Below are 57,671 nucleotides of genomic sequence, written 5' to 3'. Positions count from 1 at the left end.
TTCACCTTCTCTTATCAATTCGGAAAGTTCTTTGGATATCGGAACTGTGCAGGGCCGCCCGTTTTTGGTTGTGATGTAGGACACTCGAGGGGTGTAGATGTGGTCGCGTATAAGCCTCGCCGCTTCATTCCATCTGGCCCCGATAGCAAGTCAAAGTTTAACTGCTTTCAGGCTGTTACCGTTAAGAGCTGCAAGAATGCAACGGATCGCGTCTTTTGTGAGAAAGCCTAATTCCATTTGCGGTTGTACCATTTTGGTTAAACGCTTGGAAACCGTTATGAAGTGATTACTTTACCTCTGATAAATTGTTGCTTTTTTTATAGGATATGGGACAAAATGTGCCGACATACTTTTTATAGAAAGAGGCAGCTATGACTAATAAAAATATTGATGATAACGAAATCGAAGAATGGTTTGATGAAGAAGGAGATGAAACTGAAAAAAACCCTCCATCTCCCGTAATGAATATTGAGGAGAAATTCTCTATTTCCCAATTGAAAGTTATACGAACATCAATGGATTTTACCCTTCATCATTTAAAACAATCTTTGGAGGAAGGAGATTACATAAATGCCTCACCTAAATATCAGCGTAGGCATCGCTGGGATATAAAGAAAAGGTCTCAGTTGATTGAGTCATTTTTGATGAATATTCCAGTGCCTCCTATATTTTTATATGAAAATGATTATAATCAATATGAAATAATGGATGGTAGGCAACGTATAGATACTCTTAGAAGTTTTATGAATAATGAGTTTTCATTGAGAGGATTGGAGTTTTGGAATGAATTAGATGGAAACAGATATAAAGATCTGCCATTGCTTATTCAAAGAGGGCTTGCTAGAAGAACAATAAACGCAGTTGTACTGTTAGCTGAAACAAACGCTTATTCAGATGATGAAGTTGATATTCGGAAAATACTTTTTAAACGCCTTAATACTGGTGGTGTACAACTTAACCCTCAAGAACTTAGGAATGCACTTTATCCGGGGCGGTTTAACGAACTAGTATCTAAATTATCGCGGAATAAAATTTTTACTGATGCATGGGGCATACCAGAGAAAACTAAAAATGAAGATTTAGAGCCTTCCCCTGACCTCCTAAAAAATACACTTTTTAGAAGCATGGCAGATTGTGAGCTTATTTTAAGGTTTTTTGCAATAAGAAGGCTTATAACAGAAGGTACCTTAGGATCAATAAGAAAGGTTTTGGATAAAACAGCAAAAGCATACCAATCAGCCGATGAAAATCAGATCAAAATCTATGAGAATCACTTTTTAGAAAGTATAAATGGTTTGCATAATATTTTTGGGGGCGATTTATTTATAATACCCTCGACAGGTAAGTTAAGTCGGCCTTTATATGATGCGCTAATGGTAGCATATAGCTTGGTTGACTCAAATCAATTAGTGCCACCCCAAAAAATAAGAGATAACCTTAATGGCATAAAACCTAATACTGATGAATATAACATATTAATCGGTAAAGGTAATACTACAGACTCTATAAAAGAACGTGTTGAGTTAGCTAAAAATATTTTAACTTGCTAGAGGGGGATGGAATGTATACGACTTTAACAGATTTTCATTCTGACCTTGAGAAAGTATCACGTTTACTTAAGCTAACTGCGCAAATTAAAGAGTTTTCTGGACTGCAGCGTCTAATTAACAACCCTTCTCATACTGATGAAGGAAGACAGGAAGTTCGAACTACAGAAGTCGAGATTAATGTTGAAGGTTCAATTTCTCCATCAACTGAAACTAATGTCATTAAGTCGGGTGAAGGTACGGGTGATTCCATTATCGAAGAGGGTTTTAGTGATGCCGAAGTAATTGACAATCTTCCAAGCCCTACTTTAGATGAATTGGTTGTCGAACTTCATACAACATCTAGAAGCAATCATGCTAATTTAGTGATCTTGAATGGAACATTACTGTTATTTATTACAGGTCGTTTTGAATCTTTTGTCAGGGAAACTTTTGAAGAATACTGTAAAACTTTAACCGAAAGAGTCGAAAAATATTCTCAACTTCCAAAGGAAATGAAAGAGGGGTTGTTAAAATATACATCTGAAGTTATTTCAAACCCAAGAAGGTATGGTCATGCCGAAAATGGTGTCAAGTCTTTTGTTAAAATAATGAATAATAATTTGCATGATGAAACTCCCGTGGAAATAAATTATAAGTGTCTATCAATCACTTCTGAAAATATGAGGCCGGATGTATTAGCAGATCTTTTTAAACGGGCTGGAGTTAAAAATCTTTGGGAAAAATTAGCCCAGCAATCTAAATTTCAATTATTTTGGTCATCAAATGATGTCGCTTCAGTTCGTAGGCAGTCCGAGGCATACTTAAACTCATTAATGGAAACAAGAAATTCTATCGCTCATCCTTCAACATCGATCACATGGCCTGATTCGGATGCCATTGAAAAAGCGTTACAATTTTTTATGACATTCGGCACTGTCCTTATTGATGTACTTCCAGTATATGAATTAGATGTTGGTGGCGAATCGTCTAGTTAAGGGCGTCGGGCGGTATGTTGCTTTCTGCTGCGTCTTGTAACCTTAAAGACAACCTAAAAGATAAAAGAGATAAACAGTTGCATGCCTTTGAATGTTTCTGCACAGTTTTTTTGATGGTACTTTTGCCAGCCAAGCCCTGACGCGGCGCTGCCTGTCATACTCTGCAAAGTTGCACAAAAACGCGGGTGTTTTGTGTACGGGGGAGGTGGGTGAATCATCGCGCTAAGGGGGTAAAGAGGTACAGCTCTCTCTTGATGCGGTTGCATTGTGGTCGATTGAGAGGGGTTTTTACTACCCCACTATCGTGCGGTTGCAAAAAATCGTACCAGTGTTGAGTTAAATATCGCCGTGCGCCGCAGTTATCATGAGCATCAAATATGTTATGCGAATACTGTTTCACGTCTAGGATAGAGATTGACGGAGCATTAAATCAGACACAGCCAGCCATTGGGGCGCTGGTACCACAAGACGTTTTCTCGCGAAGTGATTTCGGTGAAGATCAATTGAATTTGATTCTACAACCGCAGGTAAAGGAGCCCCAGATAATCGGGGCTTTTTATCAAAATGTAGTCATTACGAGGTCATTAAAAACAAAATAATCTTATTATTTAATTGATTATATATGAGGCACTTGGTGCGCTGCGCCCCGTTTCGCCCCCATCCATTCACGCTTCGCCTCCGCTGCTGCAAGAGTAACCACACTGAGATCCAGCTCACATTTGCGCGAATAAACTGGTTAGTTGACTAATCGTGCGCACGTATTTACAAAAATTGAACTTTTCTCAGCACTATTCTCTGCGGGTCATTCCCCGTAACTCACATAAGAATAAGCATGATGAAAAATAAACAAGCAGAGCAGCGTTTTCCGCTGCGCCGTGTGGCAACCGGCACCCTGATCCTGGCGATGTTAACCGGTCATGCGATGGCCGCTGACGCGCTGAGCGCCGATTCAGAGTGGATGTTTGGTGACTGGGGTGGTTACCGAACGCAGTTGCAGAACGACGGCATTAAATTTGACGTAAATTACACCATGGAAAGCGCGGCCAACTTAGGCGGCGGGGCCGATACCAACACCACCATGCGTTACAGCGATCAGTGGAGCTTCGGCACCAATTTCGATCTGGAAAAACTGCTGGACTGGCAGGATGCGGAATTCCAGATGACTATCACCAACCGTGACGGACAAAACCTGTCCGAACAGGTGGCGGACAAGCGCACCGGCATGCTCTCTTCAGTGCAGGAAGTGTATGGTCGTGGCCAGACCTGGCGTCTGACCCAGTTCTGGTTGCGCAAAGGGCTGTTTAACGATGTGGTCGACCTGAAAGCTGGCCGGGTGACGGTTGGTGAGGACTTTGATAACTTCGACGGCAACCTGTTCCAGAACCTGGCGCTGGGCAGCGGTCAGGCGGGTAACTGGCGTGGTGACCGCTGGTTTAACTGGCCGGTATCCCAGTGGGGCGGCCGGATCAAACTGAATATCACCCCGGAAGTTTTCTTCCAGGTGGGATTCTATAACCAGAACCGGGCTAACTACGATCGCGGCGACGGCTTCCGTCTGGATACCAGCAATTCTGAAGGCAATCTGGTGCCGGTCGAACTAGGCTGGAAACCGACGCTGGGCGCGCAAAAGCTGCCGGGTAACTACCGCATCGGCTATTACTACTCTTCAGCCAATGGCGATGTCTATGGCAGCTGGCGCAACGGCGCGTATCAGGATCAGGATCACGCCTATGGCGGCTACCTGCTGTTGCAGCAACAGCTGACGGCACAGGATGGCGATGTGAATCGCGGTCTGGGCGTGCGGGTTCAGGCGGTGATGAACGATCACAAAACCTCAAAAACCGACAACTATCAGTCGATCGCCTTTACCTGGAAAGGGCCGTTTGATGCGCGTCCAGATGATGAAATTGGCGTAGGCGCGGCGCGTATTCATGTCAATAGCGACTACACCCGCTCGCTGCGTCAGCAGAATCAGGCCAACGGCGAGAGCAGTTTTGACAGCCCGACCTATCTGCCGATTCAGGACGGCTCGGAGTATAACTACGAGGTCTATTACAACGCCAAAGTGACCAACTGGATGTCGCTGCGCCCGAATCTGCAGTATGTGGTGGCACCTGGCGCGGTCAGCGAAGTGAAAGATGCGTTTATCGGCGGCATCAGCGCCAATATCGCGTTCTGATCCGCAGTCAAAACAGTAACGGCGCCGTTGGGCGCCGTTTTTTTGCTGCGCGATCACGCTTAGCGGAACATCACTTCTGCCCAGCGGGCTAAGCCTGCGGTCACCGAGGCGAAATCATCGCCGCCGGCAATCGGCGTGTCAGGCAGCGCCTGTTGCAATGCCGCACGCAGCAGCGGCGAGCGGGCACTGCCGCCGGTCAGGTAGACCACGTCAGGTTTGATCTGGCTGGTGGCCAGCGCCAGCTGGACCTGCTCAAGGATTTTCTCCAGCGGCTGATTGATCGCCTCCTGCAGCAGGTTGACGCTGAGATCGGCCTGCAGCGATCCGGCAATAAAGTCGAGCGACGCCGCATGTTCCGCGCGATCTGACAGCGCGATTTTGCTCTCTTCGGCAGCCCGCACCAGACGATAACCCAGCTTCTGCTGCCACACTTTCAGCAGGCGCGCGACCACCTCACTCTGTTCCGCGTCACGGACTAAATCGCGCAGTAACTTACCGCAGGCGGCGCTGTAAAATTCGCTTTGTGCCGGAACATCGTTGATCGCAACCGCATTCCACCACGGCAGGGCGGGCAGGGCGATGCCTTTCTGGGTATTACCGCCGAGACCGAGCAGCGGCATCAGCGTTTTGAACGCCAGCATAATGTCGAGATCGTTACCGCCGACGCGGCAGCCACTGTGGCCCAGCAGGCTTTCGCGGCGATCGGCTTTGTCGCGCCACGTCGGTCCCATCAGTAACATCGAACAGTCGGTGGTCCCGCCGCCGATATCAACCACCAGCACCCGGCTCTCCTGTTGGAGGGTGGCTTCAAAATCCAGACCGGCCGCTACCGGCTCAAACTGAAACTCCACGTCGCGGAAGCCGGCCCGCTGCGCGGCACGCAGTAAAATACCCTGTGCCTGCTGGTTGGCCTCTTCACTGCCTAAGCCCTGGAAGTTAATCGGACGACCAATCACCGCCTGATCGATCGGTTGATCAAGCTGGCTTTCGCCCTGCTGACGAATGTGCAGCATCATGGCGCAGACCAGGTCTTCAAACAGGGCGATCTGCTGCGGTTTCAGGCCGCTGGCACCGAGAAAGGATTTGGGGGATTTTACGAACCAGACATCTTCCGGATCGACCATGTACTGTTGCAGCGCGGTCAGACCAAACTGCACGCTGTTGGGCTGTACGTCGATATCTTCTTCGCGGTTAAAACGCAGGGCGCGCTGCAGCAGAGCGGTGGTTTCACTGTCGGGCGTCGCCACCTGATGATGACGATAGAGCCATTCACTGACCGACTCACGGGTAGGCGCACAGATCATCGACGGCAGCAGGCGCTGGCCGTTTTCCAGCGTTAACAGACGTGGAGCGCCGTTTTCACTGACGGCTATGGAACAGTTAGCCGTGCCGTAATCGAATCCTATGAACATTTTTGCCCCCATGCCGGAAAAAAGGGGGCGACTTTAGCGCAGCTTTAGCAGGGTAGCAAGCGCTCAACGGTGGATTTAACGGATGGCAAAAAAGCGCGCCTCGGCCAGTACGCTCAGCGGCTGACGTTCGGCGACCGCGCTGCCCCAGACGCCATCCACATCCAGGCTGGCGAGGGTAGTCAGCACCGCCGGAACCGAAACCGGACCGGCCAGCAGGGCAATGTTGCGCTGCGACGCCTGGCCCTGGATGATAGTCAGCAACATCTCATCCATCAGGTTGTTATGCACATTGGAGACCAGTTCAGGTGCCAGCACCAGACAGTCGACCCACTCATCGCTGAGCTGATTGAAGGCGTCGAGGTTACGGCCAAAGTGCTGCAGCACGATGCGGCAGCCACTCTGACGCAGCTGCAGCAGTGCGCTGTGCAGCCGATCGCCCTGAGTTAACACGCTGGCAGCCGGGAAGGCGAAGCCACAGCGGCTGTCACTCAGGCCGGCCGCCACAAAACGGCGACACAGTTGCTGGACAAAATCGGCATCGAGCAACGCCTGGGCGCTAAGCGGCAGAACCACCGCAATGCCTTTTTCATTCAGCCCCTGCACATCGTGCTGGAAGAAGGCCTCAAGGATTTTATTATCCAGCTGACGCCGCAGTCCTTCATCCGGCAGATTATTACGCAGCAGCGTTTCATCAATCAGCAGGCCATCCGGGGTTAACAGCTGCACTTCCAGCAGCCAGAGAAAGGCTGACTGTGGCGTATTCGGCGGGGCGACAGCCCAGGCCGGCAGCTCTATCTGCAGCGAATCGATCATCGCGGCGTCGAGGCCCTGATGATTGCCCGCCAGCGGCAACCGGTGCTGCTCATAAACCACATAGCGGCCACGTCCGCTGCGTTTGGCGTTATAACAGGCAATATCGGCCTGAGACAGCACATCGCTGCTCTGGCAGTTGTCCGGCGAAATCTGGGTGACGCCGACGCTGGCCCCGACCTGATAGAGGCGGCCCAGCCACTGGAAGCGGTAATCATTGACCGTGGTGACAATGCGCTGAATCACTTCGCACGCCTGCTCAACCTGGCAGTCGGGCATCAGCAACGCAAACTCATCGCCGCCCAGCCGTGCCAGGAAATCACTGCTGCGCAGATGATGCAGCATCAGGTCTGACAGTTCCCGCAGCAGCGCATCGCCCGCCGCATGACCGGCGCTATCGTTGACCGCTTTAAATTTATCGAGATCGATAAACACCAGCACGTGGTGATGCTGATGTTCTGCTGCATCATACAGCAGCCGTTTTAGCTGATGATCGAAGCTGGCGCGGTTCGGCAGGCGGGTCAGGGTATCGTGTAGCGCGCTGTAGCTCAGGCGCTTCATCAGTTGGCGCGATTCGCTGACATCCTGAATGACCATGACCGCACCCTGCTCCAGTCCGGCCTCAGAGCGCAGCGGGGTAATGCTGTAATGGATGTCGATATGCCCGTCATCCGGGGTATGCAGCACCAGATCCTGATCCAGATCCGGGGTGATTTTCTCACGCGGTAGCTGACACAGCAGCAGAATGTCTATCTCTGGTCCGTTGCGGCCCTGCGTGATGTGCAGCAGCTCGCTGAGGGGTTTGCCAGCCGCCTGCTGCTGCGACCAGCCACTCATCTTTTCGGCCACCGGATTCATAAAGGCGACGCGCATCGCTTCATCGGTGCTGATCACCGCCTCACCGATTGAGTCGAGGGTGATTGCCATCCGCTCTTTCTCCTGGAACAGCGCCTCGTTCAGGTTGCGTAATGGCGTGATGTCCTGGCAAATCCCCAGCATCCGCTCAATCCGTCCCTCTTTACTCAGGATGCGGTTGGCCTGAGTACGCACCCAGCGCTGGCCGTCGTCGTTAACAATCCGGTATTCCATATGGAAGGCGCTGCGCAGTTCAATCGCCTGCTGCACCGTCAGCGCCGCATGTTCCCGATCGCCAGCATGCAGCAGGTGGATCCACAAATCGTAGCTGGGTGACTCGTGCGGTGCCAGGCCAAACAGCGCATACATCCGCTTGTCCCAGAGCATTTCGCCGGTCAGCAGGTTCCATTCCCATACGCCAATGCCGCCCGCCTCATTGGCCAGCGTGATGCGCTCCATCAGCCGGCGGTTGACCTGCTCGCTCTGTTTCAGCTCGGAGATATCGACGATCTGGGCAATCAGGTAGAGCGGCAGATGGGCGGGATCGCGCACCAGCGACACCGTCAGCCGGGTCCAGACAATCTCGCCATCTTTGCGGAAATAACGTTTTTCCAGCGTGTAGGTGTAGATCTCACCGCTGAGCAGCTTACTGAGCTGCTGCAAATCGTTGCTGAGGTCGTCAGGATGGGTAATCTGCTGAAAGGTCAGCCGCCGCAGTTCCTCTTCCGGATAGCCCAGCGTCTGGCAGAGCGAATGGTTCACCTGCAGCCAGCCGCCCTGAGGGGAGACCAGCGCCATGCCAATCGCCGAATATTCCATCGCGTGACGAAAGCGGGTTTCGCTCTCGCTGATGTGATTCTTCTCACGGCGAAACGCATCCATCACCAGCGACATGATGTGGCTGGGGATCAGCACCAGCAGGAACGGCAGCCAGCTGGAGACCGGTCCCAGCGCACTGTTATTGTTCACCACGCTGACCAGGCCCAAGGCCAGCAGCATCGACATAAAGCTGGCGTTCAGGAAAAACAGCACAAACGCCTGCAGCTTGGGCAGGCGGACGGCGCACCAGAAAAGAATCACCACAATAAAGGTGAACGGCCACGGCAGATAGCGCAGGGCCAGATAGCTGGCCACCAGCGTCACCGCCAGCGTCAGGAAGAATTCAGTCAGACGCAGTTCGCGCAGCTGGGTACGGCGCACCGGCCACGGCAGCAACAGCAGCATCGGACCCAGCACCAGCATGCCGATAATCTCGGAGATCACCCAAGTATAAAAGAAGGGAAACGAGGCGTGACCACTGACCTGCAGCACCCACAGCGCCATCAGCCCGCCGATCACCGGCGTAACGATCCCCACTGACAGCACCAGTCGCGCCCAGTCATGCAGTGAACTGAGTGGCGCACGGCGATCGAGTAACGCCCGCAGCAGTATTCCGCCCAGACCCGCCTGCAGCAGGTTCAGCAGGGCAAATTTGATGTTGGAGAGAGCCGGACCGATGATGATTGCATTGGCGCAGGCGGTGCCGAGCACGCAGGCCGCCAGGTAGAGCGGGAGCTGGCGTGACGGGCAGCGGAAAACCACCACCGTCATGGCGGCAGTCGGAAACCATAGGGGCGAAATTTTACCGCTGACCACGATCAGTTCAAGGCAGAACAGCGTCAGGACAAACATCGAGCAGCCGAGTAAAAGCGCAGAGATCCAGCGCTTGTTCGGTCGATTGTGCAGGTAGGGGATCTCTATGGTCATGCAGACGTCCGGCAGGGTGCAGGGGTTCCGCAACGGCGAAATATGCACCAGTCATTCTCTTTCAGCATGCTAGCACATTCAGTCAAGAAAAAAGGGGGGAAATCAAAGTTGCCCGTTATTCGGCGAATTGACGGGCAGAGAAAGTTAGCCTTTGATTACTGGCGGAAAAGGTCAGCGCGGGTGTAAGGCTTTTCCAGGCCGGCCAGGCTGGCGGAAAAACGTTCGAGGAACTGCTGGGTGGTGGCTACCCGGCCATGACTTAACAGGACAAATGGCACTAACAGCGCGGCGCCAACCTGCGGCCAGCTGAACCCTTTGAGGGCGGTACGACGCTGCGAAATCAGGAAGACGGTGCTCAGGGTGAAGCCGAGCAGCAGGCCGGTCGCCACTTCGCTTTTGGAATGGGCGTGGATCACCAGGCGCGAGAAGCCCACCATCAGCGGGATCATATAGCCGACGGCAATGGCAGCGCCGCGCCACAGGGCGGACCAGCGGCCCGAAATCAGCCACAGCATCACCGGCCACAGGGTGGCGGACATCGCGCTATGGCCGCTGAAGCCGGTAAAATTAAAGCGTGCGCTGCCAATACCAAAGCCGAGGAACAAAATTTTTGACAGGCTGACCAGCAGTCCGGCGAGGCCAAAGGCGACCACCCAATAGAGCACCGTCCGGTGGTTATCACTCTTCCACGGCAAAATCAGCGCAATAAGCACCGCTGTCGGAATCAACAGCATGCTGTCGCCAAAATAGGTCAAAGTCTTCCAGAGCATACAACTCCTGATGGGATCGATCGTACCCGGCAGACACGCGTTGAGCGCGCCGCACAGGCGGTTTTATTTATATTACAGTGTGTGCTTAGTTTATCGGTGAAATGAGTGACGTCCAAAGGAGAAAGTCTGAAAAGTCACCCGCGCCATTTCTCTGGCATCAAAACGCCGAAATCCCTATACTTAGCGCGAACACACCCTCTCCATTTCGGCCCGTCATCTGGACGCGTAATGCGTGACCAGTGGCAGGCTCCAGTTATCAGGTCTTAAAAAAGTATGACTGACAAGTCTCATCAGTGCGTGATTGTAGGCATTGCCGGCGCTTCCGCATCCGGTAAAAGTTTAATTGCCAGCACGCTCTATCGTGAAATCCGTGATCAGGTAGGTGACGAGCATATCGGGGTTATCCCGGAAGATGCTTATTACAAAGATCAAAGTCACCTCACCATGGAAGAGAGGGTTAAAACCAATTATGACCATCCAAGCGCGATGGATCATGATTTGCTGTTACAGCATTTGCAGGCGGTTAAAGCCGGCCAGGATATTGAGTTACCGGTCTACAGTTACGTTGAACATACCCGCACCGCAGAAACCCTGCACCTGAAGCCGAAAAAGGTGATTATCCTTGAAGGCATTCTGCTGTTAACCGATGCGCGTCTGCGTCAGGAACTGAATTTCTCGATTTTCGTTGATACCCCGCTCGACATCTGCCTGATGCGCCGCATGAAGCGTGACGTGAATGAGCGTGGCCGTTCGATGGATTCGGTGATGAGCCAGTACCAGAAAACCGTGCGTCCGATGTTCCTGCAGTTCATCGAGCCATCAAAACAGTACGCCGATATCATTGTGCCGCGCGGCGGGAAAAACCGCATTGCTATTGATATTCTTAAAGCCAAAATCAATCAGTTTTTTGAATAATTCACGTCTGTCTGGATGTGATGCGCACAGGCGGCACGCAGTATGGCGCCTGTTCGCTACACTTACGTCATGGAGTTAGCGCAATGAGATTATGCGACCGCGATATTGAAGCCTGGCTGGATAATGGCAAGCTGGCCATTGAGCCACGCCCGCCCGTCGAGCGGATTAATGGTGCCACGGTCGATGTGCGGCTGGGCAATCAGTTCCGTACGTTCAGCGGCCACACTGCGGCTTATATCGATCTCAGTGGTCCGAAACATGAAGTGAGCGCGGCGCTGGACCGGGTCATGAGCGATGAAATCGTGCTGCCGGACGGCGAAGCCTTTTTCCTGCATCCCGGTGAACTGGCGCTGGCGGTCACGCTGGAGTCGGTCACGCTGCCGGACGATCTGGTTGGCTGGCTGGATGGACGCTCTTCGCTGGCGCGACTCGGTCTGATGGTGCATGTCACCGCGCACCGTATCGATCCCGGCTGGCAGGGGCGCATCGTGCTGGAGTTCTATAACTCAGGTAAACTGCCGCTGGCGCTGCGTCCTGGCATGTTAATCGGTGCGCTGAGCTTCGAACCGCTTTCCGGGCCGGCGGCGCGTCCCTATAACCGACGTGAAGATGCAAAATACCGTGGTCAGCAGGGCGCTGACGCGAGCCGTATCGACAAAGACTGATTTACTGAGGATGTAATGAAGAGAGTGATAACCACGCTGGCCATCCTGTTAGTGGTGGTCGTAGCGGGAATGACCGCACTGGTGCTGCTGGTAAATCCCAACGACTTTCGTGCCTACATGGTGCAACAGGTTGAACAACGCAGTGGTTATCAGCTTCAGGTCAGCGGCGATCTGCGCTGGCACGTCTGGCCGCAGCTCAGCATTCTGGCCGGCCGCATGAGCCTGACCGCGCCCGGTGCCAGCCAGCCGCTGGTGACGGCGGACAATATGCGACTGGATGTCGATCTCTGGCCACTGCTGTCACATCAGCTGAGCGTGACCCAGGTGATGCTGAAAAATGCGGTGGTGCGGGTTACGCCCGACAGCGCCGCGCAACCGGCGAAAAACGCCCCGCAGGGACCGCGTAACGCCGAGCCTTCTGCGCCGTCCACCGGCTGGTCTTTTGATATCGCCCAGCTGCGGGTAGCCGACAGTTTGCTGATCTGGCAACAGCCGGGCGGCGACGAATATAACTTCCGCGATTTCAATCTCAATCTGGAACAGGATGCGCGTAAGCAAGCCACGCTGTCCCTGAGTTCCAGCCTGACGCGCAATCAGCGCAACGCCACCGTTAACCTGAAAGGCCAGCTGGATGCGGCGCAGTATCCGCACCGCCTCAGCGGTCAGATAGAGCAGCTCGATTACACCCTCTCCGGTGCGGATATGCCGGCGCAGGGGATCAAAGGCACGCTGAGTGTCCAGGCTGACTGGAACGCCGATAACCAGCAGTTCGCATTGCGCAATCTGCAGCTAACCGCCAACGACAGCACCCTGACCGGTCAGGCCGATGGTCGCCTGGCAATGCCGCAGCGGCTGGCGCTCGACCTCAAAGCCAGTAACCTGAATCTGGACAATTTACTGACCGATACGTCGGTGGCTGACGCGCCGGGCGCACAGCGGGCGACGGTAGCCCGTTCGCCGGTGATTGCGCAGCCGCGCGAGACAAGTAACGCAGATTCACCCCTTAACAGCCTTGACCTGGCGCTCAAAGTGCAGGCCGATAAGGCGCTGTGGCGCGGATTACCACTGACCGGGCTGGCCATTGATGCCACCAATCAACGCGGCCTGATGACGCTTAACACCCTGAAAGGCAGTCTGGGGCAGGGGAGTTTCTCGATTCCGGGCAGCATTGATATCCGTCAGCCAGTGACCCACATCAGCCTGCAGCCCGCGCTGAGTCAGATTGACATTCAGCCGCTGCTTAAAGCCTTTGAACTGCCGGAAAGCCTGCAGGGAACGGTGAGCCTGAACGGCAACCTGGCGGGTGACACGCTGAGCGTGGCCGAGGCGAAGCGCAGCTGGCAGGGCAGGGCGGCGATCAGCGCCAGCCATCTCAAACTGGCACAGCTCAATCTGCAGCAGATGGTGCGCCGCGCGGTGGCGCGGGCCAGTAATCGCGTCAGCAGCGACGACCAGCCGGATCAGGGCATCGATCAGATCAGCGGCCAGCTGGCGCTGAACCGCGGCGAACTCAGCTTCAGCCAGCTGAGCGGCAACGGTCAGCATCTGGCGCTGCAGGGAGAGGGCAAAGTGAACATGGTGCAGCAGCAGCTCGACGTGACGCTGGGGCTGAAGATCAGCGGCTGGAAAGGCGATGAAGAGCTGGTGGCCGCGCTCGCCGATCAACCAATCCCGCTGCGGATGTACGGCAGCTGGAACGATCTGCAATATTCATTGCCGGTGGATGAGGTATTGCGCGACCGGCTGCAGAACGAGGCGAAGTCGCGGTTAGACAAATGGATCGAGCGTCAGCCGGAAAGCGACAATAAACAGAATATGCAGAAGCTGCTGCGCCCGTAACCGGCGCAGCGCCTCAGACCTGATAGTCCATCGCCGGCTGTTGCAGAATTTCGACTTTCTGCACCCGGTGATTTTCTACCTGCAGCGTCCGCAACAGATAGTCACCCAGCTGCACCTCTTCCCCTTCCTGCGGAATATGTTGCAGCCGGTCCATCAGTAAGCCAGCCAGCGTATGGTAATCCCGCTGTGCTTCCAGCGGTAATTTCACATACAGCGCCAGGTCATCCAGCGGCATATGGCCGTTGACGATCCAGTGGTTTTCGCCCTGAACCTGAATATCGTAGCGCGCGTCGGTTTCGCCCGCCTCATTCGGCAGATTACCGGCAATGGTCTCCATCACGTCGCTCAGGGTGACCACCCCCTCAACCGATCCAAACTCATCCACCACAAAGGCAAAATGGGTATGCGCCTGGCGAAACTGCTCCAGCGCCTGAAGCAGCGTCAGGCGTTCAGGAAACACCAGCGGCTGGCGAATCAGCGCCCGCAAATCGAGGGAGTTGTTATGCAGCGACTGATGCAGCAGATCGATAACGTGAACCACGCCGAGCGGTTCGCTGGAGTGGTCGGTAACCAGAATCCGGGTATGCTGATTACGGTCAAGGCGCGCCATGATCTCAGCCGGATCGTCGCTCAGGTCGATATGCTCAACGTCGTGGCGCGAAGTCATAATGCTGTTAACGTGGCGCTGTCCCAGTCCCAGCACCCGGGCAATCATCACCCGTTCCTGGCGGTTGAACAGCATCGTGGCGTCACTGTCGGCAATCAGTGAGGAGGTTTTGACATCCAGCTCGGCCGGTTCCGCCTCGCCGCGCAGCAGTCGCAGTACCGCTTCGGCAGTGCGCTGACGTAACGGCCGGCCAGCCGAGAGCACCCGACGACGGTTAAACTGCGCCAGTTGATTCAGCGCCTCAATCAGCACCGAGAAGCCGATGGCGGCATAGAGGTAGCCTTTCGGAATCGCAAAGCCAAAGCCTTCCGCCACCAGGCTGAAGCCGATCATCAGTAAAAAGCTTAAGCAGAGGATGACAATGGTCGGGTGACTGTTGACAAAGCGGGTCAGGGGTTTGCTGGCCAGCAGCATCAGCAGGATGGCGATGGTCACCGCAATCATCATCACCGGTAAATCATTCACCATTCCGACTGCCGTAATCACCGCATCGAGCGAGAAAATGGCGTCCAGAACCACGATTTGCGCTATCACTGGCCAGAATTTAGCGCCGCCTTTTTGTTGACCGGCGTCATCATCATGGCCTTCTAGGCGCGAATTTAACTCCGTTGTGGCTTTAAACAGCAGGAAAATCCCGCCTGACAGCAGTAACAGATCGCGCGCGCTAAACGCGTGACCGGCCAGCGTCACCCACGGTTGGGTCAGCGTAACCAGCCAGGAGAGCGAGGCCAGTAGCAGTAAACGGCAGACCAGCGCCAGCAGCAGGCCAATCACCCTGGCACGGTCGCGCAACGTCGCAGGCAGCTTCTCAACCAGAATGGCGATGAACACCAGGTTATCGATGCCCAAAACCAGTTCAAGAACGATTAGCGTGACTAATCCTGCCCACAGCGACGGATCTGCAATAACCTCCAGCATGCGTTATTCACCTGAATGTCTTTAATTGAATTTTGTCTGATGATAGTGGAGTGTGACGCCCGGTACAAATGCCGGAACCGGCGGTGAGCAACCGCTGGCAGCAATTTAGCCGCAATAATTTTGTCTCTGCGTTGAAGATGATCTGATTAAATCCACACTGAGTTAGCAGCACAGATGACGGGTAATATTTTCAAATGCAGGGATATCCCGCTGTATTGCTTATGCGATTTATCCTAATGGCGACATGGCATTAATCTGAATTATGAAGAAAGGATTGCACTGCTGCTGTGGCGTCAATACTAATGGCTGGTAGTCTTTTTCCTAAAATAGTCCAGGGATGGCGGGGCCTACTTGTAAACAAGCCAGTAATAACTAGTATAGCAACGAGTTTGCAAAAGTCTGCGCCCATGTCGTAATTCGCGTGACCCATCGACGTCAAATGTTGTGAATTGTGATCTCGTCCGATAACTGATGCATTAAGCGTCAATACGACGCCCCGTGCAGAGCAATATGAATGATGACAGCGGTATTGGCAGCGACAGCCAAGGGCGGTAGCGTGCCTGAATCGCGTTTATCGTTTATTAAATGAGCGCCGTTAAGGTCGATTAAAGTCAGAGTAATCTGTTGGAATTAATCACAATAATGCTGGTTTTATGGTTAAGATCGTTGGCGTAAAGGCCGCAGGAGCTCCCCTCAGAAACGGCTCAGCCCTGAGAATTTATACCGCTCAATAAATATACAGGTGAGAGACGTGGCGGGTTTAAGGAAATAAAATAAAGAGTTAAATATGCGCGATACAGAATTTACGTTTAAAAGTCTTATCACCAAATTAATGCTGGCTTGCTCAGACTTAATTTGTTTCAACGCAGCGTTCTTTGTGGCGATGATGCTAATTAATATGCAGTCTGATTCGCCACTGGCAGATATTTCTGAAAAAGAAATGAATTTAAAAATTGCCACCCACATCTGCCTGTCAGTAATTTGTATTGGCTGGTTCTGGGTAAGGCTGCGCCACTATACATACCGCAAACCTTTCTGGTTCGAATTAAAAGAAATTTTTCGTACCATTCTTATATTCTCGGTTATTGATCTGTCGATTACCGCATTGTCGCAGTGGCAGATGTCGCGTTTTGTCTGGTTACTGACCTGGGTACTGGCGCTTATTTTCATCCCGACCTGCCGCGCGCTTTCTAAGCGGGTGCTTAACCATTACGGGATGTGGAAAAAGCAAACCATTATTATCGGCAGCAGCAAAAATGCCCACGAAGCCTGGCAGGCTCTGCAGAGCGAAGAGGTGATGGGTTTTGACGTTATCGCCTTCTACGACGTGGATGGCACCTGTCCGCAGAGCATTCTCGACGGCGTACCGGTGTTGCGTGATGAGCAGGAGCTGTGGAGCCTGACCAACAGCGAAACCCAGTTTATCGTGGCGGTAGAGTTCGAGCAGAGCCAGTACCGTGATAAATGGCTGAAATCGCTGGCGATGCACAATTGTCGTTCGGTATCGGTCATCCCGACATTACGCGGCGTGCCGTTGTATGGCACCGATATGGCGTATATCTTCAGCCACGAAGTGATGATTTTACGCGTACAGAACAATCTGGCGAAACGCACCTCGCGTTTCCTGAAGCGCGCCTTTGATATCGTCGGTGCCCTGTCGATTATTCTGATGCTGATGCCGGCGCTGCTGGTGCTGGGTTTCCTGGTCGGCCGTGACGGTGGACCACCGATTTATGGACACGAGCGTGTTGGCATGAATGGCCGTAAATTCAAATGCCTGAAGTTCCGCTCGATGGTGATTAATTCTAAAGAAGTGCTGGAAGAAGTGCTGCGTACCGACCCGGTGGCGCGCGCGGAGTGGGACAAAGATTTCAAACTGAAAAATGATCCGCGCATCACCAAAGTGGGCCATTTTATCCGTAAAACCAGCCTTGATGAGTTGCCGCAGCTGTGGAACGTGGTGCGCGGCGACATGAGCCTGGTCGGTCCCCGTCCGGTTATTGAAGATGAACTCTGTCGTTATGCCGGTGATGTTGATTATTACCTGATGGCAAAGCCAGGCATGACGGGATTGTGGCAGGTCAGCGGTCGTAATGATGTTGACTACGAAACCCGCGTCTATTTCGACTCGTGGTACGTGAAAAACTGGTCACTGTGGAATGACATCGCCATTCTGTTTAAAACAGTCGGTGTGGTGTTGAAGCGAGACGGTGCGTATTGATTGTGAGGCGATAAGAGCGCGTTAACCGCGCGCTCTCGTGGTTCGGTGCCGTTGTCAGGCGTGTCGTTGTTAGCGGCCATCGTCAGGGAGAAAGTAGATTGTCATTACCGTTGCGTAATCCTCTGCTACTGTTATTCCGCCCTGATGGATGGTTACTACTTATAACAATTGGAGCAAAGGATAATGAACGACAGGTTCAGTGCTTAATTAAGTTAGTTTTACTTTTTGTTGGACGCTTACACAGCGGCGTATTCGCCTCTATCAATCAATAACTGATAGCGAAGATCTAAATGATTACAATCAAAATGAAATTGATACCCTTGCTGGTATCTGCCACTTTTCTTAGCGGGTGTACGATCGAACCAGGTCAGCGCCTTTCCACATCGGGAAAAGATGTCATCGAGCAGCAGGACAGCAACTTTGACATCGATAAGTACGTCAACGTCTTTCCGTTAACCCCAACGCTGGTAGAGAAAATGCGTCCTAAGCCTCTGGTGGCTCAGGCGAACCCTTCTCTGCAGAACGAAATTCAGAACTATGAATACCGTATCGGCATCGGCGACGTGCTGACCGTGACCGTCTGGGATCACCCTGAGTTAACCACGCCGGCCGGTCAGTACCGTAGCGCCAGCGACACCGGTAACTGGGTACATTCCGATGGTACGATTTTCTACCCATACATTGGTAAAGTCCGCGTAGCTGGCCGTACCGTAGGTGAAGTGCGTAACGAAATCGCCCGTCGCCTGGCGCAGTACATCGAAAGCCCGCAGGTGGATGTCAGCATCGCCTCGTTCAAATCGCAGAAGACCTACGTGACCGGTTCGGTGACCACTTCAGGTCAGCAGCCGATTACCAACGTACCGTTGACGATTCTGGATGCCATCAACGCCGCAGGCGGTCTGGCAGCGGATGCAGACTGGCGCAACGTGGTGCTGACGCACAACGGTCGCGAACAGCGCGTCTCACTGCAGGCTCTGATGCAGAACGGCGATCTGAGCCAGAACCATCTGCTCTATCCAGGCGATATCCTTTACGTTCCGCGTAATGACGATCTGAAAGTGTTTGTGATGGGCGAAGTGAAGCAGCAGGCGACCCTGAAAATGGATCGCAGCGGCATGACGCTGGCTGAAGCGCTGGGCAATGCGGCCGGGATGGATCAAACCACCTCTGACGCCACCGGCGTGTTCGTTATCCGTCCACTGCGCGGCACCGATCGCAACAAGATTGCCAACATCTATCAGTTGAATACCAAAGATGCGGCATCAATGGTCATGGGTACTGAATTCCAACTGGAACCGTACGACATCGTCTATGTCACCTCCACGCCGCTTACGCGCTGGAACCGTGTGATCTCGCAATTACTGCCAACCATTGCGGGTATCAACGATGTGAGCGAGAGCGCACTGCGTATCCGCAACTGGTCAAACTAAGGTTTCACCATGATTACGTCCGTGTTAGTCGTTTGCGTCGGCAACATCTGCCGCTCTCCAACCGGAGAGCGCTTGTTTAAACGCGCGCTTCCCAATATCCGGGTCAGTTCTGCCGGTCTGGGTGCCCTGGTAGGGCGTCCGGCCGATCAGACCGCCAGCGACGTAGCGGCCGCACATGGCCTGTCGCTGGAAGGACATCAGGCACAACAGCTGACGGCAGAAATGTGCCGCAACGTTGACCTGATTCTGGTGATGGAGAAGCGTCAGATTGAACAGGTGAACCGCATTGACCCGGCCGCGCGTGGCAAAACCATGCTGCTTGGGCACTGGCTCAATCAGAAAGAAATTGCGGATCCGTACAGAAAAAGCCGTGAGGCCTTTGAAGAGGTTTACGGGTTACTGGAAAACGCTACCCAGAAATGGGTCAACGTATTAAGCCGATAGTTGGGATTATCCATGAATATAAAAAACAAGGTTAGAACCGCGCCGGGAGAGGATTCGAATGGATGGGATCTGGCGCATCTTGTGGGACAGCTTATTGATCATCGCTGGATCATTGTTGCCGTTACCGCTTTCTTTATGCTGGCGGGCACGCTCTACACACTGTTTGCGACACCGATTTATAGCGCCGATGCCTTAGTCCAGGTTGAGCAGAAGAATGCCAGCACCGTTCTGAACGAACTGGACAGCATTCTGCCACCGACACCTGCTTCAGATACTGAAATCGAGATTCTTGAATCGCGCATGGTGATCGGCAAAACCGTTGACGATCTGGGTCTGGATACCGTGGTTGAGCAGAACTACTTCCCGGTAATCGGTAAAGGTCTGTCACGCCTGATGGGCAACAAGCCGTCAAACATCGCGATTTCGCGGCTGGAAATCCCACGCACTATCGACAAGCGTAACGTTGAACTGGAAGTAACCGGTCCGGACAGCTACACCGTGTCGAAAGATGGCGATGAGCTGTTCAAAGGTAAAGTGGGTCAGCTGGAGTCGCACGGCGACATCACCATGCTGGTGAGCGAGATTCACGCCGATGAAGGCACCAGCTTCACCGTGACCAAGCTGAACAACCTGCAGGCGATCCGTTCGGTCCTGTCTAACCTGACCGTTGCTGACAAAGGTAAAGACACTGGCGTGCTGGGCCTGGAATATCTGGGTGAAGATCCAGAGCAGATCAGCAAAGTGCTGAACCAGATCGTCAACAACTATCTGTTGCAGAACGTTGAGCGCAAGTCTGAGCAGGCGGAGAAGAGCCTGGAGTTCTTACGCACCCAGTTGCCGCAGGTTCGCGCCAAACTGGATGAAGCGGAAGACAAGCTGAACACCTTCCGTCGTCAGAACGAATCGGTTGACCTGTCACTGGAAGCGAAATCAGCACTCGACTCTTCGGTCAGCGTGCAGAGCCAGCTGAACGAACTGACGTTCCGTGAAGCCGAAGTGTCTCAGCTGTTTACCAAAGATCACCCGACTTACCGCGCGCTGCTGGAAAAACGCAAAACGCTGGAAGGTGAGCAGGCACAGCTGAACAAGAAAATCTCTGGTATGCCACAGACTCAGCAGGAAATCCTGCGTCTGACCCGTGACGTGCAGTCCGGTCAGGAGATCTACATGCAGCTGCTGAACCGTCAGCAAGAGCTGGGCATTAGCAAAGCCAGCACCGTAGGTGATGTTCGCATCATCGATGGCGCCGAAACCGCTAACTCGCCGGTAGCACCGAAGAAACTGCTGATTATCGCCGCCAGCCTGCTGTTAGGTCTGTTCGTGTCGGTCGGCCTGGTACTGCTGAAAGCGCTGCTGCATCACGGCATTGAAAACCCGGATCAGCTGGAAGAGCTGGGCATGAATGTCTACGCCAGCGTTCCTCTGTCAGAGTGGCAGCGTAAGAAGGACACCGAAGCCCTGGCGCGTCGCGGTAACAAGGTGAAAACCGATCCGCACGAAACGCTGCTGGCGCTGGGTAACCCGACTGACCTCTCCATCGAAGCGATTCGTAGCCTGCGTACCAGCCTGCACTTCGCGATGATGGAAGCCAAAAACAACATCCTGATGATCACCGGTGCCAGCCCGGGTATTGGTAAAACCTTTATCTGTGCCAACCTGGCGACTCTGGTGTCGAAAGCGGGTCAGCGCGTGCTGTTTATCGATGGCGACATGCGTCGTGGTTATACCCACGAACTGCTGGGCGCGGAAAACAAATCGGGTCTCTCCAACGTGCTGTCCGGTAAAACTGAGTTCAGCCCGGCGCTGATTCAGCAGGGCGTTTACGGTTTCGACTTCCTGCCTCGTGGCCAGGTTCCGCCGAACCCGTCTGAACTGCTGATGCATCGTCGTATGGGTGAGCTGCTGGATTGGGCGAGCAAGAACTACGACCTGGTGTTAATCGATACGCCACCGATTCTGGCGGTTACCGATGCGTCAATTATCGGTAAGCTGGCCGGCACCTCGCTGATGGTGGCGCGTTTCGAAACCAACACCACCAAAGAAGTGGATGTCAGCTTCAAACGCTTTGCCCAGAACGGTATTGAGATTAAAGGTGTGATCCTCAACGCCGTGGTGCGTAAAGCAGCTAATGCGTATGGCTATGGTTATGACTATTACGATTACGAATACGGTAAACCAACCAAAAGCTAATCACTGAGTTGCAGGGGCGGTCTGACCGCCCCTTTTTATCGCACCTTTGAATGACGACACGCATCAATTTACACAGGTGATTCTGTATATAACCAACAAAAGCGATGAAGGTATAAATCGCATGGCGAGCGTCACTCAACAGAATTCATCACCAGCATGGCATCAGCCTGTCGCACGCCCTGAAGGGCCGGCGCGCCGGGCACGCTGAGACGTCAGCCGGGAAGGCAATCAGCGTCGCCGACTGTTGGCATGAGAACTTGTGGAATTAAGGAATCACACCATGGCTCCATATTGGTATGTATCAGGGTTTTTACTGGTGATTTCGCTGGTTGAACTCCTGCTGAAAAAAGACGAACGAACCAACCATCTTCTGACGTATCTGCTCTGCATCGCGACCGTAACGCTGATTGTGTTCGGCGGCATACGCGGTCTCGGCACCGGGATGGATGACTACCAATACCGCAACTTCTTTGAAGATTTTATCCGGCGTATTCAGGTTAACGGCTTCTTCAATACCGTGGCGTTCTTCCGCTACGAGCCGCTGATTTTTGCTATCGCCACCCTGACCAGCCTGATTTCCCATAACGCCAGCACCTTCCTGTTCGTTTTTTCGATCCTGGCGGTGGGCACCAACGCGATCTTCTTTAAAAAGATGTCGCCGTATCCGGTGATGGCGCTGGCGCTCTACTCGGCGCATATCTTCATTAACAAAGATATGAACCAGATTCGCTTTGGTCTCAGCTCGGCCCTGTTCCTTGGGGTGATCTGGGCGCTCTACCTGAAGCGCTACTGGCTGGCGACCGGCTTCTTTGTGCTGTCATTCCTTAGTCACAACACCGCCGTGATGGTGGTGACGCTGATCCCGTTCCTGTTCATGCGTGAACGCCGCTGGTGGCCGATTGTGATTATCGTGCTGAGTATTCCGGCCTCTAAAGTCGGGGGGATGGGCTTCGTCTCGATCATCGCCGGTCACCTCGGGGCACTCGGGGAGAGGGCAGCCAACTACAACAACGACAACTCGTCCGCGGCCACCACCGGTAGCGTTTTCTCGGTCTCCAACCTGAAAAACGTCGCGCTGGTGTTCATCTTTGTTTATTTCATGCTGAGCAACCAGCTCAAGCGCGATAACTACGATGCCTGGCGGATGAACTACCTGTTGATCATCACCTTTGCCATCGGCGGCGGCATCAGGATCTTCTTCTACAACTACTCCTCCGGCGCGCGTCTGTCGAACTACCTGCTGCAGGTGGAGCCGATCATTCTGACGCTGTTGATCTACCAGTCGAAACGGGTCTGGAAGCCGGCGATGTTTGCCATGTTTGTCTTCTTCCAGATGTACTACCTCTACTACAACACCATCTCCCTGAAACAGGCTGTGGTGGGGTACGAGGTGGCACGTGAATTTAAACTGGTTCACTGATGAAACGGGGGCTGACGATGAAACGCTGTCTGCCGCTGTTGCTGATCGCTTCGCCGCTGCTGGTACAGGCGGCGAGCGCGCCGGCCACGATTGTTATCGCGGCCTATGGCGATTCCACCACCGCCGGTGTGACCTCGTCAGGCGGCCGCAATATCATCAGCAAAGAGAACGAAATCAGCTACCTGCAGCAGATGTTGCAGCAGAAATATGGTCCGGCGGTGCGCATCGAGAATCACGGCTCGCCCGGTGCCCAGCTCACTGAGCTGATCAGGTCGCCGGTCAGCTGGGAGCAGCGCATGGCGCAGTCCGATGCGCGTATCATCCTGATCAATTACGCCATTAACGATGCGCGCATCTACTCGGCGAAAAACCGGCCGGCCGGGGCAGAAAGTCCTGAGGATTTTAATCGTACCCTGACCAGCCTGATTAAAACCGCCCGAGCGCATCACAAGCAGGTGGTGCTGCAACAGCCGAATCCGCTGTGTGGACGGGCCGAGCGCTGGAACGTCTGGCCTTACGTCTGGCAGCTGAACCAGGTGGCGCAGCAGCAGCAGGTGCCGATTGTTCGTCAGTATCAGCTGATTAAGCAGCAGGATGACTGGCGCAGCGAAATGTCTGCCGACTGTATTCACCCGACCAAAACACTTTATAAAAAGAAAGCTGAACAAACTTTTGAGCTGCTAAGCCAGCAATTTGACAGCGTGTTTAAAACCACCAGCTAACTTAATGATTTTATGGACTTCAGGAGCAGGGCGGAATGTACGTACTGATGATGGTGCTTTCACTGGGACTGGCGCTGCTGGTATTGCGCGCATTCTCTTTCCATCGTGGCATTTACAACGAAAGCGGGATTAAAAGCATCTCCGGATTGCGTGCGCTGCTGGCCAGCATCGTGGCTTTTTCGCACTTCGCGCATTATGTCTACGCACGCGATCATGACTGGATATTTGATAAAGACTATTTTTCCCTGATTTCGCAGGGCAACTTTTTTGTCAACAGCGGCAAGTTTGGCGTGGCGCTGTTTTTTATGATCTCCGCCTTTTTGTTTTACCGCTGGCTGGATAACGACGGTCTGACGCCCGGCGAGCTGACCCACAAACTGATGAAATCGCGCCTGCGCCGCATCGTGCCGATGTTCTGGTTTTCGGGACTGGTAGTGATGACGATTGGCTGGTTACAGGGCGACCTGGTGCCGGACCTGACGTCGCTGAAGCAGGCGATGCTGTGGCTGCTGTTTGTCGGCAATTACCACATCGGGTCGTTTATGACCGCCAATGTTAACTCTGGCGTCGAATGGACGCTGCGGCTGGAATGGCTGCTCTATCTGTCGATTCCGCTGAATTACCTGCTTAATCGCGTGACCGGCGGCCGCTACAAAACGCTGCTGATCCTCGGGTCGATTGGGGTGATCTTTGTGATTGCGGTGGCGCTGCGGCTGTGGGGCACCGCCTATACCGATCCCCGTCCGGTGCTCGGGTTCGCGATGGGCTATCTGGCCTGGCAGTACCGCGACCGCTGGGTAGCGGGCCGCAACTCAGCTCGGGCTGCGGGACTGGCGATTGTGCTCGCCGTGGTGGCGCTGTTCTTTACCAGCAGCGAGTTCTTCTACCTGATCTTTCTCTGCTGCCTGGCGCTGGTGTTTTTCATCGTCAGCAGCGGCAATGCGCTTTTTGGCCTGCTGGAAAATAAGACCCTGATGTCGGTTGGCGAAGTGAGTTATAGCCTCTATCTGATGCACGGCGTGGTGCTCTATTTTATCAAGCAGCTGCCGCTGCCTTCGCTGCAGCACGATTTTGTTCTTTATACCGCGCTTTCCACGCTGTTTTTTGTGGTGTCGTTTTACGTGGCGAAGCTGACTTATCTGTATGTGGAAAAACCGTTCATCGGCAGCAGCAATAAGAAAAAAGTGGCGATCGAAACCTCGCCGACAAATTAGGACATCACCGGTTACCCTGCTACGTCCAAACGTTATATCTTTGAAATTGGAACTGTTTTTAATGAGGTGCTGGCAATGAAGGACATTCGCTTCTCCATCGTAATTCCTGCTTATAATGCGTCAGAATCGATTGTGACGACGCTGGATTGCGTTAAAGCGCAGACGTATCGCAATTTTGAAGTGATCATCGTTGATGATAAGTCCGCCGATGCGGCCGCTCTGGCTGAAGTGGTGCGCAGCGAGCGCTATCAGGACCTGAACATTAACCTGGTGCTCTCCGAGGTTAAACTCAACGGCGCAGGCGCGCGCAACAAAGGTATTGAGCTGGCAACCGGCGATTACGTCAGTTTCCTCGACGCCGATGATGAGTGGCACGCCGATAAGCTGCGTCAGGTGAGCGAAAAAATTGCTCAGCTGGAGGCCCAGGGCAAGCAGAACGTGGTGATTTTCAGCCAGGTGAACATCTATCAGGATGGCGCTTTTCTGAAAGTGATGCCGATGCAGCCACCGGGTAAAAATGAAACCGTGGCAGAGTACCTGTTCGGTTGCTACGGCTTTATCCAGACCAGTACCATCGTGCTGAAGCGCGAAGATGCGGCAAAAATTCAGTTCGATACCCGCTATATCCGCCATCAGGATTACGACTTCTGCATTCGTGCCGATCGCATGGGCTATGAGTTCGTGATGATCGCTGCGCCGCTGGCCAACTACCATCTGGTGACGAAGTTCGGCTCGAAACACAAAGGCGAGTCGGTGAATTACTCGATGTTCTGGCTCGACGCAATGAAACCGCACCTGACCCCGCGTGACATCCATACCTACAAAGCCTTTAAGCTGCCGCTGCGCTACAAGATGGACGGCAAGGGATTGATGGCGAGCCTGACCTTTGCCCGCTACTTCTTCCTCACCAACCAGGACAATCGCGCTTACTTTATGAACCGGGTCAAAGACAAGGTCCGGGCGCGTTTTGGCGGTGAAAAAGCGCTCTCCTGATGCGCAGCCAGCTTCTCTTTGCTCCTGATGCCAGGAGCAGCTCTCTCTCTATTTTGCTTATTATTCTGGGTTAAAGATGAATAATCACGTTGGAACCGTCGGCATTGTCATGCCTATGTATAACGCACGTCAGACGGTATTACGCGCCGTGCAATCGGTTATCAATCAAAGTTATGCCGACTGGCACCTTTACCTGATCAACGATAAGTCGACCGACGATTCACTCGCCTGGGTGCGGGAACAGTGTCAGGACCCGCGCATTACCATTCTGGACAACGCCGTCAACATGGGCGCCGCCGAAACCCGTAACGTCGGGCTGCGGGCCGCCAGCGAAGAGATCATCGCGTTTCTCGACAGTGACGACGAATGGCACGCTGACAAGCTGGCGCAGCAGGTGGCGGCAATCGCCGCGGGTGACAACTTTGTCATCACCGAATATCACTACAAAACCCGCAACGCTGAGCACGATATTACCTACAGCAAGCCCTATCTGCAGCAGGAGAACTTCGTTAAGAAGCAGTATCGCGTCTGCTTCTCGTCGGTCTGTTTCCGTCGTCCGCCAGAGGGCATCTTCTTCCAGCGTAAGGGTCACGAAGACTTCCTTTTCCTGTATGAACTGTTCACCCGCTATCAGCAGGCACGCGTGATTCAGACCATTCTGGTCAATTATTACGAATTAGGTGATTCCCTTTCCCGCAATAAGAACAAAGCGGCGAAATGGCACCTCGAATTATTAAGAATTATCTATAAAAACAATCCTTTAAAAATCTATTACTATTACGGCTGGTATATGGTGAATGGCGTGCTGTTTACCCTGAAGCATCGTTAAGCCAATCGGCAGGATTGTCTTTATTATTTGAGGTGGATAGCGTTTCATGAAAAAAATCGTCCTGGTGATCAAAGATGCCTACTCGTATGCGGGCACCGAGAACATCTGTAACTTCATGTCAGAATGTCTTGGCGAAACGCACGACGTCACCATTTACTCGCTGGAAGGCAGCGGAAAAACCTTCTATCCGTTTGAGCACGTCAAACAGATCGTCAGCTTTGAAGGGCAGAGCAACCCGATTAAGAGCGCGGTGGCCCGCATTCATGAAGAGGGTTTCGACACCGTTTTCCTGATCAGCATGGGTCGCCTCAGCGTGATGTTCGCCTTCTGGAACCTGCTGGCGATGAAGAAAAAGCGTGGCAAAGCCTACGCCTGCGAACATATCGCCATTAACTCCTTCAGCAAACCGATCAAGTTCCTCAAGTTTCTGCTGCTGCGCTACTACGACCGCGTGATTGTTCTGACCGATAAAGATCATCAGGTGTTCAACCGCTGGCGCATTCCCAGCAAGCAAATCCCGAATCCGGTGGTCTACAAAGGTTATCAACGCCAGACGCGTCATCGTCAGGCGCTGGCCGTGGGACGTCTGGATAACCAGAAGGGCTTCGATTTGCTGCTGGATATCTGGCGCGACTTTTCCCGTTCCCATCCTGACTGGACGCTGGTGATTGCTGGTGACGGCGAACTGCGTCAGCAGTTGCACGATCAGGCTGCGGTGCTGGGCATTACCGACAGCGTGAACTTTGTCGGCAAGGTCAGCAACATTAACGATTACTACCGCGACAGCGACATGGCGCTGATGACCTCACGCTATGAAGGCCTGCCGCTGGTGCTGCTGGAAGCCAAATCCTGGTCTTTGCCGGTGGTGGCGTATGACTGCCCGACCGGACCGCAGGAGATCATCAATCACGGTGAAGATGGCTTCCTGGTGCCGATGAATGACAAAAGCACCTTTCTGGCGCGGATGGAACAACTCGCCAGCGATGACGCCCTGTTCTATGCCATGAGCGAAAAAACAAAACAGACCGCGCTGAAATTCGACGGTAATCAAATCAAGCAAAGCTGGCTGGCGTTGGTGTAATTCGGTGCTGGAAAAGCACCCTTGCGACGTGCCTCAGGGACACCGCCATGGCCGATTATCCGGCCTTATTGACTACGGGAATTGATGCATGAAAAGAAGAGAAGTTTTACAGACCGCCGCCTCCGCTCTGGTGGGGGCTCTCTCCGTGAGCACCTTTTCCAGCTACGCTGCTAAAAGTAACGGTATCGCCCTGAAGCCGGTCGATGCCACCGATGTACCGAAAGGTGATGTGCCGATCCTGACGCCGGAAAACGTTTACGCCATGCCGCCGCAGTTCTGGCAGGGCTTTGAAGGCAAACTGTGGATCGGTAAAGCTGGCACCGACGCCAGCAAACCGGGCAACCAGATCCCGGTCTACCTGCGCGATGCCAGCGGCAACGTGTCGCAGATCGCCCAGCCGGTGGCGCTGAATAAAGGCAATTTTTCGCAGTTTATTAAAGACAATGCGGCACTGATCGCCGATCCGTCGCACTCGATGGCGGTTGAAGACAATAACGGCCAGATGCTGTTTAACATCACCGACGTCAGCCGTCCTGGCGCGGCTGATTTCAGCCAGCGTCTGGCGCAACCGGCCGGTTACCAGCTGATTGGTGAAATCCCGTCAGTGGAAGAGTTACGTAAAACCCGTCCGCTGTTCGAAGGGGCCAAAGTGAAGCTGAAAAGCTGGCACGACGGCTTCGAAGTCGGCGGCGGCGAGTTTGTCGGCAGCTTCCAGCCAGCGCAGGATGATGGCGGCGTTAACTTTGCCGGCCAGGGTTTCCACTGGCGTCGGGTGGTTGAGGATTTCAACCGCTTAACCCTGTTTGATTTCGGTGCGATCGCCGACGGCAAAACCGACACCGCGCCGGCGATCATGGCGATGTTTACCTGGTCGCAGCAGGCTAACCAGCAAATCTGCGTCCAGTTCCCGGCCGGGACCTTTTTTGTCTCAGTCTGCGACTTTGGCGATAAATATCTCAACTTCTTCCGCGTGTCAGGCGCGATGGTCAACTTCGGCTATTTCCCGGCCACTACCGTGGTCTCTGACGGTAAGTCAGAGTTCATCTTCTCGATGAATGCGCGCCGGGTTGAGCTTTCCAACCTGATTTTCAACGGTAACAGTGACAAGAACCCGAACAAACAGGGCTTCTTCCACAATACCTGTCCTGGCGGTCAGTACTTCCGTGGCGCCTGCCTGCGTTTCAATTTTGTCGGCGGCACCGCCATCAGCCTGCAGGACACGCTGGATTGTAAAATCGACCAGTGGTACGCCTCGCGCTGCAGCGGCGACGTGATCAAATCCGGCTGGTCAGGGCAGAAGCAGGGCAAGTGGGACCACAGTACCGCGATTGAGTTATCTAACTTCAATGCCCAGCACTGCCGTGGCGGTAAAGTACTGAACCTGCCGCGCTGCGGTCAGTCGATTATTCACAACGGCTGGATTGAGCACTGCGACAACCCGGGCGACATCTCGAACGGTCAGTGGATCGTCGATGCGCTGAGCCTTGAGGATTGTAAGAATCCGCTGATCGCACACAACACCCGACTCAATATGCGTCAGACCAGCCTGCAGTCAGGCAGCTGGATTGACAACTCCAGCCAGGGCGATCGTCTGCTCAGCATCTGGGAGATGGGCTCAACCCGCGTTGAGTCGTACGGCGTCGCGCTGGATGGCAGCCTGAAGTACAACTACATCACCTCGCGCTGGCGGTTAGAGAACAACACCAATCAGGAAACCTGGTTCGATCTCGGCAGCCTCTACTCACCGACGGTGGGTGATTCGTGGGAGATTGAAATTTTTGGTCAGGCGCAGTTCAGCAACGGCAGTGGCGATCAGCCGCTGATGAACCTGATCAGCGACAAAACCACCGGTGGCCGCGCGGTGATCCACGTTCAGCGCAAGAAAGGGCGCTCGGAAGCGAGCTGGTCTGCCGAAGGCAGTTCGCCGGTGGTCGACGTGCGCTATGTGGCTGAGCATGACACCGACGTACGGATCTTTATCAAACTGGCGGGCTGGACCCCGGCGGCCGCGGTGCTGGTGAAAACCACCGGTAAAGACCGTTTTGTCACCGGACGCTGCGCGCGGGTGAATGCCCGGATGCAGCCAGGTAATCCGCCAGCCGGCGATGCCACCAAACGGGCACCGCAGCGTTTCAGCCTGCACAACGGCAAAGCCGGCGTCGGTGCCAACGAGCAGGGCGACCTGCTGATGGCGTCGCGGCCGCTGTCGGCCGATCAGGTTGATACCAGCAAGCCGGAAGGTTTTGTCTCGGTGGTGATCAACGGTAAACAGGTTGCGCTGCCTTACTTCGCCATCAAGTCGTAACAGATTCAGTTATCACCGATGCATGACGGCCGCCATAAAGGAAGCGGCCGGTCTTAACAGGAGCAGGACCCTTTGGGTGCGTTATCCCGTATTGCAGTTATTTAAACAGAGTTCATTTTGCCCGTTGCGGATCTGGGCGGCTTGCAGAATTAAAAAAATTCATTCGGAGTTGTTATGAAAATTTTATTGGTGGGTAACCATACGTGTGGGAATCGTGGGGATGGCGCGATTCTTCGTGGACTGATTGATTCAATGAAGTCTGCTCGCAGTGATTTAGACATTGATGTGATTAGCCGTTATCCAACCAGCTCCGGTTATTTGCTCCAGCAGGATATTCAGCAGGATTCGCTGTTTCTGCACAATAGCAAGTCAGCCAAAGGTTTGGTCGGTTCGTTTAAGCGTAAAGTGGCGAACCGTTTGATGCCCGACATTATGATGGCGCATCTGGGCAAGGGCGGCCTGTACAAGTCGTTCGCCGTGCCGCCACATCTGAAAGCGTTTACCGAAAGCCTGGCGAAGTATGATGCGATTATTCAGGTTGGCGGGTCGTTCTTCGTCGATTTGTACGGTGTGACCCAGTTTGATCACGCGCTGTGTGCGCTGATGGCGAAAAAACCGATTTACCTGATTGGTCACTCCGTCGGCCCGTTCCAGAACCCACGCGTTAATGCGCTGGCCAACTTCGTGTTCGATCGCGTCGACAGCCTGGTGCTGCGTGAGTCAGTCAGCCTTGATCTGATGAAGCGCGATGGCGTCACCAGCTCTAAAGTGGCCGCCGGGGTGGATACCGCCTTCCTGGTACGGGCGCGTGAAGTGGAAAACCCAAGCCATAACCTGCTGCACTGGCAGGGCATTATCAGCGGTCGCAAAACCATCGCCATCACCGTGCGTGAACTGGCACCGTTTGATAAACGTCTGGGCGTCACCCAGAAAGAGTACGAAGCCGCCTTTGGCCGGGTGATCAATGCGATGATCGCCGACGGCTATCAGGTGGTCGCCTTCTCGACCTGTACCGGCATCGACAGCTACGCTAAGGATGACCGTATGGTGGCGCTGACGCTGCGTGACCATGTGGCACAACCTGAGCATTATCATGTCATCATGGACGAGTTTAACGATCTGGAGCTGGGCATCCTGCTGAGTCATTGTCATCTGACCATCGGTACCCGCCTGCACTCCGCGATTATTTCCATGAACTTTGGCACCCCGGCCGTGGCGATTAACTACGAGCACAAGTCGATGGGTGTGATGAACCAGTTAGGTCTGCCGCAGATGGCAACCGATGTGAAAAGCCTGATGGATGGCTCGCTGATCGACAAGGTCCAGACGGTCCTTGCCGATTACGACAACATCAAGCAAAAGGTCGACACGGCCGTTGCGAATGAAAGGGAAATTGGCAACCGGATCACTGCAGAGATTCTCAAAGTATTAGGGTAATGTGATGAAACTGACTTTTTTCACCATGCGTTTCCCGGTTGCCTCTGAGACATTCGTACTAAATCAGGTGACCCATTTTATTGATGCTGGTTACGAGGTGGAGATTATTTCGGTGTTTCCCGGTGATTTAGTCAACCGGCATGCCGCCTTTGATGAGTATGGCCTGGCGGCAAAGACGCACTATCTGCTGCCGGAAGAGAAGGTCTCGATTGTCGATAAGCTGAACCAGCGTCTGCGGCTGGTGCTGCCGAAGGTCACTAAGCCGTCGCTGCTTCGTTCGCTTAACGTGCGCCGCTATGGCGCACAGTCAAGCAAGCTGCTGCTGCCGTCGATCGTCGCCAACGCTACCCAGACCTTTACCGCGGACGTGTTCCTGGTGCACTTCGGCTATGCCGGCGCGCTGGCGAACAAGCTGCGTGAGCTGGGTGTGCTGAAGGGCAAGCAGGCGACCGTGTTTCATGGGGCGGACATTTCCCGTCGTCACATCCTGGAAGAGCACAAGCTCGATTACGTTAATCTGTTCCGCCAGAGTGAGCTGATGTTACCGATCAGCCATTTGTGGCAGAACAAACTGATCGAGATGGGCTGTCCGCCGGAAAAAATTCACGTTACGCGCATGGGGATTGAGCCGGAGAAGTTTAACTTCCAGCCGCGCCAGGCGTTTCACTCACCGCTGCGTATCGTCTCGGTGGCTCGTCTGACCGAGAAGAAAGGGCTGGATGTGGCGGTGAAAGCCAGTGCGATCCTGAAACAGCGGGGCGGTCAGTTCCAGTACACCATTATTGGTAACGGCGATCAGGATGAGATGATGCGTGATTTCATCGCCCGCGAGGGGATGGAAGACTGCGTCAGCATGCCGGGCTTCAAGCCGCAGGACGAAATCCGCCGCGCCTTAAGTGAAGCGGATATCTTCCTGCTGCCGTCCAAAACTGCGGCCGATGGCGATATGGAAGGCATCCCGGTGGCGCTGATGGAAGCGATGGCGGTTGGTCTGCCGGTGGTCTCGACTTTCCACAGCGGTATCCCGGAGCTGATTGAGAACAACGTTTCCGGCTGGCTGGTGGAAGAAGACGATCCTGAGGCGCTGGCCGAAACGCTGCTGAAGCTGTCGCAGGGTGAAGTTGACGTCGCCCCGGTGGTCGCGGCGGCGCGCCATAAAGTTGAAACTGAATTCAATCAGCATATCGCCTACGGCGAACTGGCACAGATTCTGGAGCGACTGGCGTGAGTGGATTTAAGTCACAGGCGATCTGGCTGTTCGGCAGCACCTGCTTTTCTGCGGTGCTGCAGGTGGCGCAGCTCAGTTTTCTCGCCCGCAAACTGGAAACCCACGAGCTGGGGCTGTTAGCGATTATCAACGCCATTCTGGCGGTGGCTGGCGTGTTGCAGGATATGGGGATGAGCAGCTATCTGGTGCATCGCCAGAACATCACCCGCCGCGAGCAGAGCACCATCTACTGGGTCAACGTCTCGCTGAGTTTGTGTACCGGTCTGATCATGCTGCTGATCGCCTTCCCGGTCGCCTGGTTCTATCATCTGCCTGAACTGGTCGGACTGATTATGCTGACCAGCCTCAACTTCCTGGTGCTGGGACATCTGTCGCAGTATCAGGCGCACTACATCAAAACCAAGCGGATGGTCTCGCTGGCGAAGATTGAGATGGGCACCAAGCTGTTTGCCTTTCTCTGCGTGGTGGCGATGCTGGAGTTCACCTCACTGACGGTGGCCGCGGCAATTCTGGGTCTGTTTATCAACGCCTTTACCCGCATCCTGTGCATGATTGCGCTGGGTGAGAAGTCCTGGCGTCCGACCTGGGAGTTCGATAAAGCGACCTTCTTTGGTGCCATTCGTTACGGCAGCTACCAGCTGGGCTCGCAGACCATTAATCAGCTGCGTACCCAGGCCGATGCGTTAGTGGTCGGTAAGGTAATGGGCGCTGAAATGCTGGGGGTCTACTCGCTGGCAAAAGAGCTGGTGCTGCAACCGCTGAAGCTGGTCACGCCGGTGATTAACCGCCTGGCGCTGCCGCGTTTCGCCGAGAAACAGCACGATGCCGAACAGCTGAAGAAACTGTTCCTCAAAGGCACGCTGGGGATCATGCTGTTCAGCAGCGCGATGTACCTGGTGATTGGCATCTTCTCACCGGTGATTGTCCGGGTGCTGTATGGACCGGCGCATGAGCAGGTCTATCACCTGATTCCGCTGATGCTGCTGTTTGGCATGCTGCGGCCGATGGGTGGCCTGACCGGGGCGATTTCGCAGGCTAACGGGCGCACCAATGTCGAGTTCTACTGGAACATCGTGGCAAGCCTGGTGGTACTGGCGGTGCTGGCGACCACCTTTATCTGGCCGAACGTGCTCTACGTGGCGCTGACGCTCTCCATCTCGCAGATTCTGATCTCGGCGCTGGCGCATCCGTTCTTTATCAAGCCGGTGATTGGCATTCGGTTTATGCCGTATGCCCGCCAGTGGGTCGCAGTTTCAGCGGTGTTTGTCGGCGTAATGATGCTGGTCAATCACTTCAATCTGTTCGTGATGCCTGAGTGGTTTGAAGGCTGGCTGTAAGCCAGCAGCAGTGACAGTAACGGGCGACCTCAGGGTCGCCCGTTTTCATTTATCGCTGGTCTCAGCCGGTTGCGCAACGACAGCCGAAACAGCCGACGCCGATCACGTTTACTGGTTGTCTTTATTCAGTTTCTGCTGTCGCTGGCAATGGGCAAAATGCCGAATTTCCATGGTGTGACAGAGAGTTAGTGTCCGATTTTCAGATAAAGATTATACTTGCTGTTCTGGCCGATCCTGCATAATCGACCCACATCTTCATTTTATTAAACGGAATAAATATGACCAAGCTTAAAGCAGTAATCCCGGTTGCGGGTCTCGGTATGCATATGCTCCCTGCGACTAAAGCCATTCCGAAAGAGATGCTGCCTGTCGTCGACAAACCGATGATTCAGTACATCATTGACGAGTGTGTGGCTGCAGGCATTAAAGAGATCGTGCTGGTCACCCATGCCTCTAAAAATGCGGTGGAAAACCACTTCGACACCACCTACGAGCTGGAAGCGCTGCTTGAAGCGCGCGTGAAGCGCCAGCTGCTGAGCGAAGTGCAGTCTATCTGCCCGCCAGGCGTGACCATCATGAACGTGCGTCAGGCACAGCCGCTGGGCCTTGGCCACTCTATTCTGTGTGCCCGCCCGATGATTGGCGACAATCCATTTGTGGTAGTGCTGCCAGACGTGCTGCTGGATGATTCCACCGCTGACCACATGCGTTATAACCTTGCGGCGATGGTGGCCCGTTTTGAAGAGACCGGCCACAGCCAGGTGCTGGCGCAGCACATGCCAACCTCCGATCTCTCTGAGTACTCGGTGATCACCACTGAAGAGCCGATTGATCACCCAGGCGACATCAGCAGCATCACTAATTTTGTTGAGAAGCCAGAGCATCCTGCTGAGCTGAACTCTGACCTGGCCGCCGTGGGCCGCTATGTGCTTTCTGCTGATATCTGGGCAGAACTGGAGCGCACTGAGCCAGGCGCGTGGGGCCGTATCCAGCTGACCGATGCGATCGCCAGCCTGAGCAAGCATAAAACGGTAGATGTCTCGCTGCTGACCGGCCACAGCTTCGACTGCGGTCGTAAACTGGGTTACATGCAGGCGTTTGTCTCTTACGGACTGCGCAGCAACGCTCAGGGCCGTGATTTCCGCGAAGCGATTCAGAAGATTCTCGCCAAACAACACTAACAGATTCGCCGCGCACCCCGCGGCAGAGAGAAAGGAGTTCACATGGCTATTTTAGTAACGGGTGGAGCGGGTTACATCGGCTCCCACACGGTGCTGGCGCTGTTGCAGCGCGGTGATGACGTTGTGGTACTGGATAACCTGTGCAATGCCTCGCGGGAAGCCATTAACCGCGTCGAGAAGCTGGCGGGTAAGAAAGCGACCTTTGTTGAAGGTGATATCCGCGATCGCGCCTGTCTGCGTGACCTGTTCGCCTCAAACAGCATTTCTGCTGTGATCCACTTTGCTGCACTGAAAGCGGTGGGTGAATCAACCCGCATGCCGCTCGAGTATTACGAGAACAACGTTGCGGGTACCGTGGTGCTGCTGGAGGAGATGCGCGAAGCGGGCGTCTGGAACTTTATCTTCAGCTCTTCCGCGACCGTATACGGTGCAGATGCGCCGGTACCGTACGTTGAGACCACGCCGATTGGCGGCACCACCAGTCCTTATGGCACCTCCAAGCTGATGATCGAGCTGGTGATGCGTGACTTCGCCAAAGCCGAACCGAAGTTCAAGGCGATCGCCTTACGTTACTTCAACCCGGTCGGCGCGCATGAGTCGGGTGAAATCGGTGAAGATCCTGCCGGTATCCCGAACAACCTGCTGCCGTACATTGCTCAGGTCGCGATTGGACGTCTGGAGAAGCTGGGTGTGTTTGGCGGTGATTACGATACGCCAGATGGTACCTGCCTGCGTGACTACATCCACGTGGTCGACCTGGCGGAAGGGCACCTGAAAGCGCTGGACCATCTGAGCAAGGTTGAAGGTTATACCGCTTTCAACCTCGGCGGCGGTAAAGGCTTCTCGGTGCTGGAGATGATCAAAGCGTTTGAGAAGGCGTCAGGCAAAGCGATTCCTTTCGAGATCAAACCGCGTCGCGATGGCGACCTGCCGGCCTTCTGGGCCGACGCCTCGCTGGCCAACCGTGAACTCGACTGGCGCGTGACGCGCGGCATCGACGAGATGATGCGTGATACCTGGAACTGGCAGAGCAAGAACCCGAATGGGTTTAAGTAAACTGCGATGAAATGCAAAAAACCCGGCTCCGGCCGGGTTTTTTTATGTCTGCGTTTAGCAGAATTGCATATATAGGCTAAACATTAGCCCGTTACCGATTCATTACTGGCTACCAGTAGGTTTAATACGGATTTATCCTGGCGTGTCATCTGCTCAATTGAAACACTATAGAGCGCTGGACGACGGCCTGAAGAGACGCAAGGCACGGTTAGCACGGTGCTAAGATGTCGTTTTACTAAAGATTAGCTTAGCCGGAATGCATCTGGATCAATGTTTAGTCGAACTTAAGTTTTGCCTGGCACAATGAAAGAATAGGCATATTATTTTTGCCGCACAAATTGTACTATTTGCGGTGGTCTCAGAACCCGTATGCGATTGAATAAAATATCATCAGCGCATCGACAAGCTAACCTGTGATGGCAAGAATCCCATCACACAGCATATTGGTTGCTGCAAGCCAAGGGCGGTAGCGTGGCTGATTATTCATAATGAATAAAAATTGACCCGCTTTATATGCAATAGCATGCTTAAATTTGTTAGAGGATGTGGAATGTTACTTCCCGTAATCATGGCCGGAGGAACCGGCAGCCGCTTATGGCCCCTTTCCCGCGAACTTTATCCTAAACAGTTCATCTGTCTGCACGGCGAGCATTCTATGCTGCAGGAGACAGTTAACCGTCTGACGGGCGTTGAAGCTCGCGCACCGATGGTGATCTGCAACGAAGAGCACCGTTTTCTGGTCGCCGAGCAGTTGCGACAAATTAACAAGCTATCCCATAACATTATTCTTGAGCCGGTCGGGCGTAACACCGCGCCAGCCATTGCGCTAGCCGCACTCAATGCAGTAGAGCAGGGCGATGATCCGGTGTTGTTGGTACTGGCTGCCGATCACGTCATTGAAGATCGAGCTGCATTCCATCAGGCTATTAAGGTAGCGACCGCGCACGCCAAACAGGGCAAGCTGGTCACCTTCGGTATTGTGCCGACCGGTCCGGAAACCGGATATGGCTACATCCAGCGGGGTGAAGCATTGCCAGGCGCTGAGAACGGCCCTTATCAGGTCCAGCGCTTTGTTGAAAAACCGAACCAGAGCACCGCTGAAGAGTACCTCGAATCCGGTCAGTACTACTGGAACAGCGGCATGTTTATGTTCCGCGCAAAACGTTACCTGCAGGAACTGGAAAAATTCCGCCCGGATATCCTCGAAGCCTGCCGCCGTGCAATGGCTAACGTAAAGGAAGGCAATGACTTTATCAGTATTGATAAAGACGATTTCATCGCCTGTCCGGACGAATCGGTTGATTATGCGGTAATGGAACAAACCGATGCTGCTGTGGTGGTTCCACTTGCAGCGGGATGGAGTGACGTCGGTTCCTGGTCGGCGCTGTGGGAAGTGAATGATAAAGATTCTTACGGCAATTCGCTTAAAGGCGATACCTTCCTGCACAACACCAAAAACTGCTACATCAACAGTGAAGACCAGCTGGTTGCGGCAATCGGGGTAGAAAACCTGGTGATTGTTAACACCAAGGATGCAGTACTGGTTGCACGTAAAGATCAGGTTCAGGATGTGAAACGTGTTGTCGAATTCCTGAAGGTCGAATGCCGCAGCGAATACCGTCGCCACCGTGAAACCTACTGGCCATGGGGACGTTGTGATCTGGTGGTGAACACCGGTCGATTTAATGTCAACCGCATCACGGTAAAACCAGGTGAAGCCTTTGAGTTGCAGATGCACTATCACCGCACTGAGCACTGGGTCATCCTGTCAGGTACTGCGAAGGTGACTATTCAGGATAAAACCCTGCTGCTAACCGAGAACCAGTCAACCTTTATCCCTATTGGTCATCCGCATACCTTAGAAAACCCAGGCAAAATTCCATTAGAGCTGTTGGAGATCCAGTCGGGTTCTTATCTTGGCGATGACGACCTCATTTTGATTAAACAACAGTTTGCAAGTTAGTAAGGACAGACAAGATCATGGCAGCACTGACCTGTTTTAAAGCTTATGACATTCGTGGTGAGTTGGGCACTGAACTCAATGAAGACATCGCTTACCGCATTGGCCGGGCCTATGGTGAATTTATCCGACCAAAGACCATAGTGGTCGGCGGTGATGTTCGTCAGACCAGCGAATCACTCAAGCTGGCGCTGGCAAATGGACTCAGGGATGCGGGTACCGATGTGCTGGATATCGGTATGAGCGGAACGGAAGAGATCTACTTCGCGACTTTTCATTTAGGGATTGATGGCGGTATTGAAGTCACCGCCAGCCACAACCCAATGAACTATAACGGCATGAAGTTAGTGCGGGAAGGTGCGCGTCCAATCAGCGGAGATACCGGACTACGTGATGTCCAGCGACTGGCTGAAGCCAACGACTTTGCTTCGGTTGACGAGAGCAAACGCGGTAGCTACAAGCAGATTTCAGTCCTGAATGCCTATGTCGATCATCTGATGGGCTATATCGACCTGAACAACTTCACTAAACCAATGAAGCTGGTGATTAACTCTGGTAATGGTGCTGCTGGCCACGTAATAGATGAGATTGAAAAACGCTTCCAGCAGGCGAATGCGCCGGTGAGCATTATTAAGGTGCATCATCAGGCCGACGCAACTTTCCCGAACGGTATTCCTAATCCACTGCTGCCAGAGTGCCGTAAAGATACCTCTGATGCAGTACGTGAGCATCAGGCCGATATGGGGATTGCTTTCGACGGAGACTTTGACCGTTGCTTCCTGTTTGATGAGAATGCAGACTTTATCGAAGGCTATTACATCGTTGGCCTGTTAGCCGAAGCGTTTCTTAAGAAAGAGCCTGGCGCAAAAATTATCCATGATCCACGTCTGACCTGGAACACTATTGATGTGGTTACCAAAGCGGGTGGCATTCCGGTGATGTCCAAAACCGGCCACGCTTTTATCAAAGAGCGCATGCGTGAAGAAGATGCGGTCTATGGCGGCGAGATGAGTGCGCACCACTATTTCCGAGACTTTGCCTATTGTGATAGCGGCATGATCCCATGGTTGTTAGTAGCGGAATTAATCCAGACAGAAGGAAAAAGCTTACAACTGCTGATTGAAAAACGTATGTCTTTATATCCAGCATCCGGAGAAATAAATAGAAAGATTAAGAATGCTGCATTTATAATTGACGCAATTGAAAAAAAATATACAGAGAAGGCATTGTGCACAGATAAAACAGATGGCCTAAGCATGGAATTTGAAAGCTGGCGTTTCAATATCAGAACTTCTAATACAGAGCCATTAATAAGATTAAACGTCGAAAGCTCTGAAAAAATAGAGCTTATGACCGATAAGACCAACGAGGTTTTAGCCTTTCTTGATAATGCTGGATGTGCCTAATATGTTAAAAGCTATCTATCATTACCGCGGTTTTATTATTAGCAGTATTAAGCGGGACTTTCAGTCTCGTTATCAAACAAGCATGCTAGGTGCCTTATGGCTAGTGCTTCAACCCTTGGCTATGATTTTAGTTTACACATTGGTTTTTTCTCAGGTCATGAAAGCAAGGATGCCAGATAATACTGGCTCCTTTGCTTATAGTATTTATCTTTGCTCCGGAGTATTAACCTGGGGACTGTTTACTGAGATTCTTGACAAAAGTCAGGGTGTTTTTATTAATAATGCAAACCTGATAAAGAAAATCAGTTTCCCTAAAATATGTTTGCCGATAATTGTTATCGCTTCGGCAGTACTAAATTTTTTGATAATCTTCTCGCTATTTATAATATTCTTGATTTTTACTGGGAATTTTCCCGGATGGCTAATATTTTCCATGATTCCGGTTGTTTTAATTCAGATCGCATTTGCTGCCGGGCTTGGAATGATTTTTGGCGTGATGAATGTTTTTTTTCGTGATGTGGGGCAATTTGTTGGCGTATTGTTACAATTCTGGTTTTGGTTTACACCTATTGTTTATGTCCTAAATTCTCTACCTCAATGGGCACACAAAATTCTTATGTACAATCCATTAGCCAGGATTATGCAGGCTTATCAGGGTATTTTTGCTTACCATAAAATACCGGATTGGATTTCATTAATTCCTGTATTCGGTCTGGCAATAGTTTTTTGTCTTTACGGTTTTATTTTGTTCAGAAGGCATGCGGCTGAAATGGTGGATGAACTCTGATGACTCATATATATGTAACTGGTGTAAGTAAAGCATACAAAATTTATCAGAAGAAAACAGATAGATTAATTGAATGGCTCGTGCCGATGATTAAAAGAAGGCATAAACAAAAATGGATTTTGAAAAACATTAATTTCAAAATTAATGAAGGAGAGGCAGTAGGCATTATCGGAGTGAATGGTGCCGGGAAAAGTACTTTACTAAAATTGATTACCGGGACTGCCAGAGCGACTACAGGAACGATAGATATTTCAGGCCGTGTTGCTGCTATGCTTGAGTTGGGGATGGGATTCCACAGCGATTTTACTGGTCGCCAGAATGTGTATATGTCAGGACAGCTGCTAGGTTATACAATTGAGCAGCTCAATGCGTTGATGCCAGAAATTGAATCATTTGCCGAAATAGGCGATTACATTGACCAGCCGGTACGTGTTTATTCAAGTGGAATGCAGGTTCGCCTGGCTTTCAGCGTTGCTACCGCTATCAGACCAGATATATTAATTATTGATGAGGCTCTTTCAGTAGGAGACGCCTATTTTCAACATAAAAGCTTCGAGCGTATACGTGAGTTTAGACGTAAGGGTACAACGCTACTGTTAGTTTCACATGACAAGCAGGCTATTCAGAGTATATGCGACCGGGCAATCCTTCTAAGCAAAGGTGAGGTAGCAATGGAAGGAGAACCTGAATCCGTAATGGACTACTATAATGCTTTACTTGCAGATAAAGAAAAAAAATCTATAAAAGTAAGTAATGCTGATGGAAAAAAAGCTACTCTTTCAGGAACAGGAGAAGCTCGTATAAGTCGTCTTGGCATATTTAATGCTGAGTCAGAGTCGATAGAAAATGTTCAGGTAGGACAGCTTATCACTTTAAAGGTTGCAATTGAGATTGAACAACCGATTGAAGAATTAGTTGTGGGGTATGCTATTAAAGATCGCTTAGGACAACCCGTTTTTGGTACCAATACACATCATTTGAAAAGAGTATTAAATAACCTTCCGGCGGGTAAGATATTAGAATATAACTTTGAATTTCCAGCAAATTTGGGGGTGGGCTCGTATTCAATCGCGGTGGCATTACATTCCTCGGATACGCATGTGGCGAGAAATTATGAATGGCGTGATTTGGCGCTGGTATTTACTGTAATAAATCCCAGCAAGCAACCATTTATAGGTGTATCCTGGATGCCACCTACACTGGAGATTAAAGAGTGAGTAATAATTTTTACCGTGAATTTGAAGATAAGCACCGTGGAAAAACTGAAGATATACGTCAAAGATTAACTGTATATTTGCCATTAATAAGGGCTTTAGATTTATTTTACCCTGAATCTTTCGTTATTGATGTAGGTTGTGGTCGAGGAGAATGGCTAAAACTATTGCGCGATAATGATATTCAGGCTATTGGTGTTGATCTGAATGACGGGATGCTTGCTGAAGCGCGTAAAGATGGGTTAACCGTTGAACTCGAAGATTGTATTGAATTCCTTAAAAAGCAGGCAGATGATAGTTTAACTGCTGTAACTGGTTTTCATATTGTTGAACACCTACCTTTTGACCTGGTTCATACATTAGTAATAGAAGCACATCGCGCATTGAAGCCTGGCGGGTTATTAATACTAGAAACACCCAACCCGGAAAACATCAGTGTTGGTAGTTGTTCATTCTATATGGACCCTACACATCAAAACCCGCTCCCACCAGATTTGCTCAAATTTTTACCGGATTATTATGGTTTCCACAGGACCCGAGTTGTCAGGCTTCAAGAGAGTCCAAATGTAAAAGATGAGGCGGGGAAAATCACTTTAACAGATGTTTTGAAAGGTGTAAGCCCAGACTATAGCATAGTGGCACAAAAAAAAGGACCGCAGGATTTATTTTCAGTTTTTAATGAATTCTATGTAAAAAAAATAGGTGTTACATTAGACGAGTTAGCTGATAGATATGATTACGCATTAGTTGAAAAAATTGAAAATATTGAGCATTTGAATGCTGAAAATTTCGAGTCTTTACAGGATCAGTTGAATTCTTTATTAAAGATTTACGAAAAAATCGAGGGTATAAATAATGATTTGATTAGACATAATCAAAACCTCGAAGACCGTTTATCGCTAGTATACAAAAGTAATTCATGGCGGTTAACCTCTCCCTTGCGTCGTAGTACCGACCTGATAAAAAGGGCCAATTTGACGCGAAAGAAGGGGGTGAAATATTTAATCAAAGCATTGTTGCGAAAATTATTTAATCGCTTATTAGTGCTTTCCGGCAAATATCCTAATGCAAAAGGTACTGCCCTGAATGTAATGCGTAAAGTAGGGGTATATGATTTGGTACGTAAGCTTTATTCGAAAAGTATGTTTTTGTCAGATGGGAATTTACCTGAACACTTCTTTTCAAAGCCTATAACGCATTATAACAATATGTCTAATCGCGCGAAGAAAATATTTGAAGATCTCCATGATGCAGAAGTTGAAAGTGATAAAGGGATTAAATGATGAGAATTATTATTGATCTGCAGGGTGCGCAAACTGAAAGTAAATACCGTGGTATTGGGCGTTACTCTTTATCCATAACTAAGGCTATTCTGCGCAATAATAAAACACATGAGTTTTTTGTGTTACTGAACGCAAATTTTATTGATACAATTCCTGAAATCAAAGAGGCATTGTTAGGGCTTATTCCTGAAGAAAAAATTATAGTTTGTAAGCTTCCTGCGCCTTTAAAAGCTTGCGATGGAGGGAATGAATGGCGTAGGGCCGCTGCAAGCCTTATTCGTGAAGAGATGATTCGTTCCTTTTCTGCAGATATCGTTTTTATCACAAGCCTTTTTGAAGGGCATATTGATGATGCAATAATTACTATAAAATCGCTGAGGAGCAAAACTAAAGTTTTTGTCCTTCATCATGATTTGATTCCACTTGTAAATGAAAAGACATATTTACAAGATCAAAGGTTTCGTTCTTATTATTTAAATAAAATCGATAACCTTAAAAAAGCAGATGTTATTCTTACCAACTCAGATTATACTGCTAAAGAAGCTAAAATACATCTTGCTGATACTCAGGCTCATATTGCATCAATATCATCAGCAACAGAAGAAGAATGGCATGATAAAAATATAAAAGATATCGATTTCAATTATATAAAGAATAAATTTTCCATTACCAAAGATATTATTCTTTATGCGCCAGGAGGTTTTGATAAGCGTAAGAATTTTGAAAGGTTAATACTTGCTTTCTCTCAGATTAATAGCGATTTACGATATAACAAACAGCTTGTCATTGTAAGCAAGTTGAATGATGGAGATCGCATCTATCTAACCAACATAATTAAAAATGCAGGCCTTACTAAGAAAGATGTTATATTGACAGGTTACGTTAGTGATGACGAACTAATACTTTTTTATCGTCATTGTTTCTTATTCGTTTTTGCCTCTGAACATGAAGGTTTTGGCCTGCCTATTTTAGAGGCTATGAAATGTGGGGCTGCAACTATAGGCTCAAATGTAACTAGTATTCCTGAAGTTATAGGGCTGGAAAAAGCGCTATTTGATCCATTTTCGGTAGAGGCAATAAAAAATAAAATTATTGAAGTCATTGTCGATGAAGAGTTCCGGGAAAAATTAAAATCACATGCTATAAGTCAGTCGGCTAAATTCTCATGGGACCTCACAGCTCAAAAAGCTCTTAACGAATTTTCACGTTCTATAGAGAGTTTAAGTTTAGATGAAACACATGATGATGAGGATGAGCCGTTAACTATAATTGAAAAATTAAAAAAAATAGATACCAAAGTCAGACCATCTCAGCAAGATCTTATGAAAGTTGCTGAAGCATTAGATAGGAACATGAAGTTAGCCGAAATTATGCAGGCTTTAGAAAAGCGGCTTGAATGGCGTATAGATGGTCCTTTTGATTCTTCTTATAGTCTTGCCTTAGTTAATAGGCAATTTGCCCGGGCATTAAATGATGAAGATACCGATGTATTGTTACATTCCACAGAAGGTCCTGGAGATTATGAGCCTGATGCTACTTTTATGCATAAAAGTAGCAACGCTGATTTATTAACTTGGAATAGAAAAGCACAGCAATCACTAACAAAAAAATCCTCAATTCAGTCCAGGAATATTTATCCACCACGTGTTACTGGGTTGAATGCAAATGTTAAACTCCTTCATTGCTATGCTTGGGAAGAAACAGGTTATCCACTTGAATGGATTCAAAGCTTTAATAATGAACTCGATGCTGTTTTATGCACGTCACATCACGTAAAAAAAATACTGCTTGATAATGGATTGCGTCTACCTGCGTTCGTAACGGGTAATGGATGTGATCATTGGGAGAGTATTAATTCAATTCATTATGATCTTGGGAAGGTAAATTCTTTCCGTTTCTTACATGTTTCATCCTGCTTTCCGCGCAAAGGTGCAGATGCGATGCTGCAAGCATACGGAAAAGCATTCAAGCATAGCGATGATGTTACCTTAATAATTAAAACTTTCCATAACCCACATAATACCATTAAGCAAAAACTAGATGCTTTGAAAAAAGATAATGCGAATTTCCCGCACGTAATAATAATTGAAGAAGATCTTGATGAGTCGCTTTTAAAAAGTATTTATGAACAATGTGACGTGCTGGTCGCCCCCAGTTGTGCTGAAGGATTTGGATTACCCATTGCTGAAGCGATGCTGAGTGGCTTGCCTGCAATAGTCACTAACTGGAGTGGTCAGAAAGATTTCTGCGATGCAACAAATAGTTGGTTAGTAGATTATACTTACGCGCACGCTAAAACACATTTTTCTCTTTATTCTTCTGCATGGGTTGATGTGAGTATTGATGACCTGGCTCTGAAAATGAAGTGTGCTTTTGACACTCCGCTTGAAGACCGCCGTCAAATGGCCGAAAAAGGACGTAGCCGTATTCTTTCTAATTTTAGCTGGTCTTCTGTAGCAAAACGTTCTATTGCTTCGCTTAAAGCACTACAGGCTAACTTCTGGGAATGCAATCAGCAAGCAAAAATTGGTTGGATTACTACATGGAATACAAAATGCGGGATTGCTACCTATTCTCAGCATTTGGTTAATAACATGCCTGGTCAGTATTCCATGATCTTTTCACCAAACGGACAGGAAACTATTGATAAACAAAATGATAAAAGTATTCGGACATGGCGTATAGGGAAAGAAGAAAATAACTTAAACGTTATTGTTAAGCATATTGAGCAAGCACAGTTAAATACTGTAATTATTCAGTTTAATTATGGGTTCTTTAATCATTCAGAACTATCAGCTTTCATTCTGGAATTAAAAGAAAAAAATGTAATTGTTATAATGACGTTGCATTCTACTGTTGATCCTGATAAGAGCCCTGTAGAAAATTTCAAGCTTTTACATATATTGGATGCTTTAAGAGTTTGTGACAGGTTACTGGTTCATTCGTTCGCCGATTTGAACCGGTTGAAAGAATTAGGCCTGGAAGATAACGTTACCCTTTTCCCACATGGAGTTCTTAGTAATGACACAGCTCAGACTAAGTCTCATGTGACAGAGGGAATACCTTTGATCGCAAGCTATGGATTCTGCTTGCCCCATAAAGGATTGATGGAAATCGTGCAAGCGATTAAAATCTTGCGTGACAATAATACTCCGGTGAAAATTAGACTGGTTAATGCTGAGTTTCCTGTAGCTGAATCTCATGACCTGGTTAATGCTTTGAAAGAGTTCGTTATTGAACAAAGGCTTTCAGATTTAGTTGAATTCCATAATGATTTTCTGGCTGATGAGCATAGTCTAAGATTGCTTTCTGACGCTGATTTGCTGTTATTTGCCTATCAAAATACAGGTGAGTCTGCCAGCGGTGCAGTAAGGTACGGCATGGCTACTGCAAAACCAGTAATAGTTACACCGATACCAATTTTTGATGATTTAGGGGATGCTGTTTTTAAATTTGAAGGGTTTACCGCTGATATTATTGCAAAAAATATCATGGAAACGCTTAAAGACATCGCGAGTAATAGTGAAAATTCACTAAAAGTTAAAGCTGCAGCTGACGCGTGGCGCGCACAGCATGACTACCAGTCAATTGGCCTCAGGCTTGATAATCTCTGTTCAGGATTGGTAAGAAATCTGACTATCAAAGATGAGTGCCAATAAAATGACCAATTATAGGGACTTGAGGAAATTATGAAGGTAATTCTTTCTGTTGAGCCAATAAAATATCCGCTAACAGGCATAGGTCGATATACATATGAGTTAGCTAAGGGCATAGAACGGCTTAATTGTATCGAAAATTTTCGCTTTTTTGACGGTAGATTAGTGTTAGAGAAAATTCCCGATGAGAATGCCACCGCTAGCATCACACATAATTTAAAAAGTGTGTTAAAAAACAGTTCTGTGGCAATCAAAGTCTATCAATCATTGTCTCCAATTATAAAAAAAAAGGCATTGGTTAAGTATAATGACTATATTTACCACGGCCCGAATTTTTTTCTTCCTGCACATGCTGGTAAAAAAGTCGCTACCTTTCATGATCTTAGCCCTTTTAAATTCCCTGATTATTTTGAGGCTAAAAGAAGTAGATATACCCGGCAGGAAATCCTGAAGGCGCTTAAGCGAAGTGATTATATTATAACAGTTTCGGATTTCATTCGGCAGGAACTCAATCAGTATTTTAATTACCCGCTTGAAAAAATACAAACAACACATCTGGCAGCGTCCGAACATTTTCAACAACGAAGTGAGGAGCAAACTTCACCGGTGCTGAAAAAGTATCATCTAGAACACCAACAATACACACTTTTTGTAGGTACCTTAGAACCACGCAAAAACATTATATCTTTGATTGATGCGTATCAAAAACTTCCTGCCCAACTGCGTAATGCATATCCCTTAGTAATTAGCGGTTTTAAAGGATGGAAGAATGAAGAGATTTTGAAAAAAATCGATAAGGCTGCTCGTGCTGGGTGGCTGGTATATTTAGGTTATGTTCCACGTTCTGATATACCATTTCTTTTCAGTGGAGCACGAGTCTTTTGTTTTCCAAGTGAGTATGAAGGCTTTGGATTACCGGTGCTTGAAGCATTGCAGTCAGGAGTTCCGGTAGTATGTTCTGCTACCTCGTCTTTGCCAGAAGTAGCAGGTAAATCATCGTTTTATCACGATCCTAAAGACGTTAATTGCATTGCCATGCAATTGGAAACCGCACTTAGCTCTGATGAACACCGATATTTAGCCATTGAGAAAGGACTTATACATGCGAAAAATTTTGACTGGGAAAAATGCGCACGGCAAACGGTGAACGTTTACACTAAATTAGAAATGCTATGATAAAAGTACTTCATTTTTATAAGACGTATTATCCAGATTCATTTGGTGGTATTGAACAAGTAATTTTCCAATTGGCTGAAGGATCGGCTAAATATGACGTTGAATCTACAGTATTATCCTTAACTCAGCACGAAACTTGTATGGATGCTATAGTCGCCTCTCATAAGTGTCATAGAATACAAGCGGATTTTTCAGTTGCTTCAAGTCCTTTTTCTTTAAACGCAATGCGGGTTTTCAAAAAACTCGCTAGAGAAGCAGATGTTATTCACTATCATTTCCCATGGCCTTATATGGATATGGTGCATTTCCTTTGCAAGGTAAATAAACCGACTGTAGTAAGTTATCATTCAGACATAGTCAGACAAAAGAAATTGCTTAGATTATATAGTCCCTTAATGCATAAGTTCATGTCTTCAGTAAATACTATTGTCGCGACCTCACCTAACTATGTTGCTACAAGCCCAGTGCTAAAAAAATACGCTGAGAAGGTGAGGGTCATTCCTATTGGCATAGATCAAGCTGGTTATGTATTACCGTCTAACGATGCTCTACAAGCCTGGCGGGAAAAATTACCTGAGCGTTTCTTCTTATTTATAGGCACGTTACGTTACTATAAAGGTTTGCATATATTATTGGAAGCTAATGCTGGAAATAACTATCCAGTTGTCATCGTTGGCTCGGGACCTATTGAACGTGAACTTCAGGTCCAGGCAGAAAAATTGGGTTTAAAAAACGTCTTTTTTTTAGGTGCACTTGAGGATGCCGACAAAATTGCGCTACTTGATCTTTGCTTCGCTATGGTATTTCCTTCTCATCTAAGATCCGAAGCTTTCGGTATTTCTTTGCTTGAAGGGGCTATGTTTAGTAAACCCCTTATTTCAAGTGAAATCGGAACTGGCACGTCATGGATTAATATCCACAACGAAACAGGGATTGTAGTACCTCCCTCTGATCCTTCAGCACTGTGTATGGCAATGGAGTCCCTCTGGAATAATCCTGCACAAGCAAAGATTTATGGAGAGCATGCTTACCAACGTTATCTCGAACTGTTTACCGGTGATAAAATGGTTTCTTCGTATGTGGATTTATACAACTCTTTGATATAGCAATGTTTCTGCGCTTGCATAACCCTATAGCATCAATAACTATCAATCTCTTATTATACTGAGTTAACATAATTGGCACTTTTGTTCACATGCGATGACGCATTGTGAAGTGACCTTCAGACAGGAGTAAAAAATGTCCAAGCAACAGATCGGCGTTGTAGGTATGGCAGTGATGGGCCGCAACTTGGCTCTTAACATTGAGAGCCGCGGTTACACTGTTTCTATCTTTAACCGTTCACGCGAAAAGACGGATGAAGTCATCGCGGAGAACCAGGGCAAGAAGCTTGCTCCTTTTTACACCGTTGAAGAGTTTGTCGAATCGCTGGAAAAACCACGTCGTATCCTGCTGATGGTTCAGGCAGGTGAAGCGACCGACAAAACTATCGCCTCACTGACGCCGCATCTTGATAAAGGCGACATTCTGATCGATGGCGGTAACACCTTCTATAAAGACACCATTCGTCGTAACAAAGAGCTGTCAGACCAGGGCTTTAACTTCATCGGTACCGGCGTATCCGGCGGTGAAGAGGGCGCACTGAAAGGTCCATCTATCATGCCTGGCGGCCAGAAAGAAGCCTATGAGCTGGTTGCTCCAATTCTGGATAAGATTGCGGCACGTGCAGAAGATGGCGAAGCCTGTGTGGCTTACATCGGTCCGGACGGCGCGGGTCACTATGTGAAAATGGTGCACAACGGCATCGAATACGGTGACATGCAGCTGATTGCAGAAGCTTACGCGTTGCTTAAAGGTGCACTGGGTCTGAACAACGAAGAGCTGGCGGAAACCTTCACCGAGTGGAACAACGGCGAGCTGAGCAGCTACCTGATCGATATCACCAAAGATATCTTCACTAAGAAAGATGAAGAAGGTAACTATCTGGTTGATGTGATTCTGGATGAAGCAGCGAACAAAGGTACCGGTAAATGGACCAGCCAGAGTTCACTGGATCTGGGCGAGCCACTGTCACTGATCACTGAATCAGTGTTTGCCCGTTACCTCTCCTCGCTGAAAACGCAGCGCGTTGCGGCTTCCAAAGTCCTGAGCGGTCCGCAGGCTCAAGCCTTTACCGGTGATAAAGCAGAGTTTATCGAGAAAGTGCGTCGCGCACTCTACCTCGGTAAAATCGTCTCTTATGCGCAGGGCTTCTCACAGCTGCGTGCGGCTTCAGAAGAGAACAACTGGGATCTGCACTACGGTGAAATCGCCAAGATTTTCCGTGCTGGCTGCATCATCCGTGCCCAATTCCTGCAGAAAATTACTGATGCCTATGCTGAAGATGCAAGCATCGCTAACCTGCTGCTGGCGCCGTACTTCAAAGATATCGCCGATCAGTATCAGCAGGCGCTGCGTGATGTTGTTTCTTACGCGATTCAGAACGGTATCCCAACGCCAACCTTCTCTGCGGCAATTGCTTACTACGACAGTTACCGTTCAGAAGTGCTGCCTGCCAACCTGATTCAGGCGCAGCGTGACTACTTCGGTGCGCATACCTACAAGCGTATCGATAAAGACGGTGTGTTCCACACTGAGTGGTTAGACTAAACGGCCATTAACATCTGAACTCTGTAAACAAAGTAATGGGCACCAATCTTGGTGCCCATTTTAATGAATTGTATTTATTTTTTATTACCTTATTTAGCAGTTAATAATTTATTTCTTTTGTGAAAGTAATTAATAACATTTTTACCTAGTTTTATGGCAGGAAGTTCCACAAAATGGTGTAAAAGATATGCAGCCACTAATGATGTAGATACTATCATTAGGAATTTAGCTGGCGAATTTTTCTCATACATTGGGATGGATTCGTGGTTTGCTGCCATCAGGTGCATTACTAAGGGGTGAACTAAATAAAGAGAATAGGATATATCACCTAATATTATTAAGGGGGCAAAGTTTGTAAGTTGGTATCTGGCCTCATACAAAAGCGATCCGGTAATAAGAAATATTGCCCAGAGACCAAAACCGTAGATGCCATGTTTATAATGATAGTTATAAAGATACATGCATAAAAATACATTTATAAATACAAAAGAAAGTAATCCCTTTGCTTTAATTAAATGCATTTTGTCATGGATAGTGTATATGGCCATTCCCGCTATAAAATTGAACATTAAGGGTGACGCAATGAAGTTTAAAAAACCTAATCCTTTTTCGATTGCACCATGTAGTTGCACATTTTCGTAAATAGAAAAGCTGCTATTATAAAAAAGTTGCAATATCAATGTCATAAAAACCAAAATTAAAGGAGTTGTCATTACTCTGTATTTATGAGAGAGCTTCATGGAAATTGCAAATATGATATAAAAGTAAATCTCATAAGTCATAGACCAGGCAGGATAGAGTATATTATATTCAAAAAAAGGCGGATTGCCACTGTAATTATTATGGAGTAGGAAAGCAGAACGAATAATGTTCCAAAAAGTAAATGAATTTTCAGATAAAATATATGCTATGAGTACCAGCCAAAAAACAGGATATATTCTAAAAAAACGTCGTAATACATAGTCACTTAAATGTGAATGTTCGGCCCTCCTTGTTGAATAAGCAATTATAAATCCGCTGATAAGAAAAAAAAGATCAACACCAAATGCCCCACCCTGAAATAAAACTTCAGTCCAGTTCTCCCCTGTGTAATGTTCATATGAAAATGACCTATTATGATAAGCAACAACTAACAAGGCTGCAATTCCGCGCAGATAATGTATTGATTGTATCCTGTTCATTGTACCGCCATTCGCGTGGTTTTCAGTTTGAGATTTACGTAATCTTAACATAATGTAATCATTTTTATAACTTTGTCCATGAAAATGTTGAATTACTTATTATATGTAAGCCTCTTAACCCGTTATTAATTTTGTTTACATCTACATCACTGCAGAAATGTGCTAAATCAAAGGGCGGGCTATTTGTTTTCGAATATGGTTAACTTTCTTCTGATTTAGTATATAATGCTTCTTTGCTCATTTTGTTTAAATATCTTTAATTTTATATTAGACCTGAGATTTATGATGATTAAATTGTCTCTTTCCTTTTTTTTCTTTCTGTGTGCGATTTTTTATTTTCGTAGATATATTAAGCCAGCATTAAAAGAAAAAATTTTCATAGTTTTTCTATATTTAATTTTTATCGTGTCGACTTCTCTTTTTATAGGTTCAAATTACTTTACTGGTGTAGGTATAAATGAATCGGTTGTTTATACGATATTTAGTGATTTAAAAGGTGCTGGTTTACAAAAGTACCTACTGCCGTTTGCTCTTCTTTTGCTCTTTTCAGTGTTGTTTACGATTATATCTGTGAAGGTGTCATTGTCAGGTCGGAAAGAAAATCATAATACATCTAAAAGAAAATACGCGATATTTTCATTTTTTTTGTAGCTTCTTTTTTATCTAATCCTGGAGTTACAGGTGTCTATAGTATTATCTCGTCGAGAATGAATGGCGAGGCTGGGGATTTTTCAAAGTATTATTATCAAACAAATAAAAAAAATTCAGGTCCCAAGAAAAATATTGTTTATATCTACGCTGAAAGTCTGGAGCGGACCTATTTTGATAAAAATACGTTTCCAGGCTTAACTGATGAGCTCTCAGATATTAAAGATAAATCCTACGACTTCAATAATACAATTCAGTTGCCTGGTACTGATTATACTATAGCCGGAATAGTTGCTTCTCAGTGTGGTTTACCACTCTTTGCGCCCTTTTCTGGTAACTCGTCAGATTCCTTATCTAGCTTTTTCCCTGGAACTATTTGTTTAGGGGATATTTTGAAATCATCTGGCTATAACTTATCGTTCATTCAGGGAGCTGATTTAGATTTTGGTGGTAAGAGACTATTCTTTTCAAACCATGGATTTGAACATTTATCTGGTAGGGAAGAATTGGCTCATTCAATAACTGACAAGTCATATATTAATGACTGGGGTTGGTATGATGATACAATTTTTGCTATTGCATATGATAATTATCTTAAGCTCGTGGATAATAAAAAACCCTTTGGGCTTTTTTTGCTGACGGTTGATACGCACCACCCAGACGGCTTTATATCTAAGAATTGTCAGAAGAAAAGCTATAATTATAATGGAGTATATAACTCATCAATGAGCGCCGTGAGCTGCTCACAGGAGCAAATTGCACATTTCATTAAAAAGATAGTCGCTTTACCTTCATTTAAAAATACAGTTATTGTCGTAAGTTCAGATCATCTCGCAATGAATAACACTGCAAGTTTTGCTCTGAATAAGTTATCTAGAAGAAATCTTTTCATGGTCATTGATAGTGATGGTATCAGAAAAGACGTAAATACTGGCAAGCTTAGAAATACATTTGATAATGGGGCTACAATCCTTGATTTATTAGGAGGTGATACCAAGTTAGGATTAGGTAGAAGCTCTTTACAAAGCGATTCTTTATTTGATTCTTTTCCCGATATGATTAGTAAAGTTAACTCATGGAAAAATTCTGTGATCGAGCTTTGGGGTTTTCCAAAAGTAATAGAAAAATTTAAAATAATACAAGATGCTGGAAAAATAGAGATTGGTGACACTTCCTTCAAATTGCCCGCTTTATTTAAAATCAATAAAAATAGTGTCGATCCTTTTTTCGATCGTGACGCAGATTATAGTCTGAGCCAACAGCTTAGTATGTTCGATAAAAACGATAAATTCTTCTGGATTGATGATTGTTTTAAAATTAACCATGTATTTACTTACACAATGGATAAATTTTATGGGCTGTGTTTAGCATACGGTTCTCTTGCTGGAAAAGTTGATACCGTACAAATATCATCAAATGAGTATTCTTCAAGCCTGGATTTTTCAAAATTGAAGGGCGGTAGTACTAATTATGACTATAGAATTAGCCAGCTCGAAATACCGTTGAGTGAGACCTCTTACAATGGTAATGCTATAGACTTCAGTTTTCCGGGTAAGCCTGAATTTGTAAAAAGTATGGCGGGCCTTTCTTATAGGGAATCCTGGGGAAGATGGACTGATGCTGCGATAAGCAGATCAGTAGTCATCACTTTCAAAAAACCGTTACCACATGACGTACAAATCGAGATTGAAGCAAACTCTTTTAAAAATGATGAAGGGGGCTTAGTCGATATTAAAGTCGGCAGCGAAGTCAAAAGAGTTGAATTTAAAACTATAGGTAATATTCAAGGGCTGGCATTTTCTAACAAAGAACAATCAAGTGAGCTTGTTATTACGCCTGTTCATCCTTCATCACCTTTGAGTCATGGAGAAAGCGGCGATGCAAGGATACTTGGCCTGGGATTAAAGAAACTCACCGTTAATCTATAATTTAATTAAGCAGAGCACTTTTGTACTCTGCTTAATTTCATCCCACCAGTAAATCCCCGCTCCGAATCTCACTCTCGCCCGCCAGTCTCACCACCAGCATGCCTGCCGTTGCAAACCGTACCCAGTGTCTCGCATACAGAATGCCACCGTGCTCAGCCATTAATGGCGTGATCTGATCGGTGACCGGATCAACAATTTCTGCCACCACTTCGCCAGCGCGAATCCGCGCGCCCAGTGGCTTGCGGTGCAGGATCAAACCGGAAACCGGCGAATGAATGTATTCACAGGCCGCCAATGGCGTCGGTGGATTCTTCAGGGCAGGCGAGGGTGTAGCTGAACCTTCACTGTAGCGCTCTTTAATCATGCTCTGCTCATCGGCTGCTTCGACCACCTCAGGCGCGCTCAGGCCGGTACCGTTTTCGCCAATTGCCACCACATCTTCGCCACCGGTGGTCACCGATACCAGTTCATCGCCGCCAATCACCGGGGCCGCCACTTCCACCGACACCGCCGGTTCGCTGTAACCGATATAGCCGCCTTCCTGCAACGCCGAAATAATCGCATCAGCATCTTTCTCTGCCTGCTCCGGAGAGACATCGCGCACACCACGCAGTTCGAGAGTGACCGGCAGCAAGCCGCGCGGCATCGGGAAATCTTTGCCATAACGTTCGGCCAGCGTCAGCCAGGGCTCACAGCAGGCTTCATCAAACGGTTCGCCGCCTGAAATCTGCGCCAGCAGTTGTACTTCACTGCCTAACCAGCGCGCCAGCGGCTCGATATCCGGCCAGGCGTGCGGCGTGGTGTAAAGGTGCGGCACCGCTTCCCAGTCACAGTGCAGATCAATCATCAGATCCGCCTGGCTGGCCATACGCATCAGGGTAAAACGCTGCGCGTCCAGCTCGGTTTTTGGCACCGTATCGCGGTAGTGACGATCGATCGCCTCACGGATCAGCGTTTTATTCTGCGCTTCGCTCTGGGTCAGACTGTCGGCCAGCCCGGTTGCCAGCGTCTCGCCCAGCGAGGGGAAGCGGCGATTAAAATCCTGTCCCGATAAGGTATGAAAACGACCAAGATGAGTGCCGTGCCAGTGCTGGCCCAGTGCCAGCGGATTGGCGACCGGCACCAGTGTGAAAGCGGCTCTCAGCTGGCCGGCTGACTCCAGCGCCTGCAGCCGCTGCTTTAAAAACCACGCCACCGCCATACCCGGCAACTCGTCGCCATGCAGCGCAGCCTGGATATAAACCTGACGCGAGTGGTTTTCAGCAAAATGGAAACTGATGATTTCACGTTGGGTGCCTAAAGAGGCGCTTAACAGAGGATGATGTTGTTGATGCATACCGTGTTAATGTCCTGTAGTCGGCGAAGGACGACAGTGCGCCGTCCCGAAAAGGTTAGAGTATAGTGCCGGATCGCAGTCAATGACGGAAAAGCCGGCTCGCGCCGTTACTGCTGAATAGAGATATCGGTGGCGAAATAGCGCTTCTGGATCTGGTCGAAGGTGCCATTCTTCTTGATCTCGCTAAAGGCATTATCCAGCGCGGTTTTAAGCTCCGCGTCACCTTTGCGCAGGCCAATAGCGGTACCGGGACCGATAATCGGATCCTGAACAATCGGGCCTGCCAGCTCGAAATCTTTCCCCTGCGGATGTTTGAGGAAGCCAATTGCCGCCTGCGCCGCATCGGTAAACACCGCATCCAGACGACCGGCAACTAAATCACTCTCGACCTGTGCCTGATCGCCATACGGCACCACGTTCACGCCATGCGGTTGCCATTTCGCCAGGGCATAACGCTCCTGCACCGTTCCCTGTTCAACACCCACCGTTTTGCCTTTCAGGGATTCCGCCGTCGGCAGCACGCCAGCACCTTTACGGGCAATCAGCTGGGTGTGGGTGTCGTACAGTGGCACGGTGAAATCGATCTGCTTCAGACGCTCTTCCGTAATGCCCATGTCCGACAGGATGGCATCGAACTTACGCGCCTTCAGCGCCGGGATCATGCCGTCAAACTGGCTCTCAACCCAGACGCACTTCGCCTGCATCTGGGCACAAAGCGCATTGCCCAGATCGATATCGAAACCGACCAGTTTACCCTGCGGGGTTTTGGATTCAAACGGAGGATAGGTGGGATCAACGGCGAAGCGTACCTGGTCGATTTTTGCCTGCGCACCAAAGGTACTGCCAGCCATTACAGCCAGCATCAGCGTCTGACGCAGGCGGTTAGAAAAGCGGTTCATTGCCATATTAAGGTCTTCTTTTGTCGTGATGAGGGTTAACGCAGAGTAACGTTGACCCGCATTGATGGCAATTACTGGATTATTTTCACGACGTTAGCACGGCACAGCGCCCGATAATCTTCGGTATTAAGGATCACCGAGCGATCCAGCAGACCGGCGTTAAAAGCGATCTCCGGATAGCGTTCAAACAGCAGCGGATCAACCACCAGGGCTAAAGCGGGGTGAAAGCTAAATGGCGGGATAGCGCCAAACACACAGCCGGTCAGGGCATCGGTTTCTGCCGGACTGGCCAGCGAGGCGCGACGTCCACCCACTGCGGCAGCCACTTTGCTGAGGTCCGCCTGCCGATCGGCGGGCAGCACCGCCAGGACATGTTGCTTAACACCATTGCCTTTGACGTGGCAGACCAGCGCTTTGGCACCCTGACCGACCTCGGTACCGCGGATCGCCGCCACCGCTTCGCACTTACCGGTAGCCAGATGTTCCATCAGTCGATAGCGTGCCTGGTGCTGGTCGAGCAGGGCGATCAGTTTTTCATGGGTTGTCATGGTGCTTTCCTGGCGCAGTGCGTTGCTGGATCAGGGTTTGCAGCAGATGCGGCTGGCTGACGCGGTAATAGCCCTGTCCTGAGACCGAACGGTTTAAAGGCGCGATTCAGCGTAGTTAAGGTGGCGTTGCCTTTATCCTGCTCAATATCGGACAGCGTCCGTCGGCTAATTCCTGCCAGCAGCACGTAGCGTTGTTGAGAAAACCCCAACACTTTTTTACGAAGCAGCTTGGGTAGCTCGCCCTGCGTCAGCTCTTCCTGAATAAACTGCTGTCGCAGCGTGAGCATAATGGCTTCTCGTTCCAAGGGAGACAGTGTTTTATTCATCGTTGCCAGCTCTCAATGCGCTGATCGAGATAGTCAAATCCCATCCCTGGCAGAGTCATTTTTGAGAAGGATGCTGCTCAAAATCGTCGTCTCAGCCTGATTTTGAGCAGCTTATTGCATATTTTACTGATGACGGGCGCGCAGGTTATTGATTACCGCGCTGAAGTCTAAGTCCTGGTCCTGCAACAGCACCATCAGGTGATAGATCAGATCGGAGGCTTCATTGGTCAGCTCATGGCGATCGTTAACCGTGGCCGCCAGGGCGGTTTCAACGCCTTCCTCTCCT

42 protein-coding genes (1 of these 42 only partly in view) are annotated in these 57,671 nt (G+C 49.8%); 32 read left to right on the top strand and 10 right to left on the bottom strand.

What is annotated here, in order from left to right; genetic code table 11:
* Positions 1–371: 371 nt before the first annotated feature.
* The 3 genes from FHW04_RS17230 to FHW04_RS17220 all read left to right on the top strand — a co-directional run bounded on the left by FHW04_RS17230 (position 372) and on the right by FHW04_RS17220 (position 4,703).
* Complete coding sequence (locus FHW04_RS17230) at positions 372–1,550, top strand: DUF262 domain-containing protein (RefSeq protein WP_089561734.1); 1,179 nt, start codon at positions 372–374, stop codon at positions 1,548–1,550.
* Positions 1,551–1,561: 11 nt separating this feature from the next.
* A complete protein-coding gene (locus FHW04_RS17225) occupies positions 1,562–2,524 on the top strand; it encodes an MAE_28990/MAE_18760 family HEPN-like nuclease (protein WP_128088240.1) in 963 nt (320 codons plus the stop codon).
* A gap of 835 nt (positions 2,525–3,359) precedes the next feature.
* On the top strand, positions 3,360–4,703 hold the full coding sequence (locus tag FHW04_RS17220) for a carbohydrate porin (protein WP_031375318.1): 1,344 nt from the start codon (positions 3,360–3,362) through the stop codon (positions 4,701–4,703).
* A gap of 59 nt (positions 4,704–4,762) precedes the next feature.
* On the opposite strand, the gene yegD is transcribed toward FHW04_RS17220, so the two are convergent.
* The 3 genes from yegD to FHW04_RS17205 form a co-directional block, all read right to left on the bottom strand.
* On the bottom strand, positions 4,763–6,115 hold the full coding sequence (gene yegD / locus FHW04_RS17215; protein ID WP_031375319.1) for a molecular chaperone: 1,353 nt from the start codon (positions 6,113–6,115) through the stop codon (positions 4,763–4,765).
* 75 nt (positions 6,116–6,190) lie between these two features.
* Entirely contained in the window at positions 6,191–9,526 is a 3,336-nt protein-coding gene (locus tag FHW04_RS17210) for a diguanylate cyclase (protein WP_089561735.1), read from the bottom strand.
* Between the two features lie 155 nt (positions 9,527–9,681).
* Positions 9,682–10,296: a phosphatase PAP2 family protein gene (locus FHW04_RS17205; protein ID WP_089561736.1), complete on the bottom strand. Its 615-nt coding sequence runs from the start codon at positions 10,294–10,296 to the stop codon at positions 9,682–9,684.
* A 273-nt stretch (positions 10,297–10,569) separates the two neighbouring features.
* Here FHW04_RS17205 and udk point away from each other — a divergent pair, with 273 nt between their 5' ends.
* The 3 genes from udk to asmA all read left to right on the top strand — a co-directional run bounded on the left by udk (position 10,570) and on the right by asmA (position 13,715).
* The gene (udk, locus tag FHW04_RS17200; RefSeq protein WP_031375322.1) at positions 10,570–11,211 is read left to right on the top strand and encodes a uridine kinase; all 642 of its coding nucleotides are present in this window, start codon (positions 10,570–10,572) and stop codon (positions 11,209–11,211) included.
* An 83-nt stretch (positions 11,212–11,294) separates the two neighbouring features.
* Positions 11,295–11,876, top strand: a complete 582-nt coding sequence (dcd, locus tag FHW04_RS17195) for a dCTP deaminase (protein ID WP_031375323.1) — start codon at positions 11,295–11,297, stop codon at positions 11,874–11,876.
* 15 nt (positions 11,877–11,891) lie between these two features.
* Positions 11,892–13,715, top strand: coding sequence for an outer membrane assembly protein AsmA (gene asmA, locus FHW04_RS17190; protein ID WP_089561737.1), 1,824 nt, complete (start codon positions 11,892–11,894; stop codon positions 13,713–13,715).
* A 13-nt stretch (positions 13,716–13,728) separates the two neighbouring features.
* On the opposite strand, the gene FHW04_RS17185 is transcribed toward asmA, so the two are convergent.
* Positions 13,729–15,300 (bottom strand): TerC family protein, encoded by a 1,572-nt coding sequence (locus FHW04_RS17185; protein ID WP_089561738.1) that lies wholly within the window; start codon positions 15,298–15,300, stop codon positions 13,729–13,731.
* A gap of 787 nt (positions 15,301–16,087) precedes the next feature.
* On the opposite strand from FHW04_RS17185, the gene wbaP reads away from it, so the two are divergent.
* The 25 genes from wbaP (at position 16,088) to gndA (ending at position 50,519) form a co-directional block, all read left to right on the top strand.
* Complete coding sequence (gene wbaP, locus FHW04_RS17180; RefSeq protein WP_031375326.1) at positions 16,088–17,521, top strand: undecaprenyl-phosphate galactose phosphotransferase WbaP; 1,434 nt, start codon at positions 16,088–16,090, stop codon at positions 17,519–17,521.
* Positions 17,522–17,811: 290 nt separating this feature from the next.
* Positions 17,812–18,951, top strand: coding sequence for a polysaccharide export protein (locus FHW04_RS17175; RefSeq protein ID WP_031375327.1), 1,140 nt, complete (start codon positions 17,812–17,814; stop codon positions 18,949–18,951).
* 9 nt (positions 18,952–18,960) lie between these two features.
* Positions 18,961–19,395, top strand: coding sequence for a protein-tyrosine-phosphatase (locus FHW04_RS17170; protein WP_046288212.1), 435 nt, complete (start codon positions 18,961–18,963; stop codon positions 19,393–19,395).
* A gap of 12 nt (positions 19,396–19,407) precedes the next feature.
* Positions 19,408–21,585: a tyrosine-protein kinase Wzc gene (wzc, locus tag FHW04_RS17165; protein ID WP_046288213.1), complete on the top strand. Its 2,178-nt coding sequence runs from the start codon at positions 19,408–19,410 to the stop codon at positions 21,583–21,585.
* A 280-nt stretch (positions 21,586–21,865) separates the two neighbouring features.
* Complete coding sequence (locus tag FHW04_RS17160; protein ID WP_031375328.1) at positions 21,866–23,005, top strand: EpsG family protein; 1,140 nt, start codon at positions 21,866–21,868, stop codon at positions 23,003–23,005.
* Between the two features lie 17 nt (positions 23,006–23,022).
* A complete protein-coding gene (locus FHW04_RS17155; RefSeq protein WP_089561770.1) occupies positions 23,023–23,727 on the top strand; it encodes an SGNH/GDSL hydrolase family protein in 705 nt (234 codons plus the stop codon).
* A gap of 35 nt (positions 23,728–23,762) precedes the next feature.
* On the top strand, positions 23,763–24,941 hold the full coding sequence (locus FHW04_RS17150) for an acyltransferase family protein (RefSeq protein WP_046288214.1): 1,179 nt from the start codon (positions 23,763–23,765) through the stop codon (positions 24,939–24,941).
* 75 nt (positions 24,942–25,016) lie between these two features.
* Entirely contained in the window at positions 25,017–25,934 is a 918-nt protein-coding gene (locus tag FHW04_RS17145) for a glycosyltransferase family 2 protein (protein WP_031375330.1), read from the top strand.
* A gap of 76 nt (positions 25,935–26,010) precedes the next feature.
* Positions 26,011–26,763 carry a glycosyltransferase family 2 protein gene (locus FHW04_RS17140; protein WP_089561739.1) on the top strand — a complete coding sequence of 251 codons (753 nt, stop codon included), beginning with the start codon at positions 26,011–26,013 and terminating at the stop codon, positions 26,761–26,763.
* 46 nt (positions 26,764–26,809) lie between these two features.
* Positions 26,810–27,844, top strand: a complete 1,035-nt coding sequence (locus tag FHW04_RS17135) for a glycosyltransferase (protein WP_069728959.1) — start codon at positions 26,810–26,812, stop codon at positions 27,842–27,844.
* 88 nt (positions 27,845–27,932) lie between these two features.
* On the top strand, positions 27,933–30,149 hold the full coding sequence (locus FHW04_RS17130) for a phage tailspike protein (protein ID WP_031375333.1): 2,217 nt from the start codon (positions 27,933–27,935) through the stop codon (positions 30,147–30,149).
* A gap of 174 nt (positions 30,150–30,323) precedes the next feature.
* Positions 30,324–31,586 carry a colanic acid biosynthesis pyruvyl transferase WcaK gene (gene wcaK, locus FHW04_RS17125; protein WP_031375334.1) on the top strand — a complete coding sequence of 421 codons (1,263 nt, stop codon included), beginning with the start codon at positions 30,324–30,326 and terminating at the stop codon, positions 31,584–31,586.
* 4 nt (positions 31,587–31,590) lie between these two features.
* A complete protein-coding gene (locus FHW04_RS17120; RefSeq protein WP_069729013.1) occupies positions 31,591–32,814 on the top strand; it encodes a glycosyltransferase in 1,224 nt (407 codons plus the stop codon).
* Positions 32,811–34,151: a lipopolysaccharide biosynthesis protein gene (locus FHW04_RS17115; protein WP_031375336.1), complete on the top strand. Its 1,341-nt coding sequence runs from the start codon at positions 32,811–32,813 to the stop codon at positions 34,149–34,151. The genes FHW04_RS17120 and FHW04_RS17115 overlap by 4 nt, the downstream gene beginning before the upstream one ends.
* 278 nt (positions 34,152–34,429) lie before the next feature.
* Positions 34,430–35,332: a UTP--glucose-1-phosphate uridylyltransferase GalF gene (gene galF, locus FHW04_RS17110; RefSeq protein WP_031375337.1), complete on the top strand. Its 903-nt coding sequence runs from the start codon at positions 34,430–34,432 to the stop codon at positions 35,330–35,332.
* 42 nt (positions 35,333–35,374) lie between these two features.
* Positions 35,375–36,388, top strand: coding sequence for a UDP-glucose 4-epimerase GalE (gene galE, locus FHW04_RS17105; protein WP_031375338.1), 1,014 nt, complete (start codon positions 35,375–35,377; stop codon positions 36,386–36,388).
* A gap of 550 nt (positions 36,389–36,938) precedes the next feature.
* Positions 36,939–38,351 carry a mannose-1-phosphate guanylyltransferase/mannose-6-phosphate isomerase gene (locus tag FHW04_RS17100; RefSeq protein ID WP_089561740.1) on the top strand — a complete coding sequence of 471 codons (1,413 nt, stop codon included), beginning with the start codon at positions 36,939–36,941 and terminating at the stop codon, positions 38,349–38,351.
* A 17-nt stretch (positions 38,352–38,368) separates the two neighbouring features.
* Entirely contained in the window at positions 38,369–39,754 is a 1,386-nt protein-coding gene (cpsG, locus tag FHW04_RS17095) for a phosphomannomutase CpsG (protein WP_069728957.1), read from the top strand.
* A 1-nt stretch (position 39,755) separates the two neighbouring features.
* A complete protein-coding gene (locus tag FHW04_RS17090; RefSeq protein ID WP_069728956.1) occupies positions 39,756–40,541 on the top strand; it encodes an ABC transporter permease in 786 nt (261 codons plus the stop codon).
* Positions 40,541–41,758, top strand: a complete 1,218-nt coding sequence (locus FHW04_RS17085) for an ABC transporter ATP-binding protein (protein WP_089561741.1) — start codon at positions 40,541–40,543, stop codon at positions 41,756–41,758. The genes FHW04_RS17090 and FHW04_RS17085 overlap by 1 nt, the downstream gene beginning before the upstream one ends.
* Positions 41,755–43,038, top strand: a complete 1,284-nt coding sequence (locus tag FHW04_RS17080) for a class I SAM-dependent methyltransferase (protein WP_094106145.1) — start codon at positions 41,755–41,757, stop codon at positions 43,036–43,038. The genes FHW04_RS17085 and FHW04_RS17080 overlap by 4 nt, the downstream gene beginning before the upstream one ends.
* Positions 43,035–46,697: a glycosyltransferase gene (locus tag FHW04_RS17075; protein WP_227021890.1), complete on the top strand. Its 3,663-nt coding sequence runs from the start codon at positions 43,035–43,037 to the stop codon at positions 46,695–46,697. The genes FHW04_RS17080 and FHW04_RS17075 overlap by 4 nt, the downstream gene beginning before the upstream one ends.
* Positions 46,698–46,727: 30 nt before the next feature.
* A complete protein-coding gene (locus FHW04_RS17070) occupies positions 46,728–47,870 on the top strand; it encodes a glycosyltransferase family 4 protein (protein ID WP_069728952.1) in 1,143 nt (380 codons plus the stop codon).
* Positions 47,867–48,976 carry a glycosyltransferase family 4 protein gene (locus FHW04_RS17065; RefSeq protein ID WP_084227853.1) on the top strand — a complete coding sequence of 370 codons (1,110 nt, stop codon included), beginning with the start codon at positions 47,867–47,869 and terminating at the stop codon, positions 48,974–48,976. The genes FHW04_RS17070 and FHW04_RS17065 overlap by 4 nt, the downstream gene beginning before the upstream one ends.
* A gap of 133 nt (positions 48,977–49,109) precedes the next feature.
* Positions 49,110–50,519, top strand: coding sequence for an NADP-dependent phosphogluconate dehydrogenase (gene gndA / locus FHW04_RS17060; protein WP_046288219.1), 1,410 nt, complete (start codon positions 49,110–49,112; stop codon positions 50,517–50,519).
* Between the two features lie 89 nt (positions 50,520–50,608).
* Here the strand turns inward: gndA and FHW04_RS17055 are convergent, their stop codons facing one another.
* Positions 50,609–51,751, bottom strand: coding sequence for an acyltransferase family protein (locus FHW04_RS17055; RefSeq protein ID WP_094106144.1), 1,143 nt, complete (start codon positions 51,749–51,751; stop codon positions 50,609–50,611).
* Positions 51,752–52,323: 572 nt separating this feature from the next.
* Between FHW04_RS17055 and opgB the strand changes: the two genes are divergently transcribed.
* Positions 52,324–54,276 (top strand): phosphatidylglycerol--membrane-oligosaccharide glycerophosphotransferase, encoded by a 1,953-nt coding sequence (gene opgB, locus FHW04_RS17050; RefSeq protein WP_179420057.1) that lies wholly within the window; start codon positions 52,324–52,326, stop codon positions 54,274–54,276.
* A gap of 37 nt (positions 54,277–54,313) precedes the next feature.
* Here opgB and FHW04_RS17045 read toward each other — a convergent pair whose 3' ends face one another.
* The 5 genes from FHW04_RS17045 to hisIE form a co-directional block, all read right to left on the bottom strand.
* A complete protein-coding gene (locus FHW04_RS17045) occupies positions 54,314–55,612 on the bottom strand; it encodes a succinylglutamate desuccinylase/aspartoacylase family protein (RefSeq protein ID WP_089561747.1) in 1,299 nt (432 codons plus the stop codon).
* 107 nt (positions 55,613–55,719) lie between these two features.
* Positions 55,720–56,511: an ABC transporter substrate-binding protein gene (locus FHW04_RS17040; RefSeq protein WP_089561771.1), complete on the bottom strand. Its 792-nt coding sequence runs from the start codon at positions 56,509–56,511 to the stop codon at positions 55,720–55,722.
* A gap of 71 nt (positions 56,512–56,582) precedes the next feature.
* Positions 56,583–57,059 (bottom strand): YbaK/prolyl-tRNA synthetase associated domain-containing protein, encoded by a 477-nt coding sequence (locus FHW04_RS17035; RefSeq protein ID WP_089561748.1) that lies wholly within the window; start codon positions 57,057–57,059, stop codon positions 56,583–56,585.
* A complete protein-coding gene (locus FHW04_RS17030; protein WP_227021892.1) occupies positions 57,056–57,385 on the bottom strand; it encodes a helix-turn-helix domain-containing protein in 330 nt (109 codons plus the stop codon). Before FHW04_RS17030 ends, FHW04_RS17035 begins: the two co-directional genes overlap by 4 nt.
* Before the next feature lie 123 nt (positions 57,386–57,508).
* Positions 57,509–57,671, bottom strand: partial view of a bifunctional phosphoribosyl-AMP cyclohydrolase/phosphoribosyl-ATP diphosphatase HisIE gene (hisIE, locus tag FHW04_RS17025; protein ID WP_089561749.1) — the final stretch only. Its footprint extends 449 nt past the window's final position; only the last 163 of its 612 coding nucleotides appear in the window; its start codon lies off the right edge, out of view; it ends in the stop codon at positions 57,509–57,511.

Origin of the sequence: Pantoea sp. AN62 (assembly GCF_050432985.1) — a bacterium.
In the GTDB taxonomy this organism is placed as follows: domain Bacteria; phylum Pseudomonadota; class Gammaproteobacteria; order Enterobacterales; family Enterobacteriaceae; genus Pantoea; species Pantoea brenneri.
This window is presented reverse-complemented; position numbering and strand designations above follow the sequence as displayed.

Coding starts and splice junctions, on each gene's coding strand:
- FHW04_RS17230 (WP_089561734.1), top strand. CDS start 372: ATGACTAATAAAAATATTGATGATAACGAAATCGAAGAATGGTTTGAT.
- FHW04_RS17225 (WP_128088240.1), top strand. CDS start 1,562: ATGTATACGACTTTAACAGATTTTCATTCTGACCTTGAGAAAGTATCA.
- FHW04_RS17220 (WP_031375318.1), top strand. CDS start 3,360: ATGAAAAATAAACAAGCAGAGCAGCGTTTTCCGCTGCGCCGTGTGGCA.
- yegD (WP_031375319.1), bottom strand. CDS start 6,115: ATGTTCATAGGATTCGATTACGGCACGGCTAACTGTTCCATAGCCGTC.
- FHW04_RS17210 (WP_089561735.1), bottom strand. CDS start 9,526: ATGACCATAGAGATCCCCTACCTGCACAATCGACCGAACAAGCGCTGG.
- FHW04_RS17205 (WP_089561736.1), bottom strand. CDS start 10,296: ATGCTCTGGAAGACTTTGACCTATTTTGGCGACAGCATGCTGTTGATT.
- udk (WP_031375322.1), top strand. CDS start 10,570: ATGACTGACAAGTCTCATCAGTGCGTGATTGTAGGCATTGCCGGCGCT.
- dcd (WP_031375323.1), top strand. CDS start 11,295: ATGAGATTATGCGACCGCGATATTGAAGCCTGGCTGGATAATGGCAAG.
- asmA (WP_089561737.1), top strand. CDS start 11,892: ATGAAGAGAGTGATAACCACGCTGGCCATCCTGTTAGTGGTGGTCGTA.
- FHW04_RS17185 (WP_089561738.1), bottom strand. CDS start 15,300: ATGCTGGAGGTTATTGCAGATCCGTCGCTGTGGGCAGGATTAGTCACG.
- wbaP (WP_031375326.1), top strand. CDS start 16,088: ATGCGCGATACAGAATTTACGTTTAAAAGTCTTATCACCAAATTAATG.
- FHW04_RS17175 (WP_031375327.1), top strand. CDS start 17,812: ATGATTACAATCAAAATGAAATTGATACCCTTGCTGGTATCTGCCACT.
- FHW04_RS17170 (WP_046288212.1), top strand. CDS start 18,961: ATGATTACGTCCGTGTTAGTCGTTTGCGTCGGCAACATCTGCCGCTCT.
- wzc (WP_046288213.1), top strand. CDS start 19,408: ATGAATATAAAAAACAAGGTTAGAACCGCGCCGGGAGAGGATTCGAAT.
- FHW04_RS17160 (WP_031375328.1), top strand. CDS start 21,866: ATGGCTCCATATTGGTATGTATCAGGGTTTTTACTGGTGATTTCGCTG.
- FHW04_RS17155 (WP_089561770.1), top strand. CDS start 23,023: ATGAAACGCTGTCTGCCGCTGTTGCTGATCGCTTCGCCGCTGCTGGTA.
- FHW04_RS17150 (WP_046288214.1), top strand. CDS start 23,763: ATGTACGTACTGATGATGGTGCTTTCACTGGGACTGGCGCTGCTGGTA.
- FHW04_RS17145 (WP_031375330.1), top strand. CDS start 25,017: ATGAAGGACATTCGCTTCTCCATCGTAATTCCTGCTTATAATGCGTCA.
- FHW04_RS17140 (WP_089561739.1), top strand. CDS start 26,011: ATGAATAATCACGTTGGAACCGTCGGCATTGTCATGCCTATGTATAAC.
- FHW04_RS17135 (WP_069728959.1), top strand. CDS start 26,810: ATGAAAAAAATCGTCCTGGTGATCAAAGATGCCTACTCGTATGCGGGC.
- FHW04_RS17130 (WP_031375333.1), top strand. CDS start 27,933: ATGAAAAGAAGAGAAGTTTTACAGACCGCCGCCTCCGCTCTGGTGGGG.
- wcaK (WP_031375334.1), top strand. CDS start 30,324: ATGAAAATTTTATTGGTGGGTAACCATACGTGTGGGAATCGTGGGGAT.
- FHW04_RS17120 (WP_069729013.1), top strand. CDS start 31,591: ATGAAACTGACTTTTTTCACCATGCGTTTCCCGGTTGCCTCTGAGACA.
- galF (WP_031375337.1), top strand. CDS start 34,430: ATGACCAAGCTTAAAGCAGTAATCCCGGTTGCGGGTCTCGGTATGCAT.
- galE (WP_031375338.1), top strand. CDS start 35,375: ATGGCTATTTTAGTAACGGGTGGAGCGGGTTACATCGGCTCCCACACG.
- FHW04_RS17100 (WP_089561740.1), top strand. CDS start 36,939: ATGTTACTTCCCGTAATCATGGCCGGAGGAACCGGCAGCCGCTTATGG.
- cpsG (WP_069728957.1), top strand. CDS start 38,369: ATGGCAGCACTGACCTGTTTTAAAGCTTATGACATTCGTGGTGAGTTG.
- FHW04_RS17090 (WP_069728956.1), top strand. CDS start 39,756: ATGTTAAAAGCTATCTATCATTACCGCGGTTTTATTATTAGCAGTATT.
- FHW04_RS17085 (WP_089561741.1), top strand. CDS start 40,541: ATGACTCATATATATGTAACTGGTGTAAGTAAAGCATACAAAATTTAT.
- FHW04_RS17075 (WP_227021890.1), top strand. CDS start 43,035: ATGATGAGAATTATTATTGATCTGCAGGGTGCGCAAACTGAAAGTAAA.
- FHW04_RS17070 (WP_069728952.1), top strand. CDS start 46,728: ATGAAGGTAATTCTTTCTGTTGAGCCAATAAAATATCCGCTAACAGGC.
- FHW04_RS17065 (WP_084227853.1), top strand. CDS start 47,867: ATGATAAAAGTACTTCATTTTTATAAGACGTATTATCCAGATTCATTT.
- gndA (WP_046288219.1), top strand. CDS start 49,110: ATGTCCAAGCAACAGATCGGCGTTGTAGGTATGGCAGTGATGGGCCGC.
- FHW04_RS17055 (WP_094106144.1), bottom strand. CDS start 51,751: ATGTTAAGATTACGTAAATCTCAAACTGAAAACCACGCGAATGGCGGT.
- FHW04_RS17045 (WP_089561747.1), bottom strand. CDS start 55,612: ATGCATCAACAACATCATCCTCTGTTAAGCGCCTCTTTAGGCACCCAA.
- FHW04_RS17040 (WP_089561771.1), bottom strand. CDS start 56,511: ATGAACCGCTTTTCTAACCGCCTGCGTCAGACGCTGATGCTGGCTGTA.
- FHW04_RS17035 (WP_089561748.1), bottom strand. CDS start 57,059: ATGACAACCCATGAAAAACTGATCGCCCTGCTCGACCAGCACCAGGCA.
- FHW04_RS17030 (WP_227021892.1), bottom strand. CDS start 57,385: ATGAATAAAACACTGTCTCCCTTGGAACGAGAAGCCATTATGCTCACG.